Genomic DNA, 56,962 nt, shown 5'->3' with positions numbered 1-56,962 from the left:
ACGTACTCGGCGCCGTCCTCGGCGAGCCGGATGCCGACGGTGCGCGCCTGTGCGTGCCGGCCGATGTTGGTGAGCGACTCCTGGACGATCCGGTACAGCGCCAGCTGCGACGCCGCGGACGGCACCGAGGTCAGCGCGTCGTCGTAGTGGACGTCGAGCCCGGCGCGGCGGTAGGTCTCGACCAGCACCGGGATGCGCGCCAGGTCCGGCTCCGGCGCCCTGGCCGCCGGGTAGCCCTCCGCGCGCAGGAAGCCGAGCACGCCGCGCACCTCCTCCAGCGCCTGGCTGGACACCGACTTGATCGCCTCCAGGCTCTCGCGCGCCTTGTCCGGCCGGCTGTCGAACAAGTGGAGGCCGACGCCGGCCTGCACGCTGATCTGGGACAGCGAGTGGGCGAGCACGTCGTGCAGCTCCCGGGCGATGCGCAGCCGCTCCGCCTCCGCGGCCGACTCGCGGCGCGCGGCGATCTGCCGGGAGACCTCCCGGTAGCGTTCGCGGCGGCCTCGGATCGCCTCGCCGACCCCGACCAGCAGAGTGAGGATGAGCGCGATGACCAGGGGCCGGATGACCGCCTCCGGCCGCCCGACCAGCAGATAGGCGCCGAGCGGACCGACGACGGCGATCCCGGCGACGGTCCACCACGCCCAGACCCGGGCGGAGCGCACGACGGCGCCGACGACCGCGAACGCGAGCGGCACGGCGGCCAGCGGAGGCCCCATCGTGATGGCGATCGCCGGCGTGCAGAGCACCGCGACGGCGACGAGGACGGGGCCGGGATAGGCCCGTCCCGCCAGCAGCAGGAACGACGAGGCGAAGGCGACGAAGACGGCCACCAGCGTCCACGGGTCGCTGGCTGCTGTGTGCGCGGCGATGAACACGCCGGGGACCTGCAGGACGACCGAGAGGACGACCGGGAACCAGATCGACCCGCGCGGGCGACGGCCGGGCCCGCCCTGGCCTTCACCCCATCCGCCACGGCCCCATCCGCCAGGGCCCTGGCCGCCAGGGCCCCGGCCGCGCCACTCGGCCCGGCCCGGTCCTCCCGGGCGGGTGTCGGCGGGCGGGTTCCAGGGCATCTCTTCATGCTAGCCAGCGCACGGCGGCCGTGCCGTGCGCCCCCGGGAGTCTGTCGGCTACTCCCCCGGGAGTACGCAGCGCGCGGTCGGCCGGCTCACGGATTGTGCTCGGCGTCGAAGATCTCTCCGCCGTCACCGTCCGGGCGTCCGAACAGCGGCCCGAAGGCCGGCCCGCCGAAGCTCGTCAGCCCCGCTTCGCGTTCGAGCGACTCGCGCAGTTCGTCGTCGTCGTTCTCGTAGTCCTCGACCGCGTTGTCCGGCTCCTCGGACTCGTGGTCGTCCCGCTCCCGCTCGCTCATGGCGGCATAGTAGTCAGTCGGAGAGACGTTGTGGTGTATTCCGTTCGGAGCACGGAACGACGAAGGCCCGGAGGAGAACCTCCGGGCCTTCGTCGTGCATGGCTCCCCGACTTGGACTCGAACCAAGAACCTGCCGGTTAACAGCCGGCTGCTCTGCCAATTGAGCTATCGAGGAATGCTTGATCAGCGAAGCTACTCTAGCAAGACTTCGGCCATCGGGAGAAATCGGCCCGGCATCCCGCGCGCGTCGGGCTCAGTAACCCGCGGCCGGATCGACCCGGCCCACGAAGTCGCCCTCGCCGAGGAAGGCGCGGACGTTCGCCCGGACGCGCTCGGCCAGCAGTGGGGCGACCATCGCGGAGGTGTCGGCCTGGTGCGGCGTGATGAGGCAGGCGTCCTCGTCCCACAGCGGGTGGCCGTCCGGCAGCGGCTCCGGGTCGGTGACGTCGATGCCGGCTCCGGCGATCTCGCCGCTGCGGAGGGCGCGCAGCAGCGCGTCCGAGTCGACGAGGCCGCCGCGGGCGATGTTGACCAGGTAGGCGGTGTCCTTCATCGCCGCGAACTCGGCGTCGCCGAAGAGGTGCCGCGTTCCGCCGGTGAGCGCGGCGGCGACCACGACCACATCCGCGTCGGGGAGGACCTCGAGCAGGCGGTCGGAGCCGACCGTCCGCTCGGCGCCGGGGACGGGGTCCGGCGACCGGCGCACAATGGTCACACGGACGCCGAACGGCGCCAGCAGCATCATCAGCTCGAGCGCGATCCCGCCGGCGCCGACGATCACGACATCGAGGCCGTAGAGCGAGCGGCCCTCCTCGACCGTCGACCAGGACGTCGCCCGCACCCGCTTGGGTAGCACGCGCAGCAGCGCGAGGGTCAGCGCGAGGGCGTGCTCGGCGACGGGCTGGGCGTAGGCGCCCTTCGCGCTCGTCCAGACCAGGCCGGGGCGGTCCTCCGACGCGATGATCCCGGAGAACGCGTCGACGCCCGCGAACGGCAGCTGCACCCAGCCGATGCCGGGGTGCGCCTCCAGGATCGGCGGGAAGGCGGCGGCGTCCTTGTTGGAGAGCCAGACCACGCCGCGCGTGCGCTCGGAAAGCGGCTCGACGACGCCGCCCGCGGCCTCGACGGCGGCGACGAAGGACGGCTCGGCGGTCGGCAGCACCGCGATCGGGCCCGGCTCCGGCCGCTCCTCCGGAGCGAGCGGTGCGCCGCCAGGGGCCAGGACGGCGCGGTGCTGGGGTGTGCGATCGGTCATGGCTTCCTCCTGTGCGGGGCGCGGATGCTGTGCGGGGAGCGGATGCGGTGCTGGGCGTCGTGCCTGTGCGGGGCTCGGCTCAGTTCGTGACGGCGTCGCCGGCGACGACCTCGCCCGCCGCGATCTGCGGGCGGCGCTCCCGGCGCCGCTGCGGCGGCTTGAGCGCGTGCGCGAGCCCCTGCACGAACGGGTGCGACGGGTCCGCCAGCACGTCCTCGATGGGGCCGTACGCGACGGGCCTACCGCCCTGCAGCACCAGCGTGACGTCCGTCGCGCGGCGCAGCACGGACAGGTCGTGGCTCACGATGACGGCGGTGAAGCCCTCGTGCGAACGGAGCTGGGCGAGCAGGTCGATGACGGCGTCGCGCACGGTCGCGTCGATTCCCGCAGTCGGCTCGTCCACGACGAGCACCTGGGGGCCGAGCACGAGCGCCTTCGCGAGCGCGACGCGCTGCCGCTGGCCGGCGCTCAGCTGATACGGGTACTTGGCGAGCACGCTGAGCGGCAGGTGCACGGTGTCGAGCATGAGCGCGGCGCGCTCCCCCGCCGCCCGGCGGTTGTAGTGCTCGTCGCGCTCGAAGATTGGCAGCGTCACGTTGTCCTGCACGGACAGCGAGGGCTCGAGCGAGGCGGCCGCCTCCTGCGGCAGGTAGCCGACGTGGAAGGTCACCTCGGCCAGGTCCCGCTTGCGGGCGTGCCGCAGCGAGTGCCCGAGCACGGTCGCGTCGCCGCCGCTGATCCGCGGGCCGGGCTCGCCGGAGCGGAGGGGAAGCCCCCGCCCGGCGAGCACCGCGGCCAGCGTGCTCTTGCCCGACCCCGTCTCGCCCAGGATCCCGATCGACTGCCCGGCCTCCAGGCGGAAGCTCACGCCGCGAAGGGCGACGCACGAGGGGCTGACGCCCCTGGCGGGATATTCGACGGACAGATCGCTGACGAGGATGGCGGGATCGGGACTCACATCTTCGACCCTAGGCGCTGTCGGCCTGGAGTGCGCGCAGCGCCTCCCGCCGGTCGGCCTGTTCCACCGGATCCGGCACCGGCAGGGAGGCCAGCAGCCGCTGGGTGTACGCCTCGCGCGGGTTGCCGAGCACCTCGGCGCCGGTGCCCTCCTCGACCAGCTTGCCGCGGTGCAGCACCGCGATCCGGTCGGCGAGGAGGTCGACGACGGCGAGGTCGTGGCTGATGAACAGTGCCGCGAAGCCGAACTCCCGCTGGAGGTCGGCGAACAGCTCGAGCACGCGCGCCTGCACCGAGACGTCGAGCGCCGAGGTCGGCTCGTCGGCGATCAGCAGCGTCGGCTCCAGTGCCAGGGCGCGGGCGAGGCTCGCGCGCTGCCGCTGGCCGCCGGAGAGCTCGTGCGGGAACCGGTCGCCGTAGCTGCGCGGCAGCTGCACGGCCTCCAGCAGCTCGTCCACCCGGCCGCGCGCGGCGGCGGGCGAGGACGCCCGACCGTGCACGACCAGCGGCTCGGCCACGCAGTCCGCGATGGTCAGCAGCGGATTGAAGCTCGACGCCGGGTCCTGGAACACGAAGCCGATGTCGCTGCGCACCTTGCGGAACTGGCGCTCCTTGACCCCGTTCATCTCGATCCCGAGCACCTTCAGCGAGCCGTCGGTGACCTTGCCGAGGCCGGCGATGGCGCGACCGATCGTGGTCTTGCCTGAGCCGGACTCTCCCACCAGGCCGAGGACCTCGCCCGGGCGGATGTCGAAGCTCACGCCGTCGACCGCCACGAAGCCCGGACGGCCGAGGCGGCCCGGGTACTGGATGCGCAGGTCGCGCGCCGAGACCACCGGCGCCTCCTCCGGACGCTCGGCGCGGGCGATCGCCCGGTCCTGCGTCGCGATGAGGCCCTGGCCGATGCGCGGCACGGAGGCGAGGAGCTTGCGCGTGTACTCGGCCTGCGGCGCGGCGAACAGCGTGCGCGCGTCGGCCTCCTCCACGACCTTGCCCTGGTACATGACGGCGACCCGGTCGGCCAGGTCGGCGACCACGCCCATGTTGTGCGTGATCAGCACGATCGCCGCGCCGAACTCGTCGCGGCAGCGCCGCAGCAGGTCGAGGATCTCGGCCTGCACCGTCACGTCGAGCGCGGTGGTCGGCTCGTCGGCGACGATCAGCCCCGGGTTCAGCACCAGTGCCATCGCGATGACGATGCGCTGCTTCTGGCCGCCGGAGAACTGGTGCGGGTAGTACTTGACCCGCTTCTCCGGCTCCGGGATGCCGACCCGGCGCAGGATGTCGATCGCCTGCTGCTGCGCTTCCTTCTTGGACAGCTTGCCGTGGGCGCGCAGGCCCTCGGCGATCTGCCAGCCCACCTGGTAGACCGGGTTCAGCGCGGTGGACGGCTCCTGGAAGACCATCGCGACGTCGGTGCCGCGCACCTCCCTGAGCTCCTTCTTGCTCAGCGAGATGACATCCGCTTCGTTGGCGCCGTCCTTGCTGCGCAGCACCACGGCGCCCGAGGCGGTCGCGGTCTCCGGGAGCAGGCCGAGGATGGTCTTCGCGGTGACGGTCTTGCCCGAACCGGACTCGCCGACGATCGCCAGCACCTCCCCCGGCGAGACCCGCAGGCTGACATCGTCGACGGCCTTCACGGCGCCGGCGTCGGTGGCGAACGTCACCGACAGGTTGTCGATGGTGACGACGTCGCTCATGGCTTGACCTCGATTCCGTGCTCGTCGAACGACTCTCCGCCCTCCAGGCCGTCGATGCCGCCGGGGCCCGCCTCCAGCGGGCCGCCGGGGACCACCGACGTCTCGGCGACCAGACCCGACGCCTCCGCGGCGCGGCGCCGGCCGCGCAGGCGCGGGTCGGCCAGGTCGTTGAGGCTCTCGCCCACGAGCGTGATGCCGAGCACGACGAGCACGATCGCCAGACCCGGGTAGATGGATGTCCACCAGATGCCGCTGGTGACGTCGGACAGGGCCTTGTTGAGGTCGTAGCCCCACTCGGCGGCCGCGGTCGGCTCGATGCCGAAGCCGAGGAAGCCCAGCGCCGCGAGCGTCAGGATGGCCTCCGACGAGTTCAGCGTGAAGATCAGCGGCAGCGTGCGGGTCGAGTTGCGCAGCACGTGGCGGAACATGATCCGGCCGTTGCTGGCGCCGACGACCTTGGCCGACTCGACGTAGGCCTCCGCCTTGATCCGGACGACCTCCGAGCGGATCACCCGGAAGTACTGCGGGATGTAGACCACGGTGATCGAGATCGCCGCGGCGAGGATGCCGCCCCACAGGCTGGACTGGCCGCCCGAGATGACGATCGCCATCACGATGGCGAGCAGCAGCGACGGGAAGGCGTAGATCGCGTCCGCGATCACCACGAGCACCCGGTCCACCCAGCCGCCGAAGTAGCCGGAGATCAGGCCGAGGACCACGCCGGCGAAGATCGACAGGATGACCGCGACGATGATCACCAGGATCGCGGTCTGCGTCCCCCAGATCACGCGCGAGAACACGTCGTAGCCGCCGACCGTCGTGCCCCAGATGTGCGCCGCGCTCGGCGGCTGCTGGGAGCCGAACTGGCCGTGGGCGTCCTTCAGCTGGGCGAAGCCGTACGGCGCGATCAGCGGAGCGAAGATCGCGACCAGGATGAACAGGCCGGTGAGGATGAGGCCGGTGACCAGCATCCCGCGCTGCAGCCCGACGGACTGGCGGAGCTGGTGCACGACGGGGAGCCGGCTCCAGATGCTGCGCTTCTGCGAGGCCATGTCAGTACCTCACTCTCGGGTCGATGAGCGCCGCGATGATGTCGACGATGAAGTTCGTGACAGCGACGATGACGGCGAGCAGGACGACCATGCCCTGCACCGCCACGAAGTCGCGCGCCTGCAGGTAGTGCGACAGCTGGAAGCCGAGGCCCTTCCACTCGAACGTGGTCTCGGTCAGGATTGCGCCGCCGAGCAGCAGGGCGATCTGGAGGCCGATGACCGTGATGATGGGGATGAGCGCCGGCCGGTAGGCGTGCTTGCGCACCAGCCGGGTCTCGCTGACGCCGCGCGAGCGGGCCGCGTCGACGTAGTCGGTCGAGAGCGTCCCGATCACGTTCGTGCGCACGAGGCGCAGGAAGATGCCCGCGGTGAGGAGGCCGAGCGTGAGGCCGGGCAGCACCGCGTGCAGCAGGACGTCGCCGACCACGGCGGGGTCGCCGGTCTGGAACGCGTCGATCAGGTAGATGCCCGTCTTGTTCGGCAGGGTCTGCATCTCGATCTCGGAACTGGTCGAGGCGCGGCCCGCGACGGGAAGCACGTTCAGCCAGATCGAGAAGATGAGCTTGAGCACCATGCCGACGAAGAACACCGGGGTGGCGTAGCAGAGGATCGCGAAGATGCGCAGCGACGCGTCGCCCCACCGGTCGCGGAAGTAGGCCGCGAGCAGGCCGAGCGGGATGCCGACGATGAACGCCACAATGAGGGCGTAGAAGGCCAGCTCGAGGGTCGCGGCGCCGTAGGTGATGAGCACCTGCGTCACGGGCTGGTGGTCGGTGAAGGTGGTGCCGAAGTCGCCGCGGAGAATCTGTCCGAGGTACTCGAAGTACTGCACGATGAGCGGCCGGTCGTAGCCGGCGTCGTGGATGCGCTGCTGGAGCTGCGCGGGAGGGAGCTTGCCGCCGAGTGCCGCCGTGATGGGGTCGCCGGTGGACCGCATCAGGAAGAAGACGACTGTGACGAGGATGAAGATCGTCGGGATGATGAGGAGCGCCCGGATGACGATGTAGCGGCCGAGGCCGCCTCCCGTCTTCCGGCGCGTCCTGGTTCGTTCGGGACCGGGCGCTGTGGGCGCCGCGGGTCCGCTGACCGTCGCTGTCATGGGAGCCAATCGTGGGTGGTTCGTGGGTGGGGGCGGCTCGCGCGATCCGCGAGCCGCCCCCGGGTCGGCCGTGAGGTGCGGCCTAGCCCTTCGAGAGAGCCGCGTAGCGGAACTTGAACGACGGGTCGAGCGTCTTGTCGGCGCCGTTGACGTTCTTGCCCACCACGGCGACCTGCGCGCCCTGCAGCAGCGGCAGGGTGGACAGGTCGGCGCCCACCTTGGCCTGGATCTGCTCGATCAGCTGGGTGCGCGCGGCCTTGTCGGTGGTGCCCAGCTGCTGGGTGATCAGCTGCTGGACCTCGGGGTTGTCGTAGTGGTTCGCGAGGAAGTTGTCCTTGCTGAAGAACGGCGACAGGTAGTTGTCCGCGTCGGAGTAGTCCGGGAACCAGCCGAGCTGGTACGCCGGGTACAGGTCCTTGACGCGGTCCTTGGAGTACTGGACCCACTCGGTGGACTGCAGGTTGACCTTGAACAGGCCGCCGTTCTCGAGCTGCTCCTTGACCAGCGCGTACTCGTCACCGGAGGACGGGCCGTAGTGGTCCGGGTTGTACTGCAGGTTCAGCGAGACCGGGGTGGTCACGCCCGCGGCCTGCAGCGCAGCCTTCGCCTTGTCGAGGCTCGGACCGCCGTTGCCGTCGCCGTAGAGGTCCTTCAGCACGGTGGTCGCGCCGGTCAGACCCTGCGGGACGTAGGAGTACAGCGGCGTGTAGGTGTCCTTGTAGACCTGCTTCGCGATGGTCGCGCGGTCGACGAGGTCGGCAGCGGCCTGGCGCACGGCGAGGGCCTTCTTGGCGTCGGCCTGCGGCGTGGTCGCGCCGTACGGCTGGGTGTTGAAGTTCCAGACGATGTAGCGGATCTCACCACCCGGGCCCTTGACGACCTTGACGTTCTTGTCCGAGCCGAGGCTCTGGATGTCGGTCGCCGAGAGGCTGCGGAACGCGACGTCGATCGCGCCCTTCTGGATGTCGAGCTTCAGGTTCGACGACTCCGCGTAGTACTTGACGTTGACCTTGTCCGTGGCCGGCTTGCCGAGCAGGCCCTGGTAGTTCGGGTTCGCCTTGTACGCGATGAGGTTGTTGAAGTCGTAGCTCGTGATGTCGTACTGACCGGCGAACGGGTGGCCCTTGACGATGGTGTTGTCCGGGGTGACCTTGTCGGCCGAGAAGACCTGGTGGTCGACGATCGGGCCGGCGGGGCTGGAGAGCACCTGCGGGAAGGTCTGGTCGTTCGGGACCTTGAGCTTGAACACCGCGGTGGTCGTGTCCGGGGTGCTCACGCTGTCGAGGTTGCCGAGCAGCGACGCGGGACCGTTCGGGTCGTTGATCTTGAGCTGGCGGTCGAAGGTGAACTTGACGTCCTCGGAGGTCAGCGAGTGACCGTTCGCGAACTTCAGGTTCGGCTTCAGCTTGACCGTGTACTCGGTCGGCGACGTGAAGGTCGCGCTGGCGGCGATGTCGGGCTTGACGTCCGGGCTGCCGTACGGCGAGTTCAGCAGGAACGGGTAGACCTGGTTCATCACGGCGAACGAGCCGTTGTCGTAGGAGCCGGCCGGGTCGATCGACGTGATCTTGTCGGTCGTCCCGATGGTCAGCGTGCCGCCACTGCCGCCGGAGCTGTTGTTGCTCCCGGAGCAGCCCGCGAGCACCAGCGCTGCGGCCGCGAATGCGGCCGACACGGCGAGCAGGCGCCGTCCGCCGATGTGTACGGATCTCATATCCGATTACCTCTTCCTTGGTGGGGTCACTGATCCGGCGGAGCGCACGCGAGTGCCACATCGCCGGATCGCGTAGCCACAGTCCTAGCATTAATGCCGCGCGCAGTGCGCATCCTGTCGCGGATCGCGGCGCAATCTTTACATCGACGCAACAATTCCGCGCGCATTTGCGCACAGTGCCACGGATTCCGTCGTTGGAACGTGCTGATGCTCTATTGTGCCGCGCTATTCGCCGCGGAGGCGCATCCGTTCGCGGTCGATCGACGACAGCGCGACCTGCAACGAGCGGCGGAGCTCGGCGTTCTGCGGGTCGGTGCGGGCGAGCCGGGAGGTCAGCTCGGCCTTCTCGCGCAGCAGGTCGCGGTCGATCAGGCCGTCGAGGATCGAGCGGGCGTAGCGGCCGACGTCCGAGCCGGCCTGCGGGAGCGCCGCGACCGCGAGGGCGTTCACGGTCGGCGCATAGGCCTGCGGCACCTCGGCGAGGATGCGGTCCACCCAGCCGGGGTCGGCGATGGAGGGCAGCTGGCTGGCGATCGCGTCCCTGACCACCGCGTGGGTCGGGTTGACGAACGGCACCTGCACAGCGCGGGCCGCGCGCTCGGCGCCGACCTCCTCCGGGAGCTGGAGCAGCACCATCAGGCTCTCCCGCTCCGTGCGCTGGGTGGGGTCGGTGGGGTCGGCCTCGCGGATCGGAGCGGGCGCGTCGGGCGTCGGCTGCTGGTACTGCTGCGGGGCGCCGTCGCGGCTTCCCTCGCTGCGCTGTTCTCCACGGGTGCTGCGCTGGGCGGAGCGGACGGCACGGAGGGCGTCCTGCAAGTCGGCCCCGGAAAGCCGCGCCAGCTCGCGCGTGTAGCCGTTCTGCGAGGCGGGGTCGCGGATGGTCGCCACGATCGGCGCTCCGGCGCGCAGGGCGGACGTGCGGCCCTCCACGGTGTCGAGGTCGAATCGGTCCACCACCTGGCGGATCATGAACTCGAACATCGGCTTGCGGTTGTCGATCATGCGCCGCACGGCGTCGTCGCCGCCCGCGAGCCGCAGGTCGCAGGGATCGAGGCCGTCCGGGCCCACGGCCACGTAGGTCTGGGCGGAGAACCGCTGCTCCTCGCCGAAGGCGCGCGCCGCGGCCTTCTGCCCGGCCGCGTCCGGGTCGAAGGTGAAGATGACCGAGCCGGTGCTGCTGTCGTCGCCCATGATCCGGCGGATGACCTTGATGTGGTCGACGCCGAACGCGGTGCCGCAGGTGGCGACGGCGGTCGTGATGCCGGCGAGGTGGCAGGCCATCACGTCGGTGTAGCCCTCCACGACGACGACCTGGTCGTTGCGGGAGATGTCCCGCTTGGCGAGGTCGAGGCCGTAGAGCACCTGCGTCTTCTTGTAGACGGCGGTCTCGGGGGTGTTCAGGTATTTGGGGCCGTTGTCGTCGTCCAGGAGCCGGCGCGCGCCGAACCCGATCGTCTGCCCCGTCACGTCGCGGATCGGCCAGACCAGGCGGCCGCGGAACCGGTCGTAGACGCCGCGGTCGCGCTGCGACACGAGACCGGCGGCCAGCAGCTCGTCGGGAGTGAACCCCTTCGTGCGCAGGTGCTTGGTGAGTTCGTCCCAGCTCTTCGGGGCGAAGCCGACACCGAAGTGCGCGGCGGCGGCGGCGTCGAACCCGCGCTCGCCCAGGAACCGGCGGCCCGGGTCGGCGTCGGGAGCGGCCAGCCGCTCGCGGAAGAACTCCTCCGCCGCGTTGTTCGCCGCCAGCAGCCGGGCGCGGTTGCCGCTCGACTCGCTCGGGCCTCCCCCGCCCTCCTCGTAGTGGAGCTGGTAGCCGATGCGGCCCGCCAGCCGCTCCACGGCCTCCGTGAAGGAGACGTGGTCCAGCTTGACGAGGAACGCGTAGACGTCGCCGCCCTCGCCGCAGCCGAAGCAGTGGTACCGGCCGACGCCCGGCCGCACGTTGAAGCTCGGGCTCTTCTCGTCGTGGAACGGGCACAGCCCCTTGAGGGAGCCGACACCGCCCGGTTTCAGGCTGACGTAGTCGCCGATGATGTCGGCGATGTTCGTGCGGGCCTTGACCTCCTCGATGTCGCTCTGTCGGATCCGGCCTGCCATGCAGACGAGTCTACTGAGCGGCACCGACCCCGGCGGCTCTCACGCGGCCTCAGTCGCGCGGAGGGCGCCTCCGGCGTGTGTTCTGGGCGATCTCGATGATCGCGCAGAAGACTTCGATGGTCACCCGCAGCAGCAGCACGCTGAGGATCGCCGCCACCAGCGTCACCAGGACGCCGAGCAGGAAGACGAACGCGCCGCCCGGGGAGTGGGTGGCGATCGCGATGCTGAGGCTGTTGGCGAAGCCGACCACGATGCCGAGGCCGATCAGGACCAGGCCCACGACGTACACGGGACCGGCCAGCTTGCGGGTCACGTAGCTGGTGAAGGTGAAGTCGAACAGCGACGAGAAGAACCGCGAGTCGTCCAGCCGGTCGGCCAGCTCGTTCATGCTGCGGCCGGGACGCGGAGCGTGCGGGCCGGCGGCGGGCGCGGGCGGCGCGCCCTCGGTCTCCGGGGCGTCGGTAGGTGCGGCGGCCTCGTCGGCGGTTGCAGCGTCGGGGGCCGCTGTCCCTGGCGTCGCAGGCTCCTCGACGACGGCGCCGATCGCCACCGGCTCGGCGGCGGGCGATGCGGGGAGCGTCTCCCGCGCAGCCGGCTCCGCGGCGGCCGTCAGGATCTCGGTCTCGCCGGTGCGAGTGCGGTAGAAGTCGTCGGCGGTCGGCAGCACCGCGGTCGCGGCCTCCGACTCGTGCGGCTCGGCGGAGGCAGCCGCAGTGGGGGCGGCCGCAGCGGGGGCCTTCTCGACGGGCGGTGCCTCGATGGGCGGCTCGGCCGGCGAGGTGGAGGTGTCTTGCGCCGTGAGGGTGTCCGGCACCGTGGCCGTGCTGCGGGCCGCGGTCGTGCGCCGGCGCGGGGTGGCCGGTTTCGCTGCAGGTGCGGGCGTCTCCCCCACGACCGTCTCGTCGGCCGCCGCCTTGCCCAGCATGGCGTCCAGGATCTCCGGGGCCTCGCCGTTCGGCGAGATCGGCGCGGTCTTCGCCGTGGTGCGCTTGCGCGGGGAGGGGGTGCGCTTCGCGGGCGCGGGCCTCGCGGCGGCGGCCGCGGCCTTGGGCGCGGGGGACGGCTGGGAGCCGGTCGCCGGCTCGGAGACGGACGCCGGCTCGGAGGCCGGCATCGGCTCCGTCGCGGCGGTCCGGTCCTCGGCGTCCGCCGGCCGGTCACCGTTCGCCGGTGGCTGTGCGCTGCTCATGCGTCGTTCCTCCTTAGCCGTGCCTCAAGCATTCTGCACACGGGCCGCCGATTCAAGCCCGCGCCCGGCGCGCCGGATCAGCGCTGCACGAGACGCTCGAATGAGCTGCGCGCGGACTGGTCCACCGAGGACCGCCCAGCCTGGCGGACATGCGGCGCCTACACGCTCCGGTCAATGCTGCACGAGACGCTCGAACCAGCTGAGCGCAGATCGGTCCGCCTAGGACTGCACGGCCTAGCGGACAGGCCCCACCATCACGCTCCGGTCAGTGCTGAACGAGACGCTCGAACCAGCTGAGCGCCGACTGGTCCGTCAGGCTGGCGACCTGGTCGACCACCACGCGCTTGCGCTCCGCGTCGGTGCCCGCGAGGGTCCAGTCCTCCTGGAAGCCGGGGTCCAGCTCCTCCGGGCCGCGCGCGAGGAGCACGTCGGCCAGCGCCGTCAGCACCTGGCGCTGCTGGGCGTAGATCGGCTGGCGGGTGTTCCGGGACATCACGAAAGTGGCGACGATGCCCTTCAGCACCGCGATCTCCGCGCGGATGGCGTCGGGGACCACCACGTCGGCGCCGAACCGGCGGAGCTCCACGCCGCCGGCGCGGTGCTTGGTCTCGTGCACCGCGGCGTGCGCGAAACGGCCGATCAGCTGGCTGGTGAGGTTCTTCAGATGCGCCTGCGCCCGCCTGCTGCCGTCCCAGCGGTCGAGCCAGATCTCCAGGCTGTCGAGGCGGTCGAAGGCCGCGATCAGCTCGTCGTGACTGAACTCGCCGCCCACCCACTCGTACATCGAGCGGACCAGGTCGTCGTGGTCGACGCGGCTGCCGAGGGCGGCGACGTCGATGTAGCCGTTGACCACGGCGTCTTCGAAGTCGTGCACCGAGTAGGCGATGTCGTCGGAGAGATCCATCACCTGGGCCTCGATGCAGCGGGTGCGCTCGGGGGCGCCGTCGCGCATCCACTCGAACACGCCGTGATCGTCGGCGTAGAAGCCGAACTTCGCGCGGCCGCTCGGGTCGGCGACGGAGCTGGTCTCCGGCCACGGGTACTTGCAGCTGGCGTCGAGGCTGGCGCGGGTCAGGTTGAGGCCGTAGGGCCGCCCGTCCCGGCCGAACACCTTCGGCTCCAGCCGGGTGAGCAGGCGCAGCGTCTGCGCGTTGCCCTCGAAGCCGCCGATGTCCTCGGCCCAGCTGTTGAGCGCCCGCTCGCCGTTGTGGCCGAACGGCGGGTGGCCGATGTCGTGCGCGAGGCACGCGGTGTCCACGATGTCGGGGTCGAGCCCGAGGCTGGCGGCGAGCTCGCGGCCGACCTGGGCGACCTCCAGCGAGTGGGTGAGCCGGTTGCGCGCGAAGTCGAGCCCCGCGGTCGGGCTCAGCACCTGCGTCTTGGCGGCGAGCCGGCGCAGCGCGCTGGAGTGCAACAGGCGCGCCCGGTCGCGGGCGAAGTCGCTGCGGCGGCTGGAGTGGTGCTCGGGCAGCCAGCGCTCGCGGTCGCGCTCGCTGTAGCCGTCGGCCGGGACGCTGTCCACCAGCGCCGTCGCGCTATCCGCCACTGTTGTGCACCTCCGCCTCAGCGACCTCGGCGCGGGCGCTGCCGGCCAGCTCGCGGCTGTCCAGCCAGCCCTCCGGGAGGGCGGGGCGCTTCGGCGAGCCCGCGCGGCCGCGCTGGCCCTCCGCCGCCTCGCCGGGGTACTCCTGGCTCCAGTCGAGGGTTGCGAGCAGGTCGTCCAGATGGGCGAGGGTGTCGACGGTAGCGAGGCTCGCGCGCAGGTCGCCGCCGACCGGATAGCCCTTGAAGTACCAGGCGACGTGCTTGCGGATGTCGCGGCAGCCGCGCTCCTCGCTCTCGAAGAACTCGACCAGCAGCTCGGCGTGCCGGCGGAACGTCGCCGCCACCTGGCCGAGCGTCGGGTGGGCCTGGGCGCGCGCGGCCTCGTCGGCGGTGATCTCCCCCGCGCGGGCGCGGAACGCCGCCGCCAGGTCGCCGAACAGCCACGGCCGGCCGAGGCAGCCGCGGCCGACCACGACGCCGTCGCAGCCGGTCTCCTCCACCATGCGGATCGCGTCGGCGGCGGACCAGATGTCGCCGTTGCCGAGGACCGGCGTGCCGGTGATCGTCTCCTTGAGCTTCGCGATGGCCGACCAGTCGGCGTGCCCGGAGTAAAACTCGGCGGCCGTGCGGGCGTGCAGCGCGATCGAGGCGACGCCGGCGCCCTCGGCGGCCTTGCCGGCCTCCAGATAGGTGAGGTGGTCGCTGTCGATGCCCTTGCGCATCTTGACGGTCAGCGGGATGTCGCCGGCGGCGGTGACCGCGCCCTCCACGATCTCGCGGAAGTGGTTCAGCTTCCACGGCAGCGCCGCGCCGCCGCCCTTGCGGGTGACCTTGGGGACCGGGCAGCCGAAGTTGAGGTCGATGTGGTCGGCGCGGTCCTCCGCGACGAGCATCGTGACCGCCTCGCGGACGGTCTTGGGGTCGACGCCGTAGAGCTGGATGCTGCGCGGTGTCTCCGACTCGTGGTGCGTGATGAGGCGCAGCGACTCGGGGGTGCGCTCGACCAGGGCGCGGGACGTGATCATCTCGCTCACGTAGAGGCCGGCGCCGAACTCGCGGCAGAGCCGGCGGAACGCCGTGTTCGTGATCCCCGCCATGGGCGCGAGGACGACCGGCACGTCGAGCGCGAGCGGGCCGATCGTCAGCCGGGGGCTCGACTCCGTGCGGGGAGCTAGGGTTGCGGTAGTAGACATCTGCATCGATTCTCCCAGAAAGCGTGCTGATACATGGCCGAGAGCCCCGAAGCTGTGGAATCCGCCGGCGGCCGCCGGCGTGTGGAGGAGGACGCCCGGGCCCGCGGCATCCCTGTGCGGATCGTCGAGCGACCCGCCGCCCGGAGCCTGGAGGAGGCCGCCGCCCTGCTCGGGATCGAGCCGGGCGACATCGTCAAGACCCTCGTGGTGAAGCGCAGCGACGACACGTTCGTGTTCGCGCTGGTGCCCGGCGGCCGCAAGATCTCCTGGCCGAAACTCCGCGCCCTCCTGCACGTCAACAAGCTGCAGCTGCCCGACGCCTCGGTAGCGTTCGCCGCGACCGGCTACGAGCGCGGGACCATCACGCCGTTCGGCAGCACGACCGCGTGGCCGGTCATCGCCGATTCGACCGTGGCCGGGCGCACCGTCTCGATGGGCGCGGGTGAGCACGGCTACTCGCTGTTCGTGGACGCGGACGCGTTGCTGGCCGGCTTCGACGCGACCCTCGCCGACATCACCGACCCCGAGTAGCCTCCGCGTACGACAGGGGTCGCAACACGCTGCTAACCCTCCGGGATATCGGCGTGTTGCGACCCCTCTCGCACGCCGGGGCTGTGGATAACGAAGGGTGGGGCGGCGGCGCCTGGGAGGGTGTGGGGATGCGCCGCCCTGAACCGCTTCCACCCATCCTGCGCTCGCCCGCGTTCTCCGCATCCGCGGCGACGGCCGCAGGCGTGTCGTCCGCACGCCTGCGCAGGGCGGACCTGGTGGCGCCATTCCACGGCGCGCGGGTGCCGAGCGCCGACTTCGACGGCGGTTTCCGATCGCGGTGCGTCGCCTATCGGGCAGTCATGCAGCGCACGCAGTGCTTCAGCCACGAGACGGCGGCCAGAATCTACGGGCTGACGCTGCCGCGGTCGACGCGGGAGTCCTCTGATCTTCATGTCGCCTCGTTGGACGGACGCCGGGCGCCACGCGGAGACGGCGTGGTGGGACACAAGTCGCGGCTCTCTGCCGAGCAGGTCTGCCTCCACGACGGCCTGCGGGTACCCGCCGTCGAGGAGGTCTTGTGCCAGCTCGCCGCGACGCTGACACTCGAGGAGCTCATCATCGCCGGCGACTCGTGCGTGCGCAGGAAGAACCCGCTCTCGACCACCTCGCGTCTGAGCGCTGCCGCTCACGCGGCGTGGAATCGTCCGGGCGTGAACACGCTCCGGGCCGCGGTCGCGCAGATACGGGCGAACACCGACTCGCCGATGGAGACGGTGCTCCGGCTCGCTCTGATCGCCGCCGATCTTCCGGAGCCCGTCGTGAACCGACCCATCCGAGTCGGGTCCGGCCGCGAGCTGCACGGCGACCTCGTCTATGCACAGCGGCGGGTCGTGGTCGAGTACGACGGCGACCATCACCGCACGGAAGCTCACCAGTACAACCGTGACGTGGACCGGATCTGGGCACTAGAGCGGGCCGGCTGGCGCGTGGTCCGCGTCAACCGCTCGCACCTCGACAATGGCGCCGCTGTCGCAGTGGCGCGTGTACGCGCAGCCCTGGCCGAGAGGGGTCGCGACACGCCGCTATGACCGAGGCATAACGGCGTGTCGCGACCCCCGTTGTCGCGCTGCGCCGACGCGCGCCCGGACCGGGGGCCGAAGAGCCAGCACGACCCCTTTCAGGTGGTCAGGTGGTTAGGCGGGGAGGGCGCAGGCGTCGCCGTCGCAGGCGGCGGCCGAGGGGTCGCCGAGCGGGGTGAGGAGCGGGTGGGGCGGCGCAGGCGCTGCGGCGGCCGCCCCGCCTTCGGCGGCGCTCACGCGCTCGCCTCCGCGGTCGCCGCCGGCTCGGCGGCGCGCTCGGACCAGACCTGCTCCAGCACCTGGGCGAAGGTCGCGGCGTCCTGGGCGCCGGAGACGCCGTACTTGCCGTCGATGACGAAGAACGGGACGCCGTTGATGCCGTACTCGGCGGCCGTGCGCTGGTCCTCGCGGACCGAGTCCAGGTACTCCTCGGACTCCATCGCCGCGAGCGCTTCCGCGCGATCGAGGCCGACCGACTCGGCGAGGTCGGCGAGAGACTCGACGCGGCCCACGTGGCCGCCCTCGATGAAGTAGGCCTGGAACAGCCGCTCGGCCAGCTCAAGCTGCTTGCCCTGCGCCTTGGCGAAGTGCAGCAACTCGTGCGCCTTCACGGTGTTGGTGTGCTGGAGGGCATCGAAGTCGTAGTCGAGGCCGACCGAGGAGGCGATCCCGGTCACGCGGTCGAGCATCTGGTGCACCTGCTCGGCGGGGATGCCCTTGTGACCGGCGAGGAAGTCCACCTCACTGCCGTCGAAGTCGACCGGGGTGTCCGGAGACAGCTCGAAGGAGTGGTACTCGACCTCGACGGCACGGCCGTCGCCCGCGCCGGAGAACAGGCCGCTGCCCGCCTCGAACTTGCGCTTGCCGATGTAGCACCACGGGCAGGCGATGTCGGACCAGATGTCGATCTTGATGGGTTCACTCACAACAGAGGACAACGGCGTGCAGCGCTGCAGTTATTCCACCGACGCTAGAGCGCCGTGTCCTCCGGCGTGTCCACTGCTCCCCCGAACCGGCGGTTGCGCCGGGCGAAGATGTCGATGGCGTTCCACAGGTCGGTGCGGGAGAAGTCCGGCCACAGCGTGTCCAGGAACACCATCTCCGCGTACGCGCTCTGCCAGAGCAGGAAGTTGCTGGTGCGCTGCTCCCCCGAGCTGCGCACGAACAGGTCCACGTCCGGCATGTCCGGGATGTACAGGTGGCGCTGGATGGTCTTCTCCCCCACCGCCGACGGCTTCAGCCGCCCGGCGGCGACCTCCGCCGCGATCTCGCGCACGGCGTCCGCGATCTCGGTGCGGCCGCCGTAGTTGACGCACATCGTGAGTGTCAGCACGTCGTTGCCCGCTGTCAGCCGCTCGGCGTACTGCAGCTCTTTGATGACCGACGACCAGAGCCGCGGCGTCCGGCCGGCCCAGCGCACGCGCACACCCCACTCGTTGAGCTGGTCGCGCCTGCGGTGCAGCACCTCCCGGTTGAAGCCCATCAGGAAGCGGACCTCGTCGGGCGAGCGCTTCCAGTTCTCGGTGGAGAACGCGTAGACGCTGAGGTGCTTCACCCCGACCTGGATGGCCCCGGCGACGACGTCGAGCAGGGAGGCCTCGCCGGCGCGGTGCCCTTCGATGCGGGTGAGGCCCTGACGGTTCGCCCAGCGGCCGTTGCCGTCCATCACGATCGCGACGTGCCCGGGGACGGCCTTCGGCGGGTAGGCGGGCGGGTGAATGCCCGTCCAGTCGAGGGGGCGGTACTCGACCGCGTCCTTGTGCGTGTACGGCTTGGGGCTCATCCACTCGCCTTCTGATCGTGCTGGACGTGCTGCAGCGAACGCAGGCCGCGCTCGAGGTGCCACTGGGTGTAGGCGGCGACGAGGCCGTTGGCCTTCGAGCGCGTGGACTCGTCGGAGGCGTCGGCCGTCGCCCAGTCGCCGGTGAGCAGCGCGCCGAGGAGGGCGATGGTCGCGGCGTCGATCCGGGGAGCGCCCTGGGGCGCGCAGTCGGCGCACACCACGCCGCCCAGCTGGACCACGACGTGCTCGTGCGGGCCGGGGGCGCCGCAGCGGGAGCAGTCCTGGAAGCTCGGCGCCCAGCCCGCCAACGACAGCGCGCGGAGCAGGTACGAGTCGAGGGTGAGCTGCGGGCCGTGCTCGCGGCGCGACAGCGACCGCAGGGCGCCGACCAGCAGGAGGTACTGCTGCAGCGAGGCCTCGGCGTCGGTCAGCCGGTCGGCGGCCTCCACCATCGCGTTCGCGGCGGTGTAGCTGGCGTAGTCGTCGGCGATCAGCGCGCCGTAGGCCCCGATCGTCTCGGCCTGCGTCACCACGTCGAGCGTGCGGCCCTCGTAGAGTTGCACGTCGGCGACCATGAACGGCTCCAGCCGCGACCCGAACTTGGAGGCGGTGCGACGGACGCCCTTCGCCACCGCGCGGATCTTGCCGTGCTGCCGGCTGAGCAGGGTGACGATGCGGTCGGCTTCACCCAGCTTGTGGGTGCGCAGCACGACGGCTTCATCACGGTAGACAGGCACGACTCCAGTATCCCGCGTGATACAAGTGACTGGTGACATCCGCCGCCTTCTCGATCCCCCTCTGGGGTGACCTGGTCGCCGTCGGCGTCGGCAGTCTGCAGGGGGCGATGTTCGCCTCCGGGTTCCGCGACCGCCGGCTCGACCTGCTGGGCATCGCGATCATCGGCGTGGCCACGGGGCTCGGCGGCGGCCTGCTGCGCGACCTGCTCCTCAACGTCACGCCGGTGGCGCTGCAGTCGAACTGGTACCTGCCGGCGACCGTCGTCGCCGCGCTGCTCGGGATGCTGCTGGTCCGGCTGTTCCGCCGGCTGGACCCGATCATCACCTTCCTGGACGCGCTTACGATCGGCCTGTTCGGCGCGATCGGGGCGACCAAGGCGCTGGCGCTCGGCCTCCCGGAGGTCCCCGCGGTGTTCGTCGGCGTCGTCTCGGCCGTCGGCGGCTCGATCCTGCGCGACGTGCTGCTGAACCTGCCCATCGCCCTGATGCACGTCGGCTCGCTCTACGCGGTCGCCGCGGGCGCGGGCACGATCGTGCTGGTGGTGCTGGTCGACCTGAAGGTGCCGTTCACGATCGCGGTGCTGGTGTGCGTTCTCGTGACGCTGATCATCCGCCTGCTGGCGGTGCGGTTCGGCTGGAGCCTCCCGGAGCAGCGCGAGCTCGGCCGCCTGCGCGCGCCCCGCTGGATGGCGTTCGGCTTCGGGAGGCGCCCGAGCGACGAGCGGACGATCGAGCGGACGGACACGGGAGCCATTCCGCGGTATCGGATCCAGGACAAGCCCGCGGACAACGGAGGAGATCTGCGCGCGTGACCGCCTGAATGACGGTTAACGGAGGAGATCCCGGTCGAATGGACCGGGATCTCCTCCGTTGACTGCGGGTCAGGCCCCGACCAGCTCGCCCTTCTCGGCGGCGTGGCCGGCGGAGGCGCGCACGGCGCGGTTCACGGCCGACACGACGGCCTTGAACGAGGCGGTCGTGGTGTCGCCGTCGATGCCGACGCCCCAGAGGCGCACGCCGTCGACGTCGAGCTCGACGTAGGCGGCGGCCTGCGCCGACTCGCTCGCCGACAGCGTGTGCTGCGAGTAGTCGTACAGGTGCGCGTTGATCCCGCGGGCGTTGAGGATGTCGAAGAACGCGGCGATCGGGCCGTTGCCCTCCCCGGTGGCCTTCGCGACCGTGTCGCCGTCGCGCAGCGCCACCGTGAGGGTGACGTGCTCGCCGGTCTCGTTGGTCGTGCTCGTGCTGCCCAGCTCGAACCGGCCCCACTTGGCGTCGGGGTCGGAGGCCGGGGCCGGCAGGTACTCGTCCTGGAAGATGTCCCAGATCTCGGCGCTGGTGACCTCGCCGCCCTCGGCGTCGGTCTTGGCCTGCACGACGCCGGAGAACTCGATCTGCAGCTTGCGCGGCAGGTCCAGCGCGTGGTCCGTCTTCAGCAGGTAGGCGACGCCGCCCTTGCCGGACTGCGAGTTCACCCGGATGACCGCCTCGTAGCTGCGGCCCAGGTCCTTCGGGTCCACCGGCAGGTAGGGCACGGCCCAGACCAGGTCGTCCACGGAGACGCCCTCGGCCTCGGCCCGCGCGGCCATCGCCTCGAAACCCTTCTTGATCGCGTCCTGGTGCGAGCCGCTGAACGCGGTGAACACCAGGTCGCCGCCCCACGGGCTGCGCTCGCCCACCGGCAGCTGGTTGCAGTGCTCGACGGTGCGCTTGATCTGGTCGATGTCGCTGAAGTCGATCTGCGGGTCGATGCCCTGCGTGAACAGGTTCACGCCCAGCGTGACCAGGTCGACGTTGCCGGTCCGTTCGCCGTTGCCGAACAGGCAGCCTTCGATGCGGTCGGCGCCGGCCATGTAGCCCAGCTCGGCGGCGGCCACGGCGGTGCCGCGGTCGTTGTGCGGGTGCAGCGACAGGATGACGTTCTCGCGGTGGTTCAGGTGGCGGGACATCCACTCGATCGAGTCGGCGTAGACGTTCGGCGTGGCCATCTCGACGGTCGCGGGCAGGTTGATGATGACCTTGCGCTCGGGCGTCGGCTCGAAGACCTCCAGCACCTGGTTGCAGATGTCGGCGGCGAACTCCAGTTCGGTGCCGGTGTACGACTCGGGCGAGTACTCGTAGTAGATCTCGGTGCCGGGGACCATCGACTCGAACTGCTTGCACAGCCGCGCGCCGGCGAGGGCGATGTCGACGATGCCCTGCTGGTCGGTGCGGAACACGACGTCGCGCTGCAGGATGCTGGTGGAGTTGTAGAGGTGCACGATCGCCTGTTTGGCGCCGACCAGCGACTCGTAGGTGCGCTTGATCAGGTGCTCACGCGACTGGGTCAGCACCTGGATGGTGACGTCGTCCGGGATCGCGTTCTCCTCGATGAGGCTGCGGACGAAGTCGAAGTCGGTCTGGCTCGCCGACGGGAAGCCGACCTCGATCTCCTTGTAGCCCAGGCGGACCAGCAGGTCGAACATGATCCGCTTGCGCTCGGGGCTCATCGGGTCGATCAGGGCCTGGTTGCCGTCACGCAGGTCGACGGCGCACCAGCGCGGCGCGACGGTGATGCGCTTCGACGGCCAGGTCCGGTCGGGCAGGTCGACGCGGATCTGCTCGTGGTACGGGCGGTACTTGTGGATCGGCATGGCGCTCGGCGCCTGAGTGTTCTTCATGGTCTGTCTTCTCCTCGCGGTGTGGTGTGGAGAGCCAACGACGAACTCCGCGACGAGGGAGGCCCGGAACTAGGACTCGTCGCGGCAGCTAAGGAGGAGCAGACCGTACACAGAAACCACGGTACCACGGCGCACGATCAGCCGCGTCCCACCGCCAGCGCCGCCGCCTGCCGCATCGACAGGTCGGGCAGGTAGGCGCGGACCAGCCCGACGCCGATCGACGGCAGGGCCACCGGGTCCGGGTAGGCCATCATGAGCGGGTGCAGCTCCGGCTGGAACTTCTGCTTGAACTTGAGCAGGGACCGGAAGCCGTACACCGGCTCCAGCGACGTGCTGAGGTAGCCGAGCACGCGGTCCATGCCGCTCTTCTCGTCGTCGGGGGTGCCGGCCGTGTGCGCGAGCGGGGCGGCGGACAGGCTCATGAACTCGACGCCGTCCTCCTTCATGCGCGTGGCGGCCTCGGCGATCAGGAACTCCATCACGCCGTTGATGCTGCCGGGGCGCCTGCGCATGAAGTCGAGCGTCCAGCCGACCACGTGGCCGTCGCGGTAGCTCGGCAGCCAGGAGGTCACGCCCTCGATGCGGCCGGACTCGTCCACGGCGAGCATCAGCCGCACCGCCGGGTCGCGCAGTTCGTCCAGGCCGCCGAGCGTGAAGCCCATCTCGGGGAGGTCCTTCTCCGCCACCCACTGCTCGGAGATGTCCGAGAGCTGCACCGCCGCGCTGAGCGGCAGCGCGCCGAAGCTGGTCCACTCCGCGCGGATGCCCGCGCGCTGGGCGCGGTTGATCGAGGTGCGGACGTCCTGCCACTTCTTGCCGGTGGTCGCCCACTGCTGGGGCCGGATGACCGTTTCCTCGGCCACCGTCATCGTCGACCAGCCCATCCGGTCGAAGACCGGCTGGTACTCGGCGTCCACGCTGTAGAAGGTCGGGATCCAGCCGCTGTCGTCGCAGAACCGCGCGAAGCGCTCGATGATGCCGTCGTGCGCGGCCGGGTCGGCCCCGAAGGGCGCGCCGGTCGTGAGGGCCACGCGGCCGACCACGCGGTAGGCCACCGCTCCCCCGGTCGCCGGGTCGAACCAGTAGCTGTTGCCCGGCCAGGTCGCCATGAACGAAATGGCGTCGCCGCCGCCGCGCTCCAGCAGCGCCCGCACGCGCGCGGCGTCGCCGACCGGCCGCCGCCACGCGCCGCCGCCGACCATGAACGGGATCGCGGCGAGGATGACGACCAGCCAGAACACCGTGCCGATGTTGTGGTACACCACGGTCGCCAGCGGCGTCGTGGGCAGGTACTGCAGGGGCTCGCGGCGCAGGAAGCTCACCGGGATGAAGCGCTCCAGCACGTCGTTGAACAGGTCCGTGAGGTCGATCGGGCGGGTGAACCCGGTGTCCTTCTGCAGCCAGCCGACCAGGATGTACAGCGCGATCAGGCCGAGGCCGGTGAACGCGATCGTCAGCGCGTAACGGCGGACGGAGCGCGCGGTGGCGCGCACGGTGAAGTGGCGGCGGTAGACGATCAGCAGCACCGCCATCGTGGCGGGCACGAGCGCCGACAGCGCCAGGCTGAGGGTGACCTCCCAATACCGCGGCGACACGGTCGGCCGCGCGTCGGCGAACGGGAGGATGCCGAAGTAGAGGCCGGACAGGACCGCGAGCAGCGCGTTCACCGACACCGCGAGCCACACGGCGAAGCGCCGGCCCCGCAGCAGGCCGTACGCGGCGACCAGGAGGGCCAGCAGCGGGAGGACGGAGATGAGGACAGGGCCGAACCCGTTGATGCGCTCCAGGGTGAGGTCGTGCACGCAGTCGCGCGTCACGGCGAACGCCTGGCAGCGCTCCAGCACGCTCCCGGTGGCCGGGACGTCGTTGGAGAACAGCAGGCCGATCGGCGAGAGCATCCCGTACCTGGACTGGCTCAGAAGGCCGATCACCGGCCCGAGCGCGCTGATGGTCACGGCCGAGGCGAGCAGCACCCGGACCTCGTGGTGGGAGCTGCGGCGCCAGCCGAGGAGGCGCTCGTGCGGCCGCAGCAGCACGCCGAGGCCGAAGCCGGCGAGGACCGCGAGCAGCCGGTAGAGGTCGGACGGGTCGCCCGAGTACAGCAGGTACATGATCGCGACGAGCATCGTGATGACGCGGATGCGCCGGCGCCAGAACGCCCCGGCGAACGCGCTCGCGGTCATGATGGTGCCCGCGATGCCGGTGAACACGTCGAGGACGACCAGGTGGTGGACGTTGCGCGCCCACATCTCCCCGGTCTGCGAGCCGATGAGCTGGATCCCGACGCCGGCGGCGATCCCCGCGACGGAGGTCGCGACGAAGGCGAGCGCGGTGCGCCACGCCCCCATCAGCTGCTCGGAGGCGCCGACGAGCAGCACCGTGAGCACGAGCACGACGATCAGCTCGGCGAGGTTGTTGGTGAACAGCACGGCCGTGACCGGGGACCACCAGTGGCCGTCGAGGAGCTGGTCGGGACCGACGCCGAGCCACACCCGCAGCGGGCGGTGCGGGCCGTGGATCGGTCCGGTGGCGAGCGCGAGCACGAGGATGAGCGCCGTCAGCCCCGTCGTGAACGGGTGCGTGGCGATCAGCCGGCCGAGACGGCGCAGCAGCGCGGCGGCGCCCGATGGGCGCGCAGGCGCCTCCGGGCTCCGCTCGGGCGCGGGCTTCGCCGCGGGCTTCGCGGCTGCGGCGTCCTGCGTCGCGGCTGTGGGCTCCTGCTTCGCGGCCGCGGGCTCCTGCCTCACGGCTGTCTCGGGCTGAATGGTTGCGTGCTGAATGGTGTCCTGCTGCTCTTGAGTCGTGCTGTTCCCCGGCCCGCCGCCGTTCGCCGGCGCGCCTCCCCCCGTGGTCACGGCATCATTCACGGAGCCAGCCCCATGTGAGCGGCGACCGCGGGGAAGCCGTTCGTCAGCGTGTAGCGCACCGTGTTCCAATCGTGTGCCGACCCGGGCGAGATCAGGAGGTCGCTGCGGATCCCGGCGGAGATCGCGTCGGAGTGCAGCGTCTTCGCAAAAGCAGTGTACTTGGCGTCGTTCTGACCCGCGCCGAAGACCATCAGCGTGTTCTTGTAGGGAGCGTGCGCCTTCATGGTAGGCCCGAGTTGCGCGTCCTCATAGGCGGTGTGCGATCCGGCGAACCCGGTCGCGATCGTGAGCGTCACGTTGCCGAGCGTCGGCCCCAGCTCGCTGGAGGAGGCGAGCGCGGAGCCGAACAGGTCGGGGCGCTCTGCGGCGAACTGCGCGGCGCAGGTGGCGCCCTGCGAGTAGCCGAACGCGCCCCACGCCGCGGGGTCGCTGCTCACCCGCAGGTGCGAGGTGATCCAGGAGCGCACGTCCTTCAGCAGGTAGGTCGCCGAGTCGCCGAAGGCGCGGGAGTCGATGCACATCGGGTTGCGGCCGGGGCCGCCGAGCTGGTCGGGCGCGACCACGATCGGCGCGTAGCCGTTGTGCTTCGCCGCGTACGCGTCCAGGAAGGTGCCGATCCGGCCCGCCGTGAACATGTCGGCCGGCGCGCCCGGCTGCCCGGAGAGCGCGTACAGCACCGGCAGCGCGGGCGGGTTGGGCCCGAGAGCGGCGGGCGGCAGGTAGACGACCGCCTCCCGCGCGGGGAAGTTGGACTCGATCGCGGGGATCTTGACCTTGCCGATCTCGCCCTTCACCGGTGGGTCCGTCTGCGGGGTGGACGCGGCCCAGGCCGTGCCGGAGATGACCTCGCCGCGCTCGTGGTGCAGGTTCAGCGCCTTGTACGGGACGACGCCGAGAGCGTCGTTCAGGTTGCGGTACGCGCCGAAGTCGACGTTCACACCGGCGAAGGCGGCGATCAGGAAGACCGGGATGCTGACCGCCGCGATGAGCTTGCGCCACCAGCGGGACCGGAACAGGTTGGCGACCGCGAGGCTGACGCCGGCGAAGCCGATCGCGACCCACATCGTCGTCACCGGGGTGAGGCCGACACCGAACAGGTTGTAGACGTCGTCGGTCAGCCACACCAGGAACCAGCCGAGCAGGCCGCCGCCGATGGCGGCGATCACCCCGGCGAGCGTGCGCTTCCAGGTGGGCCGCACGAGCAGGTACACCGCGAGGACCGCGGCGACGACGTCGATCGCGATGAGGAACGGCGGCTTGTCGATCCTCAAAGTCATGAGCCAGTTCAGGGTGGATCCTCTCGATGGTGCGGGCGCTCCGGCACGGAGGTGGGCACGTTCGGGTGCGCCGATCTCCCAGTATCGGATACTCAGCCTGCGGATAGCTGAGGCTTGATGAGCGTTCAGGAAACCTGGAGGCGGGCTACTCGACCGCGAGGGCCTCGACCGGGGCCACCCGCGTGGCCCGGCGGGTCGGCGCGACCGAGGCGCCGACGGCGAGCACGGCCGCCGCGACCACGATCAGCCCGATGAACAGCCACGGGATCGCGGGCGGGACCAACCCGCCGCCCGGCAGCTGCCCGAGCAGTGTCTGCGCGCCGATCCAGCCGTACAGCGTACCCAGCACGAGCCCGGAGAACACGGCGGCGACGGTCAGCTGGGCGCTCTCGGCCAGGATCATCCTGCGCACCTGCGCCGCGCTCAGCCCGAGCGCCCGGAGCAGCCCGAGCTCCCGCCTGCGCTGCAGCACGCTCAGCGACAGGCTGTTGACGACGCCGACGGCGGCAATCACCGCCGAGAAGCCGACCAGCCCGCTGAACACCAGCATGACGACGGTGAGCACACTCTCAGCACCCTGGTAGAGCTCGGGGTCCTTCGCGGCCGCGCTGCGGATGAGCGTGAGCCAGGTCTGGGTGGCGACGACGAACATCGTGATCAGCGTGACGCCGATGACGAGGCCGATCGCGGTGCGCGAGCTGCGCTCCGGGTTCCGCACGGCGTTGGCCGCGGCGAGCCGTCCTGCGGCGCCCGCTCCGAAGAGCAGGCCGACCCCGCGCAGCACGGCGGGCAGGAAGAGCGGCGCCGCGACGATGACGCCGGTGAAGGAGAGCAGGCCGCCGAGCATCGCGATCAGGACGCCGTAACGGCCGAACTCCACGAGCGTGCTGTCGGCCGAGCGCGCGAACAGCCCGAGACCGAGTGCCAGCCCGAAGCCGAGCAGGGCGGCGCCGGGGAGGATGAGCAGCCCGGCGGCGACGATCCGCCCGGTGCTGCGGACGGCGGCGACGGGTCGCTCCTGCGCGGCGCCGAGCGCCTCCACCGGTGCCACGGTCAGCACGCGCCTGCTGCCGATCCAGGACGCGGCCCACGTCGTCAGGACGACGACGACCGGCGGCGCGATCAGCGCGGGCGTGATGACCGGGTACAGCGTGTCGGGCAGGACGCCCCACCAGATGAACGCGCGCACCGCGACGAGAGCGAGGACGACCGCGATCACGCCGCCGATGAGCGCGCCCACCACGCCGACGGCGAGGCCCTCCCCCGCGACGGACCGGCGCTGCGCCTTGGCACTCGAGCCGAGCAGGCGCATGAGCGCGATCGTCCTGGTGCGGCCGGCGATGACGGTCGCGAACGTGTTGGTGGTCACGATGGCGCCGACGAACACGGCGATCACGAAGAAGATCCCGGCGACCAGGCCGAGGGCGAAGCGGGCGGAGCCGTGCTCGCCCATCGGCGACGCCTCGATGTAGGCGCCGAGGACGTTGGTGCACGCCAGCAGCGCGACCCCGAACGCGGAGCTGAGGGCGGAGACGAGGACGCTCGCGCGGTGGTCGCGCGCGTTCGCCCGGAAGGCGCGGATCACGCGTGCGCCTCCAGTCCCTGCGGATCCATCCCCTGCGAATCGATCCCCTGCGACTCCAGGCCCCGCGGATCCGGGCCGCGCGACTCCCCGCCGGGCGACCCCATCCCGTGCGCCTCCATGCCGAGCATGAACGCCGAGACCTCCTCGGCGCTGGAGCGCTCCCGCTCGGCCACGACGCGGCCGTCGGCGAGGAAGACGATGCGGTCGGCGTAGCTCGCCGCGACCGGGTCGTGGGTGACCATCGCGATGCTCTGGCCGTAGCTGCGGGAGGCCTCCTGCAGCACGCCGAGGACCTCCCGGCCGGTGCGGGAGTCCAGGTTGCCCGTCGGCTCGTCCGCGAACACGAGGTCGGGCCGGGTCGCCAGGGCGCGCACGATCGCGACGCGCTGCTGCTGGCCGCCGGACAGCTCGTGCGGGCGGTGGGTGAGCCGGTCGCCCAGGCCGAGCAGGTCGATCAGGCCGTCGATCCACTCCCGCTGCGGCAGCGTCGGACGGCGGCCGTCGATCTCGAACGGCAGCAGGATGTTCGCCCGCACGTCCAGCGTGGGGACGAGGTTGAAGGACTGGAACACGAAGCCGACGCGGCGGCGGCGCAGCACGGTCAGCTCGGCGTCGCCCATGCCGCTGATCTCGGTGTCGCCGAGGAAGACGCGCCCGCCGGTCACCGTGTCGAGACCCGCCATGACGTGCATGAGCGTCGACTTGCCGGAGCCGCTCGGGCCCATGATCGCGGTGAACCGGCCGGCGGGGATGCCGACGGTCACGTCGTCGAGGGCGATGACCCGGTTCGAGCCGGATCCGTAGGTCTTCGTCGCGCCGTCGACGCGCGCCACCATGCTGTCGGGAGTGTCCATATCCTCAGGCTAGGAATCCGGCTCCGCCACCGGATCGGGCTGTGGAGCCACAGTGGATCAGCCCAGAGGATGATCTGCGGGTGAACCTCCGCGAGCGCCGCCCGACTTTCGCCCGGGCGGGTCACTCCGCGCGCTCGGCCGCTCCCCCGGTCAGCCCGTGCTCGAAGGCGTAGACGACCATCTGCACGCGGTCGCGCAGCCCCAGCTTCGCCAGGATGCGGCTGATGTGCGTCTTCACCGTGGCCTCGCTCAGGTACTCCGACCCGGCGATCTCCGAGTTGCTGAGCCCGCGGGAGGCGAGCACGAAGATCTCCCGCTCCCGGCTGGTGAGCGTGCCGAACTCCGGCGGCGTCTGCTTGGCCTGCTGGCTGTCAGAGAAGTACTCGAACAGCTCGCGGGTCGCGCCTGCCGCGATCACCGCGCTGCCGGCGTGGACGGTGCGGATGGCGGCGAGCAGGAACTCCGGCTCCGCGTCCTTGAGCACGAACCCGCTGGCGCCGCTGCGGATGGCGCGCGCGGCCGCCTCGTCCAGGTCGAAGGTGGTGAGGACGATGATGCGCGCCGGCTCGCGGCCCTCGCGCACGGCCTCCTCCACGATGCGGCTGGTCGCCGCGATGCCGTCCATGACCGGCATCCGGATGTCCATCAGGACGACGTCGGGACGCGTCTCGCGCACCAGCGCGACGCCCTCCTTGCCGTCGGACGCCTCGCCGGCGAACACCAGGTCGGGCTGCGAGCCGATCAGCATGCGGATGCCGGCGCGGAACAGCGCCTGGTCGTCGACGAGGGCGACCGTGATCGGGGCGCTCATGCGCGCACCCCCGAGACCACCGGCAGGAAGGCCGTCACCACGAACCCGTCGCCGGCCGGCCCGGCCGACAGCGACCCGCCTGCCAGCGTCGCGCGCTCGCGCATGCCGGGCAGGCCGTGCCCGATGCGCGGGAGGCCTCCGGTGGCCAGGGGTTCCGGGGTCGGTGTCTTCATGCTGTTCCTCACGGTGATGACGATGCCCGGGCCGCCGTCGGAGCCGCCCGACTGGGCGAGCACGACGGAGACCGGGCGGGTGGTGTCCCCGTGCCGGAGCGCGTTGGTCAGCGCCTCCTGCACGATGCGGTACGCGGCGATCTGCTGCGCGGAGCCGAGCCCGTCGAGCTCGCCGCGACGCTCCATGGTCACGGGCAGGCCGGCGGCGCGGACCTGCTCGACCGTCTGCTCGACATCGGCGAGCGACGGCTGCGGGCCCTCCGGCTGGCTCTGCCGGAGCTCGGCGAGCAGCACGCGCACGTCGACCAGTGCGGAGCGCGCCGTCGCGGCGATGGTCTCCAGGGCGGTGTCGACGGCGTCCGGGTCGGCGTGCCGCGCGTAGCGGGCGCCGTCGGCCTGCGCGATGACCACGGCGAGCGAGTGGGCGACCACGTCGTGCATGTCGCGGGCGATACGGGTGCGCTCCTGCTCGACGACGACGACCTCCTCGGCGCGGTTGCGGTCGAGCTCCGCCGCGATCTGGGCGTGCCGGGAGGCGCGGGCGTTGCGCCAGGTGCGGGCCAGGAGGCCGAGCACCCAGGACAGCCCGAGGACCGTCGCGCTCACCACGAAGAGGAACGCGAACTGGAGCGCCATCCCGGTGAGCTGCGACGACAGGAGGTTGAAGTAGCCCTGCGCGAGCGCGGACGTCAGCGTCAGGTACAGCGAAGCGACGAAGGCGCCGATTCCGGCCGAGATCAGGCCGGCATAGCGGACCACCCGGTCGCCGTAGAGGGCCGTGGCGTAGAGGACGATGAGCACCGCGATGTCGCTGACGAGGATGTTGTGGCCCGTCGTCATCTGGACGACCGCGGCGAGCCAGGCGATCGCGAGCGAGACGGCCGGCGACATGCGGCGCAGGGCGACGGCCACGGCGAAGACGATCAGGACGAGGAACGTCGACCGCCCGCTGTCGTCGGGCACCAGGCTGGAGGCGAAGTCGGCGACGAGGCAGAAGAACACGTAGGCGACGGCGCCGGCGATGTCGAAGGTGAGCTGCGGGCGGGTCAGGCGCCGCACCAGACGGGGACCGTCGCCCAGGCCCTCCTCCGCGCTCGCGCCGCCGCCGGACGACGCCAGCCACAGCAGCAGGGACGGCATCGGGCCGGCGGTCGCGGTGGCCCGCTGGCGGGCGACCAGGAAGCCGAGCAGCCACGCGCTGACGAACACGACCGCCAGCAGCAGGCTCATCATCAGGAGGCCGACCCCCTGGCTGGTGTAGTACCCGCCGATCACCGGGCCGAACTGCGGGAACTTGAGGTCGCCGCGGACGGTGAAGAGGTACGCCAGCGCGGGCGCCCAGAGGATGGCGGAGCCGAACCCGAACCAGCGCACCACCCGGCCGCCGTGCGAGGCGATCCCGAACAGCGCGATCACGACGGCGACCGCGGAGATCAGCCGATGCGGCAACGGGAGCGACGACCCCTCGCTGAGCTCGGCCAGCACCGCGAGCCAGGCGATCTCCAGCGCCACCACCGGGAGCACCCGCGAGAGCGCGACGGCGGCGCAGTACAGCAGCACCGCCAGGGCGCCGGCCAGGTCGAACGGAAGGCCCGTGACCAGCCACAGCCCGAACAGCACGACGGCGACCGCGGGCTCGAGCACCCAGCGGTGCGGTGCGAGCGCGCTCAGCAGTCGTGTGCGATCTGGCATATCTCTACGTTACGGGGCCGCGGCCCGAGCGCCCGCATCCCGGCGGCGGAATCATCCTGGGGATGTATGCGCGGCTGGCTAGTATCACCATCATGGACAACGGCTTCGGAGGGATGGCGATCCTCTTATGGCTGTCGCCGCTCATCGCGCTAATACTTGTCCTGGGCACTGTGGTGATCGTGCCTCCTGTCATCGCCGGTGTGCTGACGGCGCTCGCTTCCGTCATGCTGAGGGTCGTCCGGAAGCCGAGGCGCGCGGCCGAACCCGCGGCGTCCCAACTCGACCCGTGTACGCGTCTGGTGACCCTCGGCCGCGCATCAGGAGAGCCCGCGGAAGCCGACCGGCCGGACGCGAGCGCTGCCGAAGTGTAGGGAGCCGCCCGTTTAGAACCCCAGCCGCCCGAGCTGCTTCGGGTCGCGCTGCCAGTCCTTCGCCACCTTCACCCGCAGCGACAGGAACACCTTGCGGCCGAGGAGCTCCTCGATCGGCTTCCTGGCCTCGGCGCCGACGTCGCGGATGCGGGAGCCGCCCTTGCCGATCACGATGGCCTTCTGGCTGTCGCGCTCTACGAACAGGTTGGCGTAGACCTCGACCAGGTCCTTGTCGTCGCGCTCCACGATGTCGTCGATGGTGACGGCGAGGGAGTGCGGCAGCTCGTCCTCCACGCCCTCCAGCACCGCCTCGCGGATGTACTCCGCGATGCGGTCCTCGATGCCCTCGTCGGTGACAGCGTCCTCCGGGTAGAGCGGGCCGGGCGACTCCGGGAGCAGCTTCATCAGCTCGGAGGTGAGGGTGTCGAGCTGGATGCGGCTGGTCGCGGAGATCGGGATGATCGCCTCCCACTCGCGAAGCGCGGAGACGGCGAGGAGCTGCTCGGCGACCTGGGTCTTGCCGGCCGCGTCGATCTTGGTGACGATCGCGACCTTCTTGGCGTTCGGGTAGTCGTCCAGCTGGTCGTTGATGAAGCGGTCGCCCGGGCCGATCTTCTCGTCCGCGGGGACGCAGAACCCGATCACGTCGACGTCGCCCAGCGTGGACTGCACGAGCGTGTTCAGCCGCTCGCCGAGGAGCGTGCGCGGCCGGTGGATGCCGGGGGTGTCGACCAGGATGAGCTGGCCGCCGCGCTGGTGGACGATGCCGCGGATGGCGCGGCGCGTGGTCTGCGGCTTGGAGCTCGTGATCGCGACCTTCTCGCCGACGAGGGCGTTGGTGAGGGTCGACTTGCCCACGTTGGGGCGGCCGACGAACGAGACGAATCCGGCGTGGTACTCGCTCATGCGCGGGCCTCCTTGTGCTGGCGGTCGGACTTGGGTTGCTTGGGGGCCTTGTCCGGTTTGTGCGGCTTGTCGGACTTGTGCGGCTTCTCGGATTTGTGCGGCTTCTCGGCTGCCGCGTCCTCGTGCGCCTCCGGCAGCAGGGCGGTGTCCCGCTCCACCAGGACGCTGCTCACGTGCTTGTGGCGCCCGTCGATCCGGTCGACGGTGAAGCGGAGGCCGTGCACGGCGACCGTCGAGCCGACCTCCGGGAGGCGGCCGAGCGCCTTGGTGACCAGGCCGCCCACGCTGTCGACGTCCTCGTCCTCGATCTCGAGGTCGAACAGCTCGCCGAGGTCGTCGATCGGCAGCCGGGTCGCGACCCGCAGCCGGCCCTCGCCGAGCTGCTGCACCAGCGCCACCTCGTGGTCGTACTCGTCGGAGATGTCGCCGATCAGCTCCTCGATCAGGTCCTCCAGGGTGACCAGGCCGGCGATGCCGCCGTACTCGTCCACCACCATCGCCAGGTGGTTGGACTCGAGCTGCATCTGCCGCAGCAGCGCGTCGGCCTTTTGCGACTCGGGGACGAACAGCGCGGGCCGGGCCAACTCGCCCATCGTGAGCGTGTCGGCGCCGAGCGCGCTCTCGTAGCTGAGCTTCGCCACGTCCTTCAGGTACAGGATGCCGGCCACTTCGTCGGGGTCGCCGTCGATCACGGGCATCCGGGAGACGCCGGTGGAGAAGAACATCCCCATCGCCGTCCCGAGCCCGGCGGAGCTGTCGATGGTGATCATGTCGGTGCGCGGCACCATCACCTCGCGCACGACGGTGTCGCTGAACTCGAAGATCGAGTGGATGAGCTCGCGGTCGTCCTCCTCCAGCACGTCGAACTCGGTCGCCTCGTCGACGATGCTGAGCAGCTGCTCCTCGCTGGTCACCGGGGCCGAGCGGGCGCGCGAGGGCGTCACCCGGTTGCCGAGCGCGACCAGGCCGCCCGGGATCGGGCCGAGCACGACGCGGATGCCGTAGACGAGCGGGGCGGTGAGCTGCAGCAGGATCCGCGAGTTCGCGCGCCCGACGCTGCGCGGGCTGGCGCCGACGAGCACGAACGACACCCCGGTCATGATCGCCGCGGACAGGATCAGCGAGATCCACCACTCCTCGAAGATCTGCTCGAAGGCGAGCGTCACCAGCACCGCGGCGGTGGTCTCCGCGATGATGCGGCTGAAGTTGATCGCGTTGAAGTACGCCCCGGGGTCCTCGGCGATCGCCCGCAGCGACGTCTTGGCACGGGAGGTCTCGGCCAGGTCGGCGATGTCGCCGCGGGACTGCACCGCCAGCGCCGAGTCCACGGCCGCCATGAGCCCGCCGAACGCGACCAGCAGGAACGCGACGACGAAGAACAGGGTTGCGAGCATCCGGCGCCTAGCGCTGTCGGTCGTAGCGGGCGAAGCCCACGAGGATGTCGCGCTGGATGCCGAACATCTCCCGCTCCTCCGCCGGCTCGGCGTGGTCGAAGCCGAGCAGGTGCAGGATGCCGTGCGTGGTCAGCAGCAGCAGTTCGTCCATCAGCGTGTGCCCGGCGGTCTCCGCCTGCACCTGCGCGACCTGCGGGCACAGCACGACGTCGCCGAGGAGACCGGCGGGAGCGGGCTCCTCCTCGGTGCCGGGGCGCAGCTCGTCCATCGGGAAGCTCAGCACGTCGGTCGGGCCGGGCTCGTCCATCCACTGCACGTGCAGCTGCTCCATGGCGGCCTCATCGACCAGGACGATCGCGAGCTCGGCGTCGGGGTGCACGTGCATGATGTCGAGCGCGTAGCCGGCCAGGCGCTGCAGGGCGGACTCGTCCACCTCGATGGCGGACTCGTTGTTGATCTCGATGCTCATCGTGTCGGGCCCTGTCGATCGGGATACTGTCGCTTCGGGAGGTGGTCGCGCGGCGTGCCGGCCCGGCGCTCGGCCCGGTTCGCGAACTCGCGGGCCTCCTCGCGCTCGTACTGCCGCGCCTGCTGCTTCGCGTCGTATTCGGTGTAGGCGTCCACGATCCGGCCGACGAGGCTGTGCCGCACGACGTCGTCGCTGGTCAGCCGGGCGAAGTGGATGTCGTCGATGTCGTTCAGCACGCGCGTCACCAGCCGCAGGCCGCTCGCCGCGTTCGGCAGGTCGATCTGCGTGATGTCGCCGGTGACGACCATCTTGGAGTTGAAGCCGAGCCGGGTGAGGAACATCTTCATCTGCTCGGGTGTGGTGTTCTGCGCCTCGTCCAGGATGATGAACGAGTCGTTCAGCGTGCGGCCGCGCATGTACGCCAGCGGGGCCACCTCGATGGTGCCGGCCGCGAGCAGCTTGGGCACGACCTCCGGGTCGAGCATCTCGTTGAGCGCGTCGTAGAGCGGGCGCAGGTACGGGTCGATCTTGTCGGTCAGCGTGCCGGGCAGGTAGCCCAGCCGCTCGCCGGCCTCCACCGCGGGGCGGGTGAGGATGATGCGGCTGACCTCCTTGCGCTGCAGCGCCTGGACGGCCTTCGCCATCGCCAGGTAGGTCTTGCCCGTTCCGGCCGGGCCGATGCCGAAGACGATGGTGTTGTGGTCGATCGCCTCGACGTACTGGCTCTGGCCGAGGGTCTTCGGCCGGATGCTCTTGCCGCGCGCGGTGAGGATCGCCTGGCTCAGCACGTCCGACGGGCTGAGGTTCAGGTCGCTGCGCATCATCCGGGCGGAGCTGGCGACCTCGGCCGGGCCGAGGTCCTGGCCGTTGCGGACCATCTGCAGCAGCTCCTCCAGCAGCGCGCGCGCCGCGGCGACCTGCGCCGGGTCGCCGGTCAGGCTGATCTCGTTGCCGCGGACGTGCACGTCCACCAGCGGGTACTGGCGCTCCAGCGTGGTCAGCAGGCGGTCCTGGGGACCGAGCAGCCGCACCATCTGGATCCCGTCGACGCTCAGGCGCGCCTCGGCCGGACCTCCCGGAGCAGTCGGTCCGTCGGGGGTCGTCGGGTCAGTCGTCGCCAAGGCTTCCTTCCTCGAGCCCGCCATCGGGCGAGCCCAGAATGTGGGCGTGGACGTGGAACACGGTCTGCCCCGCGCCCGCGCCGGTGTTGAAGATCAGCCGGAAGTCGCCGTCCGCATGCTCGTCCGCGAGCTTCTGCGCGGTCGCGACGAGTTCGGCGAGCAGCGCGGGGTCGCCCGCGGCCAGCTCGACGACGTCGCGGTACTGCTCGGTCTTGGGCACGACCAGCAGGTGCACCGGCGCCTTGGGCGCGATGTCGCGGAACGCGATGATGCGTTCGCTGTCGTATACGACGTCGGCCGGGATCTCCCCCGCGATGATGCGCGAGAAGATCGAGCGCTCCCCTGTCTCCATGTGATCCATCCTATTCGCCGGGACCGTCGCAGCGCGTCGGTCACCACCGCCCCAGCGCCGCGTTCAGCACGGCGAGGGCGGCGGGCCCCGCGGTGGAGGTCCGCAGCACCGTGTCGCCGAGGCGCACGACCTCCGCGCCCGCCGAGCGGAACGCGTCGAGCTCCTGCGGCGCGATGCCGCCCTCCGGGCCGACCACCAGCACGAGCGGCCGCCCGTCGGGGCGGACTGCGGTCAGCGCGTCGGTCGCGCCCGGCTCCAGCACGAGCACCCGGTGCGTCGCTGCGAGCGCGGCGACCTGCTTGGTCGTCGCCAGCTCCCCGACCTCGGGCGTCCAGGCCCGGATCGACTGCTTGGCGGCCTCGCGCACGATCGCCGCCCAGCGGTCGCGGCCCTTCGCCACCTTGGGGCCCTCCCAGCGGGAGACCGAGCGGGAGGCCGACCACGGCACCACCGCGTCGACGCCGAGCTCGGTGGCGGCCTGGACGGCGAGCTCGTCGCGGTCGCCCTTCGCCAGCGCCTGCACGAGGGTGATCGCCGGTTCCGCGCGCGGGACGCGTTCCACGGCCTCCACGTCGATCGTCAGCTCGGTGTTCGTCGCGACCAGCACCTCGCCCGACGCGACCAGGCCGCGCCCGTTGCCGATCAGGATGCTCTCGCCCGGGCGGGTGCGGTTGACCGTGGCGGCGTGCTTGGCCTCAGCGCCGGTCAGCGTGAGCCGGGCGCCCACCTCGACGTCGGTGAGGTCCTCACGCAGGTAGAGCGAGCTCATCGTGCGTCCGTCAGAGGTTGAGGAACCGGTCGCGGAGCTTCGCGAACAGCCCCTGCTGGAAGCGCGCCAGCGACGGCTCCGGGTTGTGGTGCGTCGCGGCGAACTTCTTGATGAGCTCCTTCTCCTTGTGGTCGAGCTTGGTCGGCGTGACCACCTGGATGCCCACCCGCAGGTCGCCCCGGCCGCTGCCGCGCAGGTGGGTGATGCCGCGGTCCTTGACCGTGACGATGTCGGCGCTCTGGGTGCCGGGCTTCAGCTCCAGGCGGATGTCGCCGTCGAGCGCCTTCACGGTCGCGGTGGTGCCGAGGATGGCGTCGGTCATCGAGAGCTCCAGCGTGCAGAGCAGGTCGTCGCCATCGCGGCTGAACACCTCGTGGTGCTTGACCTTGATCTCCAGGTACAGGTCGCCGTTCGGGCCGCCGGCGGGGCCGGCCTCGCCCGAGCCCGGCATCTGCAGGCGCAGGCCCGTGTCGACGCCGGCGGGGATGTCCACCGGAACGGTCCGGCGGGCGCGCACGCGGCCCTGGCCCTGGCAGGTCACGCACGGCGTGGCGATGACGGTGCCGTAGCCCCGGCAGGTGCCGCAGGGGCTGGAGGTCATCACGTTGCCGAGCAGCGAGCGCACCGAGCGCTGGATGCTGCCGGTGCCGTGGCAGATGTCGCAGGTGACCGGCGCGGTGCCGGGCTGGCAGCACGAGCCGTTGCAGGTCTCGCACACCACCGCGGTGTCGACGTCCAGGTCACGGTGGGTGCCGAAGACGACCTCGTCGAGCTCGACCTCCACGCGCAGCAGGGCGTCCTGGCCGCGCTCGCGCCGGGAGCGCGGGCCGCGGGTCGCGCCGCCGCCTCCGCCGAAGAACGTCTCGAAGATGTCGCCGAAGCCGGCGAAGTCGCCGGCGCCCGCACCGCCGAAGCCGGTCGAGCCGCCGAGGTCGTACTGCTGCCGCTGCTGCGGGTCGCTCAGCACGTCGTAGGCGTGGGTCACGAGCTTGAAGCGCTCCTGCGCCTCGGAGCTCGGGTTGACGTCCGGGTGCAGCTCGCGCGCGAGCCGGCGGTACGCCTTCTTGATCTCGTCGGGGGTGGCGTTGCGGTCAACGCCGAGGACTTCGTAGTGGTCGGCCACGTAAGGCTGTTCCTTCTGTTCGGTGCGTCGGAGTTCTTCGGTTCAGTCGCCGAGGAGTCGGGAGAGGTAGCGCGCCACGGCCCTGACCGCGGCCATGTTCCCGGAATAGTCCATGCGGAGCGGGCCGAGCAGCCCGACCCTGGCCAGGTCGGAGCCCGAGCTGTAGCCGCTCGACATGACCGAGGTCTCGGTCAGGCCGGTGACGGCGTTCTCGCGTCCGATGCTGACCGCCACGCCGTGCTGATCGAGCGCCATCTCGTCGAAGAGCCGCAGCAGGACCACCTGCTCCTCGATGGCCTCCAGCACGGGGGTGATCGATCCGGGGAAGTCGGTCTCGGTGCGCGCCAGGTTGGCCGCGCCCGCCATCACCAGCTTGTCCTGCCGGTTGGCGGCGATCTGGTCGAGCAGGGCGCTCGCCACGGGCGCCACCAGCGCGCGGGTGCGGTCGGTCAGGTGGTCGGGCAGTTCGCGGAGCCGCACGGCGGCGTCGGTGAGCGAGAGCCCGGCGGCAGCGCCGTTGATCGCGCCGCGGATCTCGGCGATCTCGGCGTCGTCCAGCTCGTCCTGAAGCTCGATCACGCGCTGCTCCACGGCGCCGGAGTCGGTGATGAGCACGCTCAGCAGTCTGCGGGAGCCGAGCGACACCAGCTCGATGTGCCGGATGCGCGAGCGCGCGACCGACGGGTACTGCACGAGCGCGACCTGGTTGGTGAGCTGCGACAGCAGGCGCACGGTGCGCGAGAGCACGTCGTCGACGTCCACCGACTGGCCGAGGAAGGTCTCGATCGCGGTGCGCTGGGCCGCCGACAGCGGCCGGGCCTCCGCGAGGTGGTCGACGAAGAGCCGGTAGCCCTTGTCGGTCGGGACACGGCCGGAGGAGGTGTGCGGCGCGACGATCAGCTCCTCCTCCTCGAGGAGGGCCATGTCGTTGCGGATGGTCGCCGCCGATACGCCGAACGCGTGCCGCTCCACGATGCTCTTGGAGCCGACCGGCTCCCGCGAGGCGACATAGTCCTGGACGATGACGCGGAGCACTTCCAGACTGCGTTCCGAGACCACGCGAACCGCCTCCTGTCGTCGCTTCGGCACCCGAGGATCGAGCACGGGAACGTCACCGGGTGAACTGGCACTCGATGATCCTGAGTGCTAATCATATCGCGTCGGCGTCGGAGGACGGGCAACGCGCGGCACGGATGATTTACCGGAGGAGCGGGGCGCAGTACTGTGTGCGCAACCGGCTCAGGCAAGCCCCCGCAGCCGCTTACGAAAGGGTTCCTCATGACAGACCCGACCCAGCCTCCGGCCGACGGCCAGGGCGACCAGAATCCGCAGCAGCCCCCTCAGCAACAGCCGTACCAGCAGCAGCCGCCCCAGCAGCAGCCGCCGCAGCAGCCGCCGCAGCAGCCGTACGGCGCGCCCGCCGCCGGCCAGCCCGCCGGCGCCGTGCCCCCGCAGCAGCAGTACGCCAGCGCTCCCGGCGCCCCGCTGGACGCCGCGCAGGACAAGCAGTGGGCGTCCTTCGCCCACCTCGGCGGGATCCTCTGGTTCCTGCCCTCGCTCATCATCTGGCTCGTGTTCAAGGACAGGGGCCGGCTGACCGACCAGGAGGCCAAGGAGGCGCTGAACTGGCAGATCACCTGGATCCTGGCCTGGGTGGTGTCGCAGATCCTCGGCGTGATCATCGGCTCGTTCACGTTCGGGATCGGCTACCTGCTGTTCAGCCTCCTGATCCCGTGGGCGCTGTACATCGTCAACCTGGTGTTCTCGATCCTCGGCTTCGTGCGGGTGAACAGCGGAGGGACGTACCGCTACCCGATCAACTTCCGCTTCATCAAGTAGCCGTCCGGATTCGCACGAATAGCTCACGGCTGCTTCTCAGGAACGCCCTCCGCCCCCTAGGCTGAGGGGCGTCATTCAACCCACGGAGGAGACATCACCATGTCCGCAACGCCCCCGCCCCCGCCGCCCCCGCAGCAGCCGTACGGAGGCCAGCAGCCGCAGCTCAGCCCGGCCGACGAGAAGCTGTGGGCCACCCTGATCCACGTCGGCGGCATCCTGTTCAGCTTCATCCCGGCCCTGGTCGGCTATCTGGTGCTGAAGGACCGCGGCCCGTTCATCCGCTCGCACACCGCGACCGCGCTGAACTTCCAGATCACGCTGCTGATCGCCTACGTCGTGGGCCTGATCCTCAGCATCGTCGGCATCGGCGTGCTCATCCTGCTCGCCGTGTGGGTGCTGAACATCGTCTTCAGCATCATCGCGGCCGTGAAGGCGAACCAGGGCGCGTTCTACACGTACCCGATCGCCATCAAGTTCGTGAGCTGAGGCTCCGCACTACTCCTCGGCGAGCAGCCGTCGCACGACGGCGTCCGCCAGCAGCCGCCCTCGCAGGGTCAGCACGACCGACCCGGCGAGGGCGGCTTTCGCGTCCACGAGCCCGTCGGCGATGAGGCCGGCGACCGAGCGCCGTCCGGCGTCGGTCAGCTCCGCGGTGCTCAGGCCCTCCCGTATCCGGGTGAGCAGCAGCACGCGCTCCACCCTGCGCGTCTCCGCGTCGAGCGTCTCGCGGCCGGCCGCGGGCGACTCCCCCGCCAGCACACGCTGGGCGTACGCGGCGGGATGCTTCACGTTCCACCAGCGGACGCCGCCGACGTGGCTGTGCGCTCCGGGGCCGACGCCCCACCAGTCGTGGCCGAGCCAGTAGGCGAGGTTGTGCCGGGAGCGGTGGGCGTCGTCCGTCGCCCAGTTGCTGACCTCGTACCAGCCGTAACCCGCGCTGCCCAGCCGGGCCTCGGCGAGCTCGTACATGTCGGCCTCGAGGTCGTCGTCCGGCTCCGCCACGACGCCGGAGTGGATCTGGCGGGCCAGCTTCGTCCCCGGCTCCACGATGAGCGCGTACGCCGAGACATGGTCCGGCTCGCAGGCGAGCGCGGCGTCGAGCGACCGCGCCCAGTTGTCCAGGGTCTCGCCCGGGGTGCCGTAGATCAGGTCCAGGCTGACCTGGAGGCCGGCCTCCCGCGCCCAGCGCACGACGAGCGGGATCCGCTCCGGGTCGTGGGTGCGCTCCAGCGTCGCGAGCACGCTCGGCACCGCCGACTGCATCCCGAACGACACCCGTGTGAAGCCGGCGTCGGCCAGCCGCCGCAGGTCGTCGGCGTCCACCGAGTCGGGGTTGGCCTCCGTGGTGACCTCGGCGTCGGCGGCGATCCCCCAGGCGTCGCGGACGGCGCCCAGCATGGCGCCGAGGTCATCGGGCGGCAGCAGCGTCGGCGTGCCGCCGCCGAAGAACACCGTGGAGACCTCGCGGGCCGGGACTCCGCTGCGCTCAAGCGCCTCCCGCGCGAACCGGACCTCGCGGACGGCGTGCCCCGCGTACTCCGACTGCGAGACGCCGCGGAGCTCGGTGGCGGTGTAGGTGTTGAAGTCGCAGTAGCCGCAGCGCACCCGGCAGAACGGCACGTGCAGGTAGACGCCGAAGTCGCGTCCGCCCGCGCCCTCCGCGGTGCTCGCGGGGAGGACGCCGTCGGCGGGCGCCGGATCCCCGAGCGGGAGGGCGCCGGGCATCAGGCCGCCCGCGCGGGCAGCAGGGAGCGCAGGTAGCGCTTGGTGTAGCGGCTCTGGGTGGCGCGCAGCACGGGAGAGGCCAGCCGGTAGAACGCGTTCGACGGCCGCGAGAAGGCGCGCACCACGAACCAGACGGAGCCGTCGTCGCGCTGTTCGACCAGGAACGCCTCCTCCCCGCTCTCGGGGTGCCCCTTGAGCGTGCCGTAGGCGAAGCCGCGCCGGTGCGGCTCGTCCACGACGTAGACGACCCGGCAGGGCGCCGACACCGTGAACGGCCCGAACGGGATCTTGAGCACCGCGGTCATCCCGTTCTGGATGAACGGCGTGCCGTCATCGGCGAAGACATCCTCGGCGGCCCGGTGCTCGCGCATCCCCTTGGGCGTGCCGTCCTCGGCGAACTCGATGCCCTCGTACTGGACGCCGGTGCCCTCGTTCACCTCGGTCACCCGGATGCCGCTGTTGCGCTGAACGCCCCATGTCATCAACGCGGCCGCCGCCGACTCGAACCGCTCCTCGCCGCTGCCCAGCCGCACCTTCCGCTCCAGCGGCCGGTAGCCCTTCGGCGGGTAGTAGAGCAGGTCAGCGGCCTGCGTGCCGCCGATGAACCCGTACGTGACGGGCTGGTCGGTGAAGCTGGTGCGGCGCATGGCATCTATCCTGCGTCAAATGGGGAGGGAGTGCGAACCGAGGACGCCGGAACGCTACTTCTTGTCCTTCTTCTCCACGTCGCGGCAGAAGTGCTATCCACACATCAACTCTCGCCGCGCCTAGAGAAGACGAGGCCGTGCGACAACCCGTGTGACGTCCAGCAGTTCGATTCCGAGCAGCTTCCCATTGCGATCAACGTCGAGTATCACGCTCAGCGGTCCGAGTTCCTCATCGTCAACGATGATTTGACGGACTGCCTCACCGGACGCGATCTCATCGAATGCGATGTAGGCGGCATCGGCCTTATCGTCATATGTGGTGGTGAGAATCATCGATCGCATGACCCGACACTAGCGGTTGAGCGTGAAATACTTCCAGGAGCCGGAACGCTACTTCTTGTCCTTCTTCTCCACGTCGCCCGACAGCGCCGCGATGAACGCCTCCTGCGGGACCTCGACGCGGCCCACCATCTTCATGCGCTTCTTGCCCTCTTTCTGCTTCTCGAGGAGCTTGCGCTTGCGGGTGATGTCGCCGCCGTAGCACTTGGCCAGCACGTCCTTGCGCATCGCGCGGATGTTCTCGCGCGCGATGATCCGCGCGCCGATCGCGGCCTGGATGGGGACCTCGAACTGCTGGCGCGGGATCAGCTCGCGCAGGCGGCCGGCCATCATCGTGCCGTAGGCGTAGGCCTTGTCCCGGTGGACGATGGCGCTGAACGCGTCGACCGTCTCGCCCTGGAGGAGGATGTCGACCTTGACCAGGTCGGCCTCCTGCTCGCCGAACGGCTCGTAGTCGAGCGACGCGTAGCCGGCGGTGCGGCTCTTCAGCTGGTCGAAGAAGTCGAAGACGATCTCGCCGAGCGGCATCGTGTAGCGGATCTCGACACGGTCCTCGCCCAGGTACTCCATGCCGAGCAGGGTGCCGCGGCGGCCCTGGCAGAGCTCCATGATGACGCCGACGTAGTCCTTGGGTGCGAGAATGGCCGCCTTGACCACCGGCTCCTCCACCCTGTCGATCTTGCCGCCGGGGAACTCGCTCGGGTTCGTCACGGTGACGACCTTCTTGTCCTCCGTGGTGACTTCGTAGATCACGCTCGGCGCGGTCGTGATCAGGTCGAGGCCGAACTCGCGCTCCAGTCGCTCGGTGACGATCTCCAGGTGCAGGAGGCCGAGGAAGCCGCAGCGGAAGCCGAAGCCGAGCGCGACGGAGGTCTCCGGCTCGTAGACGAGCGCGGCGTCGGACAGCTTGAGCTTGTCCAGGGCCTCGCGCAGCTCCGGATAGTCGCTGCCGTCGATCGGGTACAGCCCGGAGAACACCATCGGCTTCGGCTCGGTGTAGCCGGCGAGGGCCTCGGTCGCGGGCTTGGCCGCGGAGGTCACGGTATCGCCGACCTTGGACTGGCGGACGTCCTTCACGCCGGTGATCAGGTAGCCCACCTCGCCGACGCCGAGGCCCTTCGACGGGGTCGGCTCGGGGGCGGAGACGCCGATCTCGAGGATCTCGTGCGTGGCCTTGGTCGACATCATCTGGATGCGCTCGCGCGGGCCGAGCTTGCCGTCCACCATCCGCACGTAGGTGACGACGCCGCGGTAGCTGTCGTAGACGGAGTCGAAGATCATGGCGCGCGCGGGCGCGTCCGCCACGCCGACCGGAGCGGGGATCTCCTGCACCACGCGGTCGAGCAGGGCCTCCACGCCCATGCCGGTCTTGCCGGATACCCGCAGGACGTCCTCGGGACGGCCGCCGATCAGGCTGGCGAGCTCCTGCGCGTACTTCTCCGGGTCGGCCGCGGGGAGGTCGATCTTGTTGAGGACCGGGATGATCGTGAGGTCGTTCTCCAGCGCCAGGTACAGGTTCGCGAGCGTCTGGGCCTCGATGCCCTGGGCGGCGTCGACCAGCAGGATGGCGCCCTCGCAGGCGGCGAGCGACCGGGACACCTCGTAGGTGAAGTCCACGTGCCCCGGGGTGTCGATCATGTTCAGCGCGAAGGTGTCGCCGTCGACGGCCCACGGCATCCGGACGGCCTGGCTCTTGATCGTGATGCCGCGCTCGCGCTCGATGTCCATGCGGTCGAGGTACTGCGCGCGCATGTCCCGGTCGGAGACCACCCCGGTGATCTGCAGCATCCGGTCGGCCAGCGTCGACTTGCCGTGGTCGATGTGCGCGATGATGCAGAAGTTGCGGATGGAGGCCGGGTCGGTCGCGGCGGGCTCGAGGGGCTTCAGGGCTCGTGGTGACATTGTGCGCTCATTCTCCCACGAACCGCACCCGCGTCCGGAACCGCCCGGAACCGTCGAGTACGCGCGAAATCAGGCGAAAACCGCCGAGTACGCAGACAATTCGCGTACTCGGCGGTTGTGGGACGGCTGCTCGGCGGGGTGGGGTCAGGCGAAGCGCTCGGCGCGCTCGACCACGTGGCCGGCGCCGTCCTCCCAGCGGTAGACCTCGGCGCCGTCGATGACGACGAGCTCGGCGCGGGAGTTGACGTCCAGCGGGTCGCCCGACCAGACGACGAGGTCGCCGTCCAGACCGGGCTTCAGCGCGCCGACCCGGTCGTCCAGGCCGAGGAACGACGCCGGGTTCACGGTCAGCGCCTCCAGCGCGGTCTCCCGCGGCAGACCCTCCTTGACCGCGAGCGACGCCTGGTGCACGAGGAAGTTGATCGGGACGACCGGGTGGTCGGTCGTGATCGCGACGCGGACGCCCGCGGCGGCGATGCGCGCGAGGTTCGCGATGGCGCGGTCGCGCAGCTCGACCTTCGAGCGCGAGGTGAACATCGGGCCGAAGATGACCGGGATCTCCCGCTCGGCGAGAACGTCGGCGATCTTGTGCGCCTCGGTGCCGTGGTTGACGACCAGCTTGTAGCCGAACTCGTCGGCGAGCCGGAGGGCGGTGGCGATGTCGTCGTGGCGGTGGGTGTGCTGGTCCCAGACCAGCTCGCCGTCGAGGACGCGCGCCAGGGTCTCCTTGCCCAGGTCGCGGGCGAACGGCTTGCCGTCGCGCTCCGCCTCGGCGCGGGCCGCGGCGTAGTTCTGGGCCTCCACGAACGCCTCGCGGATGATCAGGGCGACGCCGAGGCGGGTGCTCGGCGTCTGGTTCTTGCCGCCGTAGACGCGCTTCGGGTTCTCGCCGAGTGCCGACTTGACGCTCACCGACTCCTTGATGACCTGCTCGTCGATCGTCCGGCCGCCCCAGCTCTTGAGCGCGACGGTCTGGCCGCCGATCGGGTTCCCGGAGCCGGGCTTCACCACGATCGAGGTGACGCCGCCCGCGAGCGCGTCGCGGAAGCCCTCGTCGTCGATGTTGACCGCGTCGATCGCGCGCACGGCGGCCGTGTTCGGGGCGGTCATCTCGTTGGTGTCGTCGCCGGCGGGACCGTTGGCCTCCTCGTGGATGCCGACGTGCCCGTGCGCCTCCACGAAGCCGGGGAGCACCCACTTGCCGCTCGCGTCGACCACCCGCACGCCGTCCGGGACCGCGACCTGCGCCGCGGGGCCGACGCTGGTGATCCTGCCGTCCTCGACGATCACCGTGCCCTTCTCGATCGGGTCTCCGGCGACCGGGACGACGTAGGCGTTGACGATGGCGATGCTGGAAGCGGTCATGGGTCCGAGCCTACGCTCGCGGCGGCACGGCGAATCGGGTCGCGGGAATGGGCGGGCGGCCGGTGCGTTGACTCCTGGCATGACCATTCTCCTGACCGGCGCGACCGGCTACATCGGATCCTCCGTCCTCCCCCGCCTCCTCGAGGAGGGCCACCGCGTCACCGCCCTCGTCCGCGACGAGGCGAAAGCCGAGGCCGTACGGGCCGCGGGCGGGACGGCCGTCGTCGGTGACGCGACCGACGCGGAGCTCGTCACGCGGCTGGCGCGCGAGAGCGACGGCGTCATCCACCTGGCCTCCGGCTCCGACGTCGACCCCGTGTTCATCCCCGCTGTGCTCGACGGCCTCGCCGGCTCAGGCAAGCCGTTCGTGCACACCGGAGGGGTCTGGAGCTACGGCTCGAACGACGACACCGCCGAGGACTCCCCCGTCGCCGCGCCGGCGCTGACCGCGTGGCGCGCGGCGACCGAGGCGCTCGTGCTGGGCGCCGACGGCGTGCGCGGCGCCGTGGTGGTCCCGTCCATCGTCTACGGCCACGGCAAGGGGCTCGCCCGCGTCGTGGTGGACGCGCCGCGCGGAGAGGGCGAGGACGCGCCGCTGCGCCTGATCGGCGACGGCTCGCAGCACTGGGCGACAGTGCACGTGGACGACCTCGCCGCGCTGTACGTCCTCGCCCTGGAGCACGGCGCGGCCGGCTCCGTCTACATCGGCGCGAGCGGCGCCAACCCGACCGTGCGGGAGCTCGGGGAGCTCGCCGCGGCCGCCGCCGGCGCGTCCGGGGTGGAGGCCGAGACCGTCGCGCAGGCCGAGGAGCGGCTGGGCGCCGCCTTCGCGGAGGCGCTCCTTCTCGACCAGCAGGCGCGCGGCACGAAGGCGCGCATCGAGCTCGGCTGGGAGCCCAACGGCCCGGCTCTCGTGGACGAGATCGCGACAGGCAGCTACGCTCCGGAGTTCGCGCGCGGCTGAGCGTCCGGCCCTTCGCGGAAGGCCTCGTGCCCTCGCGTTTTGGCGCAATCGTCGGCCGCTGCTAAAGTTGTTTGTTGGCTTGCGTGTGGGTGTACCCGCACGAACGCCGCGAGGCGCCCTCTCTCGCTGAGCGGCAACATCCGATTACTCACTTCGAACGAAAGTAACCATCCGTGGCAAACATCAAGTCGCAGATCAAGCGCAACAAGACCAACAAGAAGGCGCAGGAGCGCAACAAGGCGGTCAAGAGCGAGCTGAAGACGGCCATCCGCGCCACCCGCGAGGCTGTCGTCGCCGGCGACAAGGAGAAGGCGACCGCGGCGCTGCGTCTCGCCGCCAAGAAGATCGACAAGGCGGCCAGCAAGGGCGTCATCCACAAGAACCAGGCGGCGAACCGCAAGTCGGCCATCGCCAAGCAGGTCGCCGCGCTCTGACACGGTGACCGCTCGCGGGACCTGTCCCGCGCCGCGACGAGCCCCCGCCCCGTACCCACGGGAGCGGGGGCTCGCTGCATGTGTGCGCGGGATGCCGGCTGACCACGGGCAGCGGCGCGTACGCCACGCCGGACCGGTCAGGCGCGGCCGCGGGCGCTGACGATGCGGATCATGCGTTCGAGCGCGAACACCGGGTCGCGGCCGCCGCCCTTGACGTTGGCGTCGGTCTCGGCGAGCACCTCGATGCACCGGCCCAGGCCGTCCTCGGTCCAGCCGGACAGGTCGCGGCGGGCGCGGTCGACCTGCCACGGCGCGAGGCCGAACTGCTGCGCGAGCTGGCCTGAGCCGCCACGGGCGCCGGAGATCTTGGCCATCGTCCGGATCTTGCTCGCGAACGCTGCCACCATCGGCACCGGGTCGGCTCCTGACGCCAGCGCGTGCCGCATCGTCACGAGCGCCTCCCCGTACCGGCCGGCGATCGCCTGGTCGGCGACCTGGAAGGCGTTCGTCTCGACGCGCCCCCCGTAGTACTTGTCGACCGTCGCCTCGGTGATCTGCTCCGCGGAGTCCGACAGCAGCTGCTGGCAGGCGGCGGCGAGCTCAGCGAGGTCGTCGGTGAACGCCGACGTGAGCGCCCGGAGCGCCCCGGGCGCGATCTTGCGGCCCGCGGCGGCGAACTCCGCCTGAGCGAAGTCGTACTTCTCGGTGTCCTTCTTGAGCTCCGCGCAGACGACCTCGATGCCGCCGCCGGTCCCCGCGCGGATCGCGTCGAGGAGCTTCTTGCCGCGCACGCCGCCCGCGTGCCGCAGCACCACGACCGTCCCGTCGGCCGGCGCCGCGAGGTAGTCGAGCATGTCGGAGAGGAACGGGTCGCCGGTCTTCTCGACGGCGTCCACCCGGATCAGCCGCGGCTCCCCGAACAGGGAGGGGCTCGCGAGCGTGAGGAGCTCCCCGGGAGCGTAGTCCGCCGCCGAGAGGTCGCTGACCTCCAGGCTGGGGTCCTCCTGCTTGAGGCGGTCGCGCAGCAGCCGCGTGGCCCGGTCGGCGAGGAAGCCCTCCGTGCCGGACACCAGGACGACCGGCGCGGGCCGGATCTGGTTCCACGCGAGCTGCGGGATGGCGCTCTTCGCGGGCGCACCGCCCGTCCGGCCTCGCGAACCGCCCCTGCTGCTGCTTCGTGTCGCCACGTTCCTCCTCGTCCGTATCCAGGATAGGGGCGACCACCGGCAGCGCCCGCCGCGGCGCCGTCGTCCGGTCGCTCCACCCAGAGCCGCGGGCCGTCCGGCCCCGCGGAGACCAGCAGCAGGCCGGACCGGTCCGTCCGCGCTGACGCGGCGCCCGACCGGTCGAGCAGCTCGAAGGCGCGCGCCGTCGGGTGGCCGTAGCCGTTGTCCGCCCCGACGGACAGCAGGCCGAGGCGGGCGTGGATCGCGTCGTAGAGCGCCTCGCTCTGATCCGCGGAGCCGTGGTGGGCGACCTTGACGACGTCGGTCGCGCCGAGCACCCCGGTGGCCTGGAGCTGCTCCTGCTCGCGTTCGCCCAGGTCGCCGAGGAACAAACCGCTGAGGCCGGTCCCCTCGGTGCGCACGATGAGGCTGCCCGGGTTGCCGCTCAGCGCGGTCTCCCCCGGCGCGACCGACGGCGGCCAGACGATCCGCCAGCGCAGTGCGCCGAGGGCGCCCTCGACGCCGGCGTGGCCCTGCTCGACCGCGATCCCGCCCGCCGTGAGCCGGCCGACGAGCGCGTGGTCGGACGGCCGGTCGGCCTGACCCACGATCGCGCGGTCGGTCCGGCCGAGCACCGCGTCGGCCCCGCCGACGTGATCGATGTCGAAGTGAGTGAGCAGCACCCAGTCGAGCCGCGCGATCCCGAGCGTGTCCAGGCACGCCGCCACGTGCTGGGGATGCCGTCCCACGTCGATGAGCCCGACGTGGGCGCCGTCGCGCAGCAGCAGGGCGTCGCCCTGGCCGACATCGCACGCGGCGTAGACCCAGTCCGCCGGCCGTCCCCAGGAGAGGCCGGCGCCGATCCCGCCGAGCGCCCCGGGGTACACGGTCGCGCCGCCCACGAGGCCCACCGTCGCCGCGGCGGCAACGGACCGCGGGAGCCGCGCGCGCACCGCCAGGAGTGCCACGGCGACGAGCGTCAGCGCGCACAGGGTCACGCCGAGGATCCCGTCCGGCCACGGCAGCGCCGTTCCTGGCAGTCCGGCCGCGAACCGCGCCACCGCCGCGATCCAGGCCGAGGGCAGCCAGGCCACCCACACCACCAGCGCGCCGAGCGTCGGCGCCCAGGTGAGCAGCAGGCAGGCGACGCAGCCCAGCACCGTCGCGACGGGGGCAGCGGGCTCCGCGACCAGGTTGGCCGGCACGCCGAACAGCGGGAGCGTCGGCGTCAGCAGGATCAGGACGGGTTGGCAGGCGAGCTGCGCCGCCAGCGGGACGGCCAGCGCGAACGCGACGCTCCGCGGCAGCCACCTCTCCAGCCGCCGCGCGAGCGGCCGGGCGAGGAGCAAGAGGCCGCCGGTCGCGAGCACGGAGAGCGCGAAGCCGTAGTCCCGGGCCAGCCAGGGATCCCGCACCAGCAGGACGACCACGGCCAGGGCGAGCGCGGGAAGGCCGTCCGCCACCCGACCGCGCGCGAGCCCGACGAGCACGACCGCGGCCATCGTCGCCGCGCGGATCACGCTCGCTCCCGGACCGACCAGCACGACGAACGCCGCGAGCGACGCCCCCGCCACGACGATGCGCCCGCGGCGGCCGACCCCGGCCACGCGCGCGAGCAGGAACACCAGCCCGGTCACCAGGGCGCAGTTGGCCCCGGAGACCGCGGTCAGGTGGCTGAGCGCGCTGAGCTTCATCGCGTCGTCGAGGTCGGCGCCGACATTGGTCTCGTCGCCGATCGCGAGCCCGGGCAGGAGGTCGCCGCCGTCGCCCGGGGTCGCGGAGGCCGCGTCGGCGAACGCGGCGCGGACCGGGGCCGGCCAGGCGAGCCACCAGGGCGGCGCCTCGCGCACCTCGGGCGGCGCCGTGCCGCGGAGCGTGAAGGTCGTCGCCTCTCCGGGCTGGTTGGGGCGGACGCTCATGCTCCCGGCGATCACCGTGCCGAGAGCGTAGGCCCGGACCGAGTGGACGTCGCCGGGGACGATCACCGAGACGGGGACGCCGGCGTGGATGGGACTGCGCAGCTCGCGCGTCGGGCCAGCCGGCCCGGCCGATCCGTCCCCCGGCCCGAGGGCGACCGTGGTCCCGCGCAGCCGCCACCGCTCCACGCCGTCGAGCCCCGCAGCGGAGCGCTTCGGCGGGCTCTCGACCCGGAGTGCGACCTCCACGGTGCCCTGGTGGTCGGACGCCGCCGCGAGCACCGGGTCCGTGCGGCCGGGCGCGAGCACCCCGATCGAGACGGCCCCGAGGGCGACCGCCGCGAGGGAGACCGCTGCGGCCGCCAGGAGCGGAGTCGGCCGGAGCGGTCGGCGTCGGGTCGCGGGAACGGCGCCCCACGCGGCGGCCGTGGCCCCCTGGCTCGTCCACGGGTCGACCCATTCGGACGAGCTGTCCGCATCGGGCCCTCCGTCGCGTCGCGCAGCAGCGGCCCGTCCCTCAGCACCGGACCCACCGGTAGGACGCCCCCGCTCACCATCCCGCGCCACCCACGCCGCCAGCACCAGCACCACGACAGCCCCGACACCGGCGACCCCCGCCACCACGGGCATCGTCTGCGCGAACCCCACCCCGACCCCGCAGCACGCCCACAGCGCCGCCGCCGGGATCGCCAGTCGCAGATCGGGCATCAGACGGTCACCCGGTCCTTGATGCCGTCGAAGAGCTTCTGGCCGATCCCCGTCACCTTGAGGAGGTCCGTCACCGCGCCGAACCGGCCGTTCGACGTCCGCCAGTCGACGATGCGCTGCGCCATCGCCGGGCCGATGCGCGGGAGGGACTCCAGCTGGGCGGTGGAGGCCGTGTTCAGGTCGACCAGGCCGCCGTCGGCGCCGGCGGCACCCGCGCCGTCGGCGCCGTCCGCCACCACGACCTCCCCGATCAGCGGCGCGCGCAGCTGCTCGCCGTCGCGCACCCGGCGGGCGAGGTTCAGCCCGGCCGGGTCGGCGCCCTCGGCGAGGCCGCCGGCGGCCTCCACCGCGTCGACCACCCGGGCGCCCGGCGCCAGCCGGATCAGACCCGGCGTGTTCACCGCGCCGGAGACGTGCACGAACAGCTCCGCCTCCTCCGCTCCGGCGAGGCCGCCGGGCGTCGGGGCGGCGGTCGCCGACCCTGTCGGCGTCACCGGGGCGAGCGGCACCTTCTGCCCGCCGCTGAGCCCCGAGATCAGCGCCGCGATCACGAACGCCGCGACCAGCAGCACGGTCGCCGCTCCGACCCCGACCTTCAGCCGGCGCGACGGCGCCCGTTCCGTCTCCTCGTCCCGATGTCGCATCCCCTCACGCTACGAAGGCGGCACGGGCGGTGACCGCCGGACGCCGGATCGGTGGAGAGACGACGGCGGCGGCCCTCCTGTGGAGGACCGCCGCCGCACAAACGCTGGTAGAGCCGCGCTCAGCCCCGCGTCGCGATGTTGACCAGGCGCGGAGTCCGCACGATCACGTTCACGATCTCACGGTCGCCGACCGAGCGGACCACGGCCTCCGACCCCCGGGCCAGCGCCTCCAGGTCGTCGGTGCTGATCTTGGGCGACACCTCGACACGGTCGCGCACCTTGCCGTCGACCTGGAAGACGGCGGTCACCGACTCCTCGATCAGCAGCGTCGAGTCGGGCTTGCGCCACGGCACCAGCGCCACTGACGGCTCGTAGCCCAGGATCGACCACATGTCCTCCGCCGTGTACGGCGCGAACAGGTTCAGCGCCATCGCGGTGACCTCGGCGGCCTCGCGCACCGCGGCGTCCGCCGGGCCCGCGCTGCCGTCGATCGCCTTGCGGGTCGCGTTGACCAGCTCCATCAGGCGCGCGACCACGACGTTGAACTTGAACGCCTCGACCAGGCCGGGAGCGTCGGCCAGGAACCGGTGCGTCACCCGGCGCAGCGCCTGGTCGCCGGTCTTCCAGACCACGTCGGGCGCGCTCGTGACGTCGTGCGCGACCCGCCAGGCGCGGGCCAGGAACTTGGCGCTGCCCGACGGCGACACGTCCGCCCAGTCGATGTCGTCCTCGGGAGGCCCGGCGAACGACATGGTCAGGCGCACCGCGTCGACGCCGTGCTCGTCCAGCTGCTCGGACAGCTTCACCAGGTTGCCGCGCGACTTGCTCATCGCGGACCCGTCCATCAGCACCATGCCCTGGTTCAGCAGCGCCGTGAACGGCTCGGTGAAGCTGATCGAGCCCAGGTCGAACAGCACCTTGGTGATGAACCGCGCGTACAGCAGGTGCAGGATGGCGTGCGTCACGCCGCCGACGTACTGATCGACGGGCGCCCACTTCTCGGCCTCCTTGGGGTCGAACGCCTGGGTGGGGTCGTTCGGGTTCAGGAAGCGCAGGAAGTACCACGAGCTGTCGACGAAGGTGTCCATCGTGTCGGTGTCGCGCTTGGCCGGGCCGCCGCACTTCGGGCAGGCCACGTTGACCCAGTCGCTCGCCGCGCCCAGCGGGCTGGTGCCCTTGGGCTGCAGGTCCAGGCCCTCGGCGGGCGGCAGCAGCACGGGCAGCTCGGACTCCGGGACCGGGACCTCGCCGCACTCCTCGCAGTGGATGATCGGGATCGGCGTGCCCCAGTAGCGCTGACGCGAGATCAGCCAGTCGCGCAGGCGGAAGTTCTTCGCCGGCGCGCCCAGGCCCGAGCTCTGCAGCGCCTCGGTGACGCGGCGGATCGCGTTCGACTTGCTCAGGCCGTCGAACGGGCCGGAGTTGATCAGCCGGCCCTCGCCGGTCAGCGCGACGCCGGTCTCCGCCGGGTTCTCCAGCGGGGCGTCCTCCGGCAGGATCGGCTCGCCGGTCTCCGGGTCGGTGTGGATGACCGGGATCGCACCGGTGACCGGCTGCGTCGTGTCGACCACGACCCGCACGGGCAGGTCGAAGGCGCGCGCGAAGTCCAGGTCACGCTGGTCGTGCGCCGGCACGGCCATGATCGCGCCGTGGCCGTAGTCGCTCAGCACATAGTCGGCCGCCCAGATCGGGATGCGCTCGCCGGTCAGCGGGTTCACCGCGTGCCGCTCCAGGAACACGCCGGTCTTCTCCCGGTCGGTGCTCAGTCGGTCCATCTCGGTGGTGCCGCGGACGGCCTCCAGGTACTCGTCGAAGCGCTCGCGCACCTCGGGGCGCACGTCGGCGACCAGCTCGGCAGCCAGGTCGGAGTCCGGCGCGACCACCATGAAGGTCACGCCGTACAGCGTGTCGGGACGGGTGGTGTAGACCGTCACCGGCTCCTCGCGGCCCTCGATCGCGAACTGCACGTCGGCGCCGGTGGAGCGGCCGATCCAGTTGCGCTGCATCGACAGCACCTTGGACGGCCAGGCGCCCTCCAGCTGGTTCAGGTCGTCCAGCAGGCGGTCCGCGTAGTCGGTGATGCGGAAGTACCACTGGGTCAGCTTCTTCTTGGTGACCAGGTTGTCGCAGCGCTCGCAGCGGCCGTTCACGACCTGCTCGTTGGCCAGCACCGTCTGGTCGAAGGGACACCAGTTGACCTGGGAGGCCTTGCGGTACGCCAGGCCCTTCTCGTACAGCCGCAGGAACAGCCACTGGTTCCAGCGGTAGTAGTCGGGGTCGCAGGTCTGCAGGACGCGGTCCCAGTCGAAGCTGGGCGCGTAGCGGCGCATCGACGCCTTCTGCTGCGCGATGTTGTCGTAGGTCCAGCCACGCGGGTCCAGCCCGCGCTTGATCGCCGCGTTCTCCGCGGGCAGGCCGAAGGCGTCCCAGCCGATCGGGTGCAGGACGTTGAAGCCCTGGTGCCGCCAGTAGCGGGCGATGACGTCGCCCAGCGCGTACGCCTCGGCGTGGCCCATGTGCAGGTCGCCGGACGGGTAGGGGAACATGTCGAGCACGTACTTGCGCGGGCGCTTGTCATCGGGGTCGGCCGTGGAGAACGGCTTCAGCTCGTCCCAGACCGGGAGCCACTTGTTCTGGATCTCGGTGAAGTCGTAGTGCGCTCCGGCCTCGCGGACCGGTGCGGGTGCTGCATCGTGCTCGTGTGCCACTGGACTCTCTCTCGGATGTCGCCGCGGCCCGGAGGGGCTTCGCGACGAGAAGGCATCGGGCGCGCGGCCCGAGCTTCCAGGTTACTAAACGTTCGAGGGGTCGCGTCCGTTCCCGGGCGGCCGGAGACCGGCGGCCCGGAACAGCGCCGCGGCCTTCACGTGCACCTCGTCGAGCTCCTCGGCGGGGACGGAGAGGGCGGTGATCCCGCCGCCGGCCCCGATCGTGACGGTGCCGTCGCGGAACCGGAGGCTCCGGATCACCATCGCGAGGTCGGCCGAGCCGTCCGCGGCGAGGGAGCCGAAGCAGCCCGAGTACACCCCGCGCGGGCCGGCTTCCAGCCCCGCGAGGATGCGCATGGCGGAGAGCTTGGGCGCGCCGGTCATCGACCCGGCCGGGAAGGCGGCGGCCAGAGCGTCGACGGCGGTCAGCCCCGGCTGCAGCCGGCCCTCGACCGTGCTGACGAGCTGGTGGACCTGCGCGTAGCTCTCCACCTCCAGGAGGTGCCGGACCCCCACGCTGCCGACCTCGCAGACGCGTCCGAGGTCGTTGCGCATGAGGTCCACGATCATGACGTTCTCGGCCTGCTCCTTGTCGCTGGCCTCCAGCTCCGCGCGCAGCCGGAGGTCCTCGGCGAGCGTCGCACCGCGCGGCCGGGTACCCTTGATCGGCTTGGTGCGCACCCGGCCGTCGGGAGTGACCAGGAGGAACTGCTCCGGCGACGAGCTCACCAGCGCCTCGCCGCCGATCCGCAGGAAGCCGGCGTGGTGGGCCGGGCTGTCGCGGCGGAGCCGGAGGTGCACGGCGAGCGGGTCCGCCATGGTCGCCGACGTCGCCGTGTTGGTCAGACACAGCTGGTACGCGTCGCCGGCGCGGATGGAGTCCTGGCAGGCGGCGATCCTGGCGAGGTAGTCGTCGTCGCCGTGCCGCCAGACGGCGGCGGCCTCACCGTCGCGGATGGGGTGCGCGGCCGCGTAGCGGGAGGCCGCCCCGCGGGCGCCCGCGAGCACGTCGACGGCGCGGCGCAGCCAGGCGCCGTCCGGCGTGGCGTCCACCACGGTTGCCGAGCCGTCCGCGTGGTCGAAGACGACGAGCCGGTCGACGAACAGGAAGGCCGCGTCCTGGCCCGGACCTGCGGTGTACGGGACTCCGAGCGCCGCAGCGCCCGCCTCGTAGCCGAGCCAGCCGATCCAGCCCAGCGGGTGCCCGTGGGTGTCGGCGCGCGCTCCCGGCGCGGGTCGCAGGGTGTCGAGGATGCCGCCCGCGGTCGTCCGCCCGTCGACCGTCACCGTGCCCGCCGCGACGGACGCGGTCGCGACGCGCGTCCCCGTGCCCAGGAAGCTGCGGCCGGTCTCCGCCTCCGTCCCGTTGTCGAGCCAGACCGCGTCGCCCTCGGCGAACAGCACAGCGAAGGCGTCCGCGGGGTCGACCGGCGTGTGCAGGCGTTGGGTTCGGGGTGGGAGGCGCACCGCCCCAGTCTGCACCAGGCGGCCGCGTCCGCTCATCGCGCGCCTCGCGTTAGCCTGAACGGATGCAGACGACCGCCACCCTCTATGACTGGTCCGCCGGCGCGCTCGCCGTGCGCGACGACTGCGAGGTCGTGGAGACCGAGCTGCTCGCGGCGGACTCGTTCCTGGTCTCGTCGGGCCGCGCTCTCGCGCTCGGCCTGCACCGGGAGCGCTTCGCGGAGACCGCCCGCGAGCAGGGCTTCCGCGACCGGGCGGAGCTCGACGCGTTCTGGGAGGCGGGCGTCGCCCTGCTGCCGGACGACGAACGCTGGTTCCCGCGGTTCGAGCTGGTGCGGGCGCGGGACGCGTTGCGCCTGCGCTTCCGGCTGCGCACGGCGCCGCCGCTCGGCACGGACCTGGTGGTCGCGACCGCCGCGACCGACCCGCGGCGCGTGCCGCACCTGAAGGGCCCGGACATCGACCGGCTGAACGCACTCCGGCAGAGCGCCCAGCGGGTGGGCGCCCAGGAGGCGGTGCTCTTGGACGACGGACGGGTGGCCGACGGCACGACCACGGCGCTGCTGTGGTGGCGCGGCGGCACGCTGTTCGCTCCGCCGTTCGAGTTGGCCCGGGTGGCCAGCGTGGCCGCGCGGACGGTGCGCGGGATCGCCGCCGCCCTCGGCGTCCCCGTCGAGGAGGAGGCGGTGCGCCCGTCCGAGCTCGACGGCGCTGCTCTCTGGGCCGTCAACGCGCTGCACGGGATCCGCGACGTCACCGTGTGGGTGGACGGCCCGACTCTCGCGCACGACCCGGGCCGCACCGCCGCGTGGCGGTCCCGTTTCGGGGCGCTCGCGCGACCGATCCGCTGACGCGCGCCGGGCCACGCCACCGAGATTCGGCACGAATGTCGCGAATCCGCGCGCCAAACCCCACATTCGGCACGAATGTGGGGAATCTCACGCGCGTCACCCGACGAGGGTGCCGCCCTCCAGACGAATGCGCCGCGTCACGAGCGCGTCGGGGACCGGCGTGTGCGAGATCAGCAGCACCGTGCGACCGTCGGCCGCGGCCGTGCCGAGGATGTCGCGCACGATCCGGTCGGCGACGCCGGCGTCCACGTTCGCGGTCGGCTCGTCGACGACGAGCACCGGGAAGTCCGCCAGCAGCGCGCGCGCCAACGCGATCCGCTGGGCCTGACCGCCCGACACCAGCGCGCCGCGCTCGCCGACGGCGCTGCCGAGGCCGCCGCGCTCGCGCGTCCACTCCCCCAGGCCGACACGATCCAGCACCGCCAGCAGCTCGTCGTCGGTCGCGGTGTCGCGGGCGAACAGCAGGTTCTGCCGGAGGTCGGCGTCGAACAGGTAGGGTCGCTGCTCCACCAGGCCGACCACGCGGCGCACATCGTCCTGGCGCACCCCACGGACGTCGACGCCGTCGATCGTGTAGCGCCCGTCGAGGTCGAGGAACC

General features: G+C 71.5%; 50 protein-coding genes, 1 tRNA gene and 1 pseudogene (2 of these 52 cut by a window edge). 9 read left to right on the top strand and 43 right to left on the bottom strand.

What is annotated here, in order from left to right:
* The 13 genes from HNR13_RS11945 to dusB all read right to left on the bottom strand — a co-directional run.
* On the bottom strand, positions 1-1,076 hold the 5' portion of the coding sequence (locus HNR13_RS11945) for a sensor histidine kinase (RefSeq protein ID WP_179606015.1). The gene continues 178 nt to the left of window position 1, outside the view; 1,076 of the gene's 1,254 nt are visible here — the first part of the coding sequence; its start codon is at positions 1,074-1,076; its stop codon lies off the left edge, out of view.
* Between the two features lie 95 nt (positions 1,077-1,171).
* Complete coding sequence (locus HNR13_RS11940; RefSeq protein WP_179606013.1) at positions 1,172-1,375, bottom strand: hypothetical protein; 204 nt, start codon at positions 1,373-1,375, stop codon at positions 1,172-1,174.
* Positions 1,376-1,474: 99 nt separating this feature from the next.
* Positions 1,475-1,550: transfer RNA gene (locus tag HNR13_RS11935), tRNA-Asn, on the bottom strand.
* Positions 1,551-1,628: 78 nt separating this feature from the next.
* Entirely contained in the window at positions 1,629-2,630 is a 1,002-nt protein-coding gene (locus tag HNR13_RS11930; RefSeq protein ID WP_179606011.1) for a D-isomer specific 2-hydroxyacid dehydrogenase family protein, read from the bottom strand.
* A gap of 79 nt (positions 2,631-2,709) precedes the next feature.
* Complete coding sequence (locus HNR13_RS11925) at positions 2,710-3,588, bottom strand: ATP-binding cassette domain-containing protein (RefSeq protein ID WP_179606009.1); 879 nt, start codon at positions 3,586-3,588, stop codon at positions 2,710-2,712.
* Between the two features lie 10 nt (positions 3,589-3,598).
* Positions 3,599-5,287 (bottom strand): dipeptide ABC transporter ATP-binding protein, encoded by a 1,689-nt coding sequence (locus HNR13_RS11920; protein WP_179606007.1) that lies wholly within the window; start codon positions 5,285-5,287, stop codon positions 3,599-3,601.
* Positions 5,284-6,339, bottom strand: coding sequence for an ABC transporter permease (locus HNR13_RS11915; RefSeq protein WP_179606005.1), 1,056 nt, complete (start codon positions 6,337-6,339; stop codon positions 5,284-5,286). Before HNR13_RS11915 ends, HNR13_RS11920 begins: the two co-directional genes overlap by 4 nt.
* A 1-nt stretch (position 6,340) precedes the next feature.
* Positions 6,341-7,438 (bottom strand): ABC transporter permease, encoded by a 1,098-nt coding sequence (locus HNR13_RS11910; RefSeq protein WP_179606003.1) that lies wholly within the window; start codon positions 7,436-7,438, stop codon positions 6,341-6,343.
* An 82-nt stretch (positions 7,439-7,520) separates the two neighbouring features.
* Positions 7,521-9,152: an ABC transporter substrate-binding protein gene (locus HNR13_RS11905; protein ID WP_179606001.1), complete on the bottom strand. Its 1,632-nt coding sequence runs from the start codon at positions 9,150-9,152 to the stop codon at positions 7,521-7,523.
* A 225-nt stretch (positions 9,153-9,377) separates the two neighbouring features.
* Complete coding sequence (gene dnaG / locus HNR13_RS11900; RefSeq protein ID WP_179606000.1) at positions 9,378-11,249, bottom strand: DNA primase; 1,872 nt, start codon at positions 11,247-11,249, stop codon at positions 9,378-9,380.
* Positions 11,250-11,298: 49 nt separating this feature from the next.
* The gene (locus HNR13_RS11895) at positions 11,299-12,438 is read right to left on the bottom strand and encodes a DUF4282 domain-containing protein (RefSeq protein ID WP_179605998.1); all 1,140 of its coding nucleotides are present in this window, start codon (positions 12,436-12,438) and stop codon (positions 11,299-11,301) included.
* Between the two features lie 265 nt (positions 12,439-12,703).
* A complete protein-coding gene (locus HNR13_RS11890) occupies positions 12,704-13,984 on the bottom strand; it encodes a deoxyguanosinetriphosphate triphosphohydrolase (protein WP_343063537.1) in 1,281 nt (426 codons plus the stop codon).
* Positions 13,974-15,176: a tRNA dihydrouridine synthase DusB gene (dusB, locus tag HNR13_RS11885; protein ID WP_179605996.1), complete on the bottom strand. Its 1,203-nt coding sequence runs from the start codon at positions 15,174-15,176 to the stop codon at positions 13,974-13,976. The genes HNR13_RS11890 and dusB overlap by 11 nt, the downstream gene beginning before the upstream one ends.
* Positions 15,177-15,209: 33 nt before the next feature.
* On the opposite strand from dusB, the gene HNR13_RS11880 reads away from it, so the two are divergent.
* Both HNR13_RS11880 and HNR13_RS11875 read left to right on the top strand, forming a co-directional pair.
* Entirely contained in the window at positions 15,210-15,707 is a 498-nt protein-coding gene (locus tag HNR13_RS11880; RefSeq protein ID WP_179605994.1) for an aminoacyl-tRNA deacylase, read from the top strand.
* Positions 15,708-15,760: 53 nt separating this feature from the next.
* Positions 15,761-16,756 carry a DUF559 domain-containing protein gene (locus HNR13_RS11875; protein ID WP_179605992.1) on the top strand — a complete coding sequence of 332 codons (996 nt, stop codon included), beginning with the start codon at positions 15,761-15,763 and terminating at the stop codon, positions 16,754-16,756.
* 105 nt (positions 16,757-16,861) lie between these two features.
* On the opposite strand, the gene HNR13_RS21870 is transcribed toward HNR13_RS11875, so the two are convergent.
* From HNR13_RS21870 to recO, 4 genes are read right to left on the bottom strand one after another with little or no spacing between them, the layout of a single operon-like run.
* Positions 16,862-16,984, bottom strand: coding sequence for a hypothetical protein (locus HNR13_RS21870; protein ID WP_281369280.1), 123 nt, complete (start codon positions 16,982-16,984; stop codon positions 16,862-16,864).
* The gene (locus HNR13_RS11870) at positions 16,981-17,673 is read right to left on the bottom strand and encodes a DsbA family protein (protein WP_179605990.1); all 693 of its coding nucleotides are present in this window, start codon (positions 17,671-17,673) and stop codon (positions 16,981-16,983) included. Before HNR13_RS11870 ends, HNR13_RS21870 begins: the two co-directional genes overlap by 4 nt.
* 44 nt (positions 17,674-17,717) lie before the next feature.
* On the bottom strand, positions 17,718-18,530 hold the full coding sequence (locus tag HNR13_RS11865; RefSeq protein ID WP_179605988.1) for an isoprenyl transferase: 813 nt from the start codon (positions 18,528-18,530) through the stop codon (positions 17,718-17,720).
* Positions 18,527-19,267, bottom strand: a complete 741-nt coding sequence (gene recO / locus HNR13_RS11860) for a DNA repair protein RecO (RefSeq protein ID WP_179605986.1) — start codon at positions 19,265-19,267, stop codon at positions 18,527-18,529. Before recO ends, HNR13_RS11865 begins: the two co-directional genes overlap by 4 nt.
* 32 nt (positions 19,268-19,299) lie before the next feature.
* On the opposite strand from recO, the gene HNR13_RS11855 reads away from it, so the two are divergent.
* Complete coding sequence (locus tag HNR13_RS11855; RefSeq protein WP_179605984.1) at positions 19,300-20,079, top strand: TRIC cation channel family protein; 780 nt, start codon at positions 19,300-19,302, stop codon at positions 20,077-20,079.
* 69 nt (positions 20,080-20,148) lie between these two features.
* Here HNR13_RS11855 and leuA read toward each other — a convergent pair whose 3' ends face one another.
* The 7 genes from leuA to HNR13_RS11820 form a co-directional block, all read right to left on the bottom strand.
* Positions 20,149-21,927, bottom strand: a complete 1,779-nt coding sequence (leuA, locus tag HNR13_RS11850; protein ID WP_179605982.1) for a 2-isopropylmalate synthase — start codon at positions 21,925-21,927, stop codon at positions 20,149-20,151.
* A gap of 137 nt (positions 21,928-22,064) precedes the next feature.
* On the bottom strand, positions 22,065-24,674 hold the full coding sequence (locus HNR13_RS11845; protein WP_343063536.1) for a bifunctional lysylphosphatidylglycerol flippase/synthetase MprF: 2,610 nt from the start codon (positions 24,672-24,674) through the stop codon (positions 22,065-22,067).
* 116 nt (positions 24,675-24,790) lie between these two features.
* On the bottom strand, positions 24,791-26,071 hold the full coding sequence (locus HNR13_RS11840) for an alpha/beta hydrolase (protein WP_179605980.1): 1,281 nt from the start codon (positions 26,069-26,071) through the stop codon (positions 24,791-24,793).
* 145 nt (positions 26,072-26,216) lie between these two features.
* Positions 26,217-27,656: an ABC transporter permease gene (locus HNR13_RS11835; RefSeq protein WP_343063535.1), complete on the bottom strand. Its 1,440-nt coding sequence runs from the start codon at positions 27,654-27,656 to the stop codon at positions 26,217-26,219.
* The gene (locus HNR13_RS11830; RefSeq protein WP_179605978.1) at positions 27,653-28,510 is read right to left on the bottom strand and encodes an ABC transporter ATP-binding protein; all 858 of its coding nucleotides are present in this window, start codon (positions 28,508-28,510) and stop codon (positions 27,653-27,655) included. The genes HNR13_RS11835 and HNR13_RS11830 overlap by 4 nt, the downstream gene beginning before the upstream one ends.
* 121 nt (positions 28,511-28,631) lie before the next feature.
* Positions 28,632-29,321: a response regulator gene (locus HNR13_RS11825; protein ID WP_179605976.1), complete on the bottom strand. Its 690-nt coding sequence runs from the start codon at positions 29,319-29,321 to the stop codon at positions 28,632-28,634.
* Positions 29,318-31,186: a sensor histidine kinase gene (locus HNR13_RS11820; RefSeq protein WP_179605974.1), complete on the bottom strand. Its 1,869-nt coding sequence runs from the start codon at positions 31,184-31,186 to the stop codon at positions 29,318-29,320. Before HNR13_RS11820 ends, HNR13_RS11825 begins: the two co-directional genes overlap by 4 nt.
* Positions 31,187-31,278: 92 nt before the next feature.
* Here HNR13_RS11820 and HNR13_RS11815 point away from each other — a divergent pair, with 92 nt between their 5' ends.
* Positions 31,279-31,557, top strand: a complete 279-nt coding sequence (locus tag HNR13_RS11815; RefSeq protein ID WP_179605972.1) for a hypothetical protein — start codon at positions 31,279-31,281, stop codon at positions 31,555-31,557.
* Positions 31,558-31,569: 12 nt separating this feature from the next.
* Here the strand turns inward: HNR13_RS11815 and era are convergent, their stop codons facing one another.
* From era to hrcA, 8 genes are read right to left on the bottom strand one after another with little or no spacing between them, the layout of a single operon-like run.
* Complete coding sequence (era, locus tag HNR13_RS11810) at positions 31,570-32,463, bottom strand: GTPase Era (RefSeq protein ID WP_179605970.1); 894 nt, start codon at positions 32,461-32,463, stop codon at positions 31,570-31,572.
* The gene (locus tag HNR13_RS11805) at positions 32,460-33,857 is read right to left on the bottom strand and encodes a hemolysin family protein (RefSeq protein ID WP_179605968.1); all 1,398 of its coding nucleotides are present in this window, start codon (positions 33,855-33,857) and stop codon (positions 32,460-32,462) included. Before HNR13_RS11805 ends, era begins: the two co-directional genes overlap by 4 nt.
* A gap of 7 nt (positions 33,858-33,864) precedes the next feature.
* Positions 33,865-34,326, bottom strand: a complete 462-nt coding sequence (gene ybeY, locus HNR13_RS11800) for an rRNA maturation RNase YbeY (protein WP_179605966.1) — start codon at positions 34,324-34,326, stop codon at positions 33,865-33,867.
* A complete protein-coding gene (locus HNR13_RS11795; RefSeq protein ID WP_382312539.1) occupies positions 34,323-35,471 on the bottom strand; it encodes a PhoH family protein in 1,149 nt (382 codons plus the stop codon). The genes ybeY and HNR13_RS11795 overlap by 4 nt, the downstream gene beginning before the upstream one ends.
* Positions 35,434-35,799, bottom strand: a complete 366-nt coding sequence (locus tag HNR13_RS11790) for a histidine triad nucleotide-binding protein (RefSeq protein WP_179605962.1) — start codon at positions 35,797-35,799, stop codon at positions 35,434-35,436. The genes HNR13_RS11795 and HNR13_RS11790 overlap by 38 nt, the downstream gene beginning before the upstream one ends.
* A gap of 40 nt (positions 35,800-35,839) precedes the next feature.
* A complete protein-coding gene (locus tag HNR13_RS11785; protein WP_179605959.1) occupies positions 35,840-36,568 on the bottom strand; it encodes a 16S rRNA (uracil(1498)-N(3))-methyltransferase in 729 nt (242 codons plus the stop codon).
* A gap of 10 nt (positions 36,569-36,578) precedes the next feature.
* Entirely contained in the window at positions 36,579-37,691 is a 1,113-nt protein-coding gene (gene dnaJ / locus HNR13_RS11780) for a molecular chaperone DnaJ (RefSeq protein WP_179605957.1), read from the bottom strand.
* Positions 37,692-37,733: 42 nt separating this feature from the next.
* Positions 37,734-38,750, bottom strand: a complete 1,017-nt coding sequence (gene hrcA / locus HNR13_RS11775) for a heat-inducible transcriptional repressor HrcA (protein ID WP_179605955.1) — start codon at positions 38,748-38,750, stop codon at positions 37,734-37,736.
* Between the two features lie 219 nt (positions 38,751-38,969).
* Between hrcA and HNR13_RS11770 the strand changes: the two genes are divergently transcribed.
* Positions 38,970-39,530 (top strand): DUF4870 domain-containing protein, encoded by a 561-nt coding sequence (locus tag HNR13_RS11770; RefSeq protein WP_179605953.1) that lies wholly within the window; start codon positions 38,970-38,972, stop codon positions 39,528-39,530.
* Positions 39,531-39,629: 99 nt separating this feature from the next.
* Positions 39,630-40,016: a DUF4870 domain-containing protein gene (locus HNR13_RS11765; RefSeq protein WP_179605951.1), complete on the top strand. Its 387-nt coding sequence runs from the start codon at positions 39,630-39,632 to the stop codon at positions 40,014-40,016.
* Between the two features lie 9 nt (positions 40,017-40,025).
* On the opposite strand, the gene hemW is transcribed toward HNR13_RS11765, so the two are convergent.
* From hemW to HNR13_RS11740, 5 genes are all read right to left on the bottom strand, one after another.
* Positions 40,026-41,255, bottom strand: coding sequence for a radical SAM family heme chaperone HemW (gene hemW / locus HNR13_RS11760; RefSeq protein WP_179605949.1), 1,230 nt, complete (start codon positions 41,253-41,255; stop codon positions 40,026-40,028).
* Positions 41,255-41,902, bottom strand: coding sequence for a DUF1990 domain-containing protein (locus HNR13_RS11755; RefSeq protein WP_179605947.1), 648 nt, complete (start codon positions 41,900-41,902; stop codon positions 41,255-41,257). The genes hemW and HNR13_RS11755 overlap by 1 nt, the downstream gene beginning before the upstream one ends.
* Before the next feature lie 120 nt (positions 41,903-42,022).
* Complete coding sequence (locus tag HNR13_RS11750) at positions 42,023-42,244, bottom strand: DUF2283 domain-containing protein (RefSeq protein ID WP_179605945.1); 222 nt, start codon at positions 42,242-42,244, stop codon at positions 42,023-42,025.
* 48 nt (positions 42,245-42,292) lie between these two features.
* Positions 42,293-44,143 (bottom strand): translation elongation factor 4, encoded by a 1,851-nt coding sequence (gene lepA / locus HNR13_RS11745; protein ID WP_179605943.1) that lies wholly within the window; start codon positions 44,141-44,143, stop codon positions 42,293-42,295.
* 144 nt (positions 44,144-44,287) lie between these two features.
* Complete coding sequence (locus HNR13_RS11740; RefSeq protein WP_179605942.1) at positions 44,288-45,508, bottom strand: amidohydrolase; 1,221 nt, start codon at positions 45,506-45,508, stop codon at positions 44,288-44,290.
* Between the two features lie 79 nt (positions 45,509-45,587).
* On the opposite strand from HNR13_RS11740, the gene HNR13_RS11735 reads away from it, so the two are divergent.
* The gene (locus HNR13_RS11735) at positions 45,588-46,472 is read left to right on the top strand and encodes an NAD-dependent epimerase/dehydratase family protein (RefSeq protein WP_179605940.1); all 885 of its coding nucleotides are present in this window, start codon (positions 45,588-45,590) and stop codon (positions 46,470-46,472) included.
* Between the two features lie 173 nt (positions 46,473-46,645).
* Positions 46,646-46,906 carry a 30S ribosomal protein S20 gene (gene rpsT, locus HNR13_RS11730; RefSeq protein ID WP_179605938.1) on the top strand — a complete coding sequence of 87 codons (261 nt, stop codon included), beginning with the start codon at positions 46,646-46,648 and terminating at the stop codon, positions 46,904-46,906.
* A gap of 137 nt (positions 46,907-47,043) precedes the next feature.
* On the opposite strand, the gene holA is transcribed toward rpsT, so the two are convergent.
* The 5 genes and pseudogenes from holA to pabB all read right to left on the bottom strand — a co-directional run bounded on the left by holA (position 47,044) and on the right by pabB (position 55,551).
* Positions 47,044-48,093 carry a DNA polymerase III subunit delta gene (gene holA, locus HNR13_RS11725; RefSeq protein WP_382312532.1) on the bottom strand — a complete coding sequence of 350 codons (1,050 nt, stop codon included), beginning with the start codon at positions 48,091-48,093 and terminating at the stop codon, positions 47,044-47,046.
* Positions 48,094-48,701: 608 nt separating this feature from the next.
* A pseudogene (locus HNR13_RS21610) lies at positions 48,702-49,991 on the bottom strand (ComEC/Rec2 family competence protein); the annotation flags it as partial.
* A gap of 704 nt (positions 49,992-50,695) precedes the next feature.
* Positions 50,696-51,340 (bottom strand): helix-hairpin-helix domain-containing protein, encoded by a 645-nt coding sequence (locus tag HNR13_RS11715; protein ID WP_179605934.1) that lies wholly within the window; start codon positions 51,338-51,340, stop codon positions 50,696-50,698.
* Between the two features lie 119 nt (positions 51,341-51,459).
* Complete coding sequence (leuS, locus tag HNR13_RS11710) at positions 51,460-54,048, bottom strand: leucine--tRNA ligase (RefSeq protein WP_179605932.1); 2,589 nt, start codon at positions 54,046-54,048, stop codon at positions 51,460-51,462.
* An 84-nt stretch (positions 54,049-54,132) separates the two neighbouring features.
* Positions 54,133-55,551: an aminodeoxychorismate synthase component I gene (pabB, locus tag HNR13_RS11705; protein WP_218881220.1), complete on the bottom strand. Its 1,419-nt coding sequence runs from the start codon at positions 55,549-55,551 to the stop codon at positions 54,133-54,135.
* Between the two features lie 26 nt (positions 55,552-55,577).
* On the opposite strand from pabB, the gene HNR13_RS11700 reads away from it, so the two are divergent.
* On the top strand, positions 55,578-56,363 hold the full coding sequence (locus HNR13_RS11700; RefSeq protein ID WP_179605930.1) for an aminotransferase class IV: 786 nt from the start codon (positions 55,578-55,580) through the stop codon (positions 56,361-56,363).
* 96 nt (positions 56,364-56,459) lie between these two features.
* Here HNR13_RS11700 and cydC read toward each other — a convergent pair whose 3' ends face one another.
* Positions 56,460-56,962 carry the final stretch of a thiol reductant ABC exporter subunit CydC gene (gene cydC / locus HNR13_RS11695; RefSeq protein WP_179605928.1) on the bottom strand. It continues 1,237 nt past the right edge of the window, so only the last 503 of its 1,740 coding nucleotides appear in the window; its start codon lies beyond the right edge, outside the window — the gene reads right to left on this strand; it ends in the stop codon at positions 56,460-56,462.

The organism is Leifsonia shinshuensis (genome assembly GCF_013410375.1).
Lineage (GTDB): Bacteria > Actinomycetota > Actinomycetes > Actinomycetales > Microbacteriaceae > Leifsonia > Leifsonia shinshuensis.
This window is presented reverse-complemented; position numbering and strand designations above follow the sequence as displayed.

Excerpts from the sequence above, each read along its gene's own strand:
- HNR13_RS11940 (WP_179606013.1), bottom strand. The coding sequence starts at position 1,375 with ATGAGCGAGCGGGAGCGGGACGACCACGAGTCCGAGGAGCCGGACAAC.
- HNR13_RS11930 (WP_179606011.1), bottom strand. The coding sequence starts at position 2,630 with ATGACCGATCGCACACCCCAGCACCGCGCCGTCCTGGCCCCTGGCGGC.
- HNR13_RS11920 (WP_179606007.1), bottom strand. The coding sequence starts at position 5,287 with ATGAGCGACGTCGTCACCATCGACAACCTGTCGGTGACGTTCGCCACC.
- HNR13_RS11915 (WP_179606005.1), bottom strand. The coding sequence starts at position 6,339 with ATGGCCTCGCAGAAGCGCAGCATCTGGAGCCGGCTCCCCGTCGTGCAC.
- HNR13_RS11910 (WP_179606003.1), bottom strand. The coding sequence starts at position 7,438 with ATGACAGCGACGGTCAGCGGACCCGCGGCGCCCACAGCGCCCGGTCCC.
- HNR13_RS11905 (WP_179606001.1), bottom strand. The coding sequence starts at position 9,152 with ATGAGATCCGTACACATCGGCGGACGGCGCCTGCTCGCCGTGTCGGCC.
- dnaG (WP_179606000.1), bottom strand. The coding sequence starts at position 11,249 with ATGGCAGGCCGGATCCGACAGAGCGACATCGAGGAGGTCAAGGCCCGC.
- HNR13_RS11895 (WP_179605998.1), bottom strand. The coding sequence starts at position 12,438 with ATGAGCAGCGCACAGCCACCGGCGAACGGTGACCGGCCGGCGGACGCC.
- dusB (WP_179605996.1), bottom strand. The coding sequence starts at position 15,176 with ATGTCTACTACCGCAACCCTAGCTCCCCGCACGGAGTCGAGCCCCCGG.
- HNR13_RS11880 (WP_179605994.1), top strand. The coding sequence starts at position 15,210 with ATGGCCGAGAGCCCCGAAGCTGTGGAATCCGCCGGCGGCCGCCGGCGT.
- HNR13_RS11865 (WP_179605988.1), bottom strand. The coding sequence starts at position 18,530 with ATGAGCCCCAAGCCGTACACGCACAAGGACGCGGTCGAGTACCGCCCC.
- leuA (WP_179605982.1), bottom strand. The coding sequence starts at position 21,927 with ATGAAGAACACTCAGGCGCCGAGCGCCATGCCGATCCACAAGTACCGC.
- HNR13_RS11840 (WP_179605980.1), bottom strand. The coding sequence starts at position 26,071 with ATGACTTTGAGGATCGACAAGCCGCCGTTCCTCATCGCGATCGACGTC.
- HNR13_RS11830 (WP_179605978.1), bottom strand. The coding sequence starts at position 28,510 with ATGGACACTCCCGACAGCATGGTGGCGCGCGTCGACGGCGCGACGAAG.
- HNR13_RS11825 (WP_179605976.1), bottom strand. The coding sequence starts at position 29,321 with ATGAGCGCCCCGATCACGGTCGCCCTCGTCGACGACCAGGCGCTGTTC.
- HNR13_RS11820 (WP_179605974.1), bottom strand. The coding sequence starts at position 31,186 with ATGCCAGATCGCACACGACTGCTGAGCGCGCTCGCACCGCACCGCTGG.
- HNR13_RS11815 (WP_179605972.1), top strand. The coding sequence starts at position 31,279 with ATGGACAACGGCTTCGGAGGGATGGCGATCCTCTTATGGCTGTCGCCG.
- era (WP_179605970.1), bottom strand. The coding sequence starts at position 32,463 with ATGAGCGAGTACCACGCCGGATTCGTCTCGTTCGTCGGCCGCCCCAAC.
- HNR13_RS11805 (WP_179605968.1), bottom strand. The coding sequence starts at position 33,857 with ATGCTCGCAACCCTGTTCTTCGTCGTCGCGTTCCTGCTGGTCGCGTTC.
- ybeY (WP_179605966.1), bottom strand. The coding sequence starts at position 34,326 with ATGAGCATCGAGATCAACAACGAGTCCGCCATCGAGGTGGACGAGTCC.
- HNR13_RS11795 (WP_382312539.1), bottom strand. The coding sequence starts at position 35,471 with ATGGCGGGCTCGAGGAAGGAAGCCTTGGCGACGACTGACCCGACGACC.
- HNR13_RS11790 (WP_179605962.1), bottom strand. The coding sequence starts at position 35,799 with ATGGAGACAGGGGAGCGCTCGATCTTCTCGCGCATCATCGCGGGGGAG.
- HNR13_RS11785 (WP_179605959.1), bottom strand. The coding sequence starts at position 36,568 with ATGAGCTCGCTCTACCTGCGTGAGGACCTCACCGACGTCGAGGTGGGC.
- HNR13_RS11770 (WP_179605953.1), top strand. The coding sequence starts at position 38,970 with ATGACAGACCCGACCCAGCCTCCGGCCGACGGCCAGGGCGACCAGAAT.
- HNR13_RS11765 (WP_179605951.1), top strand. The coding sequence starts at position 39,630 with ATGTCCGCAACGCCCCCGCCCCCGCCGCCCCCGCAGCAGCCGTACGGA.
- hemW (WP_179605949.1), bottom strand. The coding sequence starts at position 41,255 with ATGCCCGGCGCCCTCCCGCTCGGGGATCCGGCGCCCGCCGACGGCGTC.
- HNR13_RS11755 (WP_179605947.1), bottom strand. The coding sequence starts at position 41,902 with ATGCGCCGCACCAGCTTCACCGACCAGCCCGTCACGTACGGGTTCATC.
- HNR13_RS11750 (WP_179605945.1), bottom strand. The coding sequence starts at position 42,244 with ATGCGATCGATGATTCTCACCACCACATATGACGATAAGGCCGATGCC.
- lepA (WP_179605943.1), bottom strand. The coding sequence starts at position 44,143 with ATGTCACCACGAGCCCTGAAGCCCCTCGAGCCCGCCGCGACCGACCCG.
- HNR13_RS11740 (WP_179605942.1), bottom strand. The coding sequence starts at position 45,508 with ATGACCGCTTCCAGCATCGCCATCGTCAACGCCTACGTCGTCCCGGTC.
- HNR13_RS11735 (WP_179605940.1), top strand. The coding sequence starts at position 45,588 with ATGACCATTCTCCTGACCGGCGCGACCGGCTACATCGGATCCTCCGTC.
- HNR13_RS11715 (WP_179605934.1), bottom strand. The coding sequence starts at position 51,340 with ATGCGACATCGGGACGAGGAGACGGAACGGGCGCCGTCGCGCCGGCTG.
- pabB (WP_218881220.1), bottom strand. The coding sequence starts at position 55,551 with ATGAGCGGACGCGGCCGCCTGGTGCAGACTGGGGCGGTGCGCCTCCCA.
- HNR13_RS11700 (WP_179605930.1), top strand. The coding sequence starts at position 55,578 with ATGCAGACGACCGCCACCCTCTATGACTGGTCCGCCGGCGCGCTCGCC.